The organism is Pseudomonas sp. TE4620 (assembly GCF_056279045.1).
The window spans coordinates 5434151-5491821 of record NZ_JBWBQO010000001.1 but is presented as its reverse complement, the minus strand read 5'-3'; the positions used below and the strand labels follow the sequence as shown (position 1 = coordinate 5491821).

General features: G+C 64.1%; 51 protein-coding genes (2 of these 51 running past the window's edge). 33 read left to right on the top strand and 18 right to left on the bottom strand.

Annotated elements, in window-relative coordinates; all coding sequences use genetic code 11:
• From betA to selO, 4 genes are all read left to right on the top strand, one after another.
• Positions 1-694, top strand: the 3' end of a protein-coding gene (betA, locus tag ACZ9A3_RS25500; protein WP_093377077.1) for a choline dehydrogenase. The gene continues 998 nt to the left of window position 1, outside the view; the window shows 694 of its 1692 coding nt (coding positions 999-1692); its start codon lies beyond the left edge, outside the window; it ends in the stop codon at positions 692-694.
• Positions 695-920: 226 nt separating this feature from the next.
• Entirely contained in the window at positions 921-2663 is a 1743-nt protein-coding gene (locus ACZ9A3_RS25495; protein ID WP_045193919.1) for a potassium/proton antiporter, read from the top strand.
• Between the two features lie 39 nt (positions 2664-2702).
• Positions 2703-6053, top strand: a complete 3351-nt coding sequence (mscK, locus tag ACZ9A3_RS25490) for a mechanosensitive channel MscK (protein ID WP_401288620.1) — start codon at positions 2703-2705, stop codon at positions 6051-6053.
• A 58-nt stretch (positions 6054-6111) separates the two neighbouring features.
• Complete coding sequence (selO, locus tag ACZ9A3_RS25485) at positions 6112-7572, top strand: protein adenylyltransferase SelO (RefSeq protein WP_476253250.1); 1461 nt, start codon at positions 6112-6114, stop codon at positions 7570-7572.
• Between the two features lie 10 nt (positions 7573-7582).
• On the opposite strand, the gene ACZ9A3_RS25480 is transcribed toward selO, so the two are convergent.
• A complete protein-coding gene (locus ACZ9A3_RS25480; protein WP_123564839.1) occupies positions 7583-8068 on the bottom strand; it encodes a DUF4265 domain-containing protein in 486 nt (161 codons plus the stop codon).
• A 109-nt stretch (positions 8069-8177) separates the two neighbouring features.
• Between ACZ9A3_RS25480 and trxC the strand changes: the two genes are divergently transcribed.
• Positions 8178-8612 carry a thioredoxin TrxC gene (gene trxC, locus ACZ9A3_RS25475; RefSeq protein ID WP_476253249.1) on the top strand — a complete coding sequence of 145 codons (435 nt, stop codon included), beginning with the start codon at positions 8178-8180 and terminating at the stop codon, positions 8610-8612.
• Here the strand turns inward: trxC and ACZ9A3_RS25470 are convergent.
• Positions 8609-9382, bottom strand: a complete 774-nt coding sequence (locus ACZ9A3_RS25470; protein ID WP_476253248.1) for a ParA family protein — start codon at positions 9380-9382, stop codon at positions 8609-8611. The genes trxC and ACZ9A3_RS25470 overlap by 4 nt on opposite strands.
• A gap of 317 nt (positions 9383-9699) precedes the next feature.
• On the opposite strand from ACZ9A3_RS25470, the gene ACZ9A3_RS25465 reads away from it, so the two are divergent.
• The 22 genes from ACZ9A3_RS25465 to ACZ9A3_RS25360 are packed head-to-tail and all read left to right on the top strand — an operon-like array spanning position 9700 to position 28590.
• Complete coding sequence (locus ACZ9A3_RS25465; protein WP_258595935.1) at positions 9700-10416, top strand: beta-ketoacyl synthase chain length factor; 717 nt, start codon at positions 9700-9702, stop codon at positions 10414-10416.
• A complete protein-coding gene (locus ACZ9A3_RS25460; RefSeq protein ID WP_045193925.1) occupies positions 10392-11204 on the top strand; it encodes a lysophospholipid acyltransferase family protein in 813 nt (270 codons plus the stop codon). The genes ACZ9A3_RS25465 and ACZ9A3_RS25460 overlap by 25 nt, the downstream gene beginning before the upstream one ends.
• Positions 11179-11451 carry a phosphopantetheine-binding protein gene (locus ACZ9A3_RS25455; protein ID WP_010222262.1) on the top strand — a complete coding sequence of 91 codons (273 nt, stop codon included), beginning with the start codon at positions 11179-11181 and terminating at the stop codon, positions 11449-11451. The genes ACZ9A3_RS25460 and ACZ9A3_RS25455 overlap by 26 nt, the downstream gene beginning before the upstream one ends.
• Positions 11452-11460: 9 nt before the next feature.
• Positions 11461-11715, top strand: a complete 255-nt coding sequence (locus ACZ9A3_RS25450) for an acyl carrier protein (protein ID WP_045193926.1) — start codon at positions 11461-11463, stop codon at positions 11713-11715.
• Positions 11712-12257: a COG4648 family protein gene (locus ACZ9A3_RS25445; protein ID WP_195885482.1), complete on the top strand. Its 546-nt coding sequence runs from the start codon at positions 11712-11714 to the stop codon at positions 12255-12257. Before ACZ9A3_RS25450 ends, ACZ9A3_RS25445 begins: the two co-directional genes overlap by 4 nt.
• Positions 12254-13933 (top strand): acyl-CoA synthetase family protein, encoded by a 1680-nt coding sequence (locus tag ACZ9A3_RS25440; protein WP_045193928.1) that lies wholly within the window; start codon positions 12254-12256, stop codon positions 13931-13933. Before ACZ9A3_RS25445 ends, ACZ9A3_RS25440 begins: the two co-directional genes overlap by 4 nt.
• The gene (locus ACZ9A3_RS25435) at positions 13926-14660 is read left to right on the top strand and encodes a glycosyltransferase family 2 protein (protein WP_476253247.1); all 735 of its coding nucleotides are present in this window, start codon (positions 13926-13928) and stop codon (positions 14658-14660) included. Before ACZ9A3_RS25440 ends, ACZ9A3_RS25435 begins: the two co-directional genes overlap by 8 nt.
• On the top strand, positions 14657-15595 hold the full coding sequence (locus tag ACZ9A3_RS25430) for an LpxL/LpxP family acyltransferase (protein ID WP_476253246.1): 939 nt from the start codon (positions 14657-14659) through the stop codon (positions 15593-15595). The genes ACZ9A3_RS25435 and ACZ9A3_RS25430 overlap by 4 nt, the downstream gene beginning before the upstream one ends.
• Positions 15576-17120, top strand: coding sequence for an HAL/PAL/TAL family ammonia-lyase (locus tag ACZ9A3_RS25425; protein WP_093377102.1), 1545 nt, complete (start codon positions 15576-15578; stop codon positions 17118-17120). The genes ACZ9A3_RS25430 and ACZ9A3_RS25425 overlap by 20 nt, the downstream gene beginning before the upstream one ends.
• On the top strand, positions 17113-17538 hold the full coding sequence (locus ACZ9A3_RS25420) for an acyl-CoA thioesterase (protein WP_045193932.1): 426 nt from the start codon (positions 17113-17115) through the stop codon (positions 17536-17538). Before ACZ9A3_RS25425 ends, ACZ9A3_RS25420 begins: the two co-directional genes overlap by 8 nt.
• On the top strand, positions 17535-18134 hold the full coding sequence (locus ACZ9A3_RS25415) for an outer membrane lipoprotein carrier protein LolA (protein WP_476253245.1): 600 nt from the start codon (positions 17535-17537) through the stop codon (positions 18132-18134). The genes ACZ9A3_RS25420 and ACZ9A3_RS25415 overlap by 4 nt, the downstream gene beginning before the upstream one ends.
• Entirely contained in the window at positions 18124-20436 is a 2313-nt protein-coding gene (locus ACZ9A3_RS25410) for an MMPL family transporter (RefSeq protein WP_476253244.1), read from the top strand. The genes ACZ9A3_RS25415 and ACZ9A3_RS25410 overlap by 11 nt, the downstream gene beginning before the upstream one ends.
• Positions 20433-21593 (top strand): cation:proton antiporter, encoded by a 1161-nt coding sequence (locus ACZ9A3_RS25405; protein WP_195885477.1) that lies wholly within the window; start codon positions 20433-20435, stop codon positions 21591-21593. The genes ACZ9A3_RS25410 and ACZ9A3_RS25405 overlap by 4 nt, the downstream gene beginning before the upstream one ends.
• Positions 21580-22827, top strand: a complete 1248-nt coding sequence (locus ACZ9A3_RS25400) for an NAD(P)/FAD-dependent oxidoreductase (protein ID WP_045193936.1) — start codon at positions 21580-21582, stop codon at positions 22825-22827. Before ACZ9A3_RS25405 ends, ACZ9A3_RS25400 begins: the two co-directional genes overlap by 14 nt.
• A complete protein-coding gene (locus ACZ9A3_RS25395) occupies positions 22824-23567 on the top strand; it encodes a class I SAM-dependent methyltransferase (protein WP_476253243.1) in 744 nt (247 codons plus the stop codon). The genes ACZ9A3_RS25400 and ACZ9A3_RS25395 overlap by 4 nt, the downstream gene beginning before the upstream one ends.
• Positions 23564-24049 (top strand): hypothetical protein, encoded by a 486-nt coding sequence (locus ACZ9A3_RS25390; RefSeq protein ID WP_213602713.1) that lies wholly within the window; start codon positions 23564-23566, stop codon positions 24047-24049. Before ACZ9A3_RS25395 ends, ACZ9A3_RS25390 begins: the two co-directional genes overlap by 4 nt.
• Complete coding sequence (locus ACZ9A3_RS25385; RefSeq protein ID WP_476253242.1) at positions 24046-25245, top strand: beta-ketoacyl-[acyl-carrier-protein] synthase family protein; 1200 nt, start codon at positions 24046-24048, stop codon at positions 25243-25245. The genes ACZ9A3_RS25390 and ACZ9A3_RS25385 overlap by 4 nt, the downstream gene beginning before the upstream one ends.
• Positions 25242-25712, top strand: coding sequence for a hotdog family protein (locus ACZ9A3_RS25380; protein WP_093377133.1), 471 nt, complete (start codon positions 25242-25244; stop codon positions 25710-25712). Before ACZ9A3_RS25385 ends, ACZ9A3_RS25380 begins: the two co-directional genes overlap by 4 nt.
• On the top strand, positions 25705-26433 hold the full coding sequence (fabG, locus tag ACZ9A3_RS25375; protein ID WP_045193941.1) for a 3-oxoacyl-ACP reductase FabG: 729 nt from the start codon (positions 25705-25707) through the stop codon (positions 26431-26433). The genes ACZ9A3_RS25380 and fabG overlap by 8 nt, the downstream gene beginning before the upstream one ends.
• Entirely contained in the window at positions 26433-27659 is a 1227-nt protein-coding gene (locus ACZ9A3_RS25370; protein ID WP_093377139.1) for a beta-ketoacyl-ACP synthase, read from the top strand. The genes fabG and ACZ9A3_RS25370 overlap by 1 nt, the downstream gene beginning before the upstream one ends.
• 25 nt (positions 27660-27684) lie before the next feature.
• Entirely contained in the window at positions 27685-28128 is a 444-nt protein-coding gene (locus ACZ9A3_RS25365) for a hypothetical protein (RefSeq protein ID WP_045193943.1), read from the top strand.
• Positions 28129-28143: 15 nt separating this feature from the next.
• Complete coding sequence (locus ACZ9A3_RS25360; RefSeq protein WP_045193944.1) at positions 28144-28590, top strand: hypothetical protein; 447 nt, start codon at positions 28144-28146, stop codon at positions 28588-28590.
• Between the two features lie 10 nt (positions 28591-28600).
• Here the strand turns inward: ACZ9A3_RS25360 and ACZ9A3_RS25355 are convergent, their stop codons facing one another.
• Positions 28601-29491 carry a LysR family transcriptional regulator gene (locus tag ACZ9A3_RS25355; protein ID WP_045193945.1) on the bottom strand — a complete coding sequence of 297 codons (891 nt, stop codon included), beginning with the start codon at positions 29489-29491 and terminating at the stop codon, positions 28601-28603.
• Positions 29492-29644: 153 nt separating this feature from the next.
• Between ACZ9A3_RS25355 and ACZ9A3_RS25350 the strand changes: the two genes are divergently transcribed.
• Entirely contained in the window at positions 29645-30874 is a 1230-nt protein-coding gene (locus ACZ9A3_RS25350) for an MFS transporter (protein ID WP_476253353.1), read from the top strand.
• Positions 30875-30918: 44 nt separating this feature from the next.
• On the opposite strand, the gene ACZ9A3_RS25345 is transcribed toward ACZ9A3_RS25350, so the two are convergent.
• The 10 genes from ACZ9A3_RS25345 to pilM form a co-directional block, all read right to left on the bottom strand.
• On the bottom strand, positions 30919-31266 hold the full coding sequence (locus tag ACZ9A3_RS25345) for a YgiW/YdeI family stress tolerance OB fold protein (protein ID WP_476253241.1): 348 nt from the start codon (positions 31264-31266) through the stop codon (positions 30919-30921).
• A 112-nt stretch (positions 31267-31378) separates the two neighbouring features.
• Positions 31379-32443 (bottom strand): uroporphyrinogen decarboxylase, encoded by a 1065-nt coding sequence (hemE, locus tag ACZ9A3_RS25340; RefSeq protein ID WP_093377152.1) that lies wholly within the window; start codon positions 32441-32443, stop codon positions 31379-31381.
• Positions 32444-32622: 179 nt separating this feature from the next.
• On the bottom strand, positions 32623-34041 hold the full coding sequence (locus ACZ9A3_RS25335) for an FAD-dependent oxidoreductase (protein ID WP_045193948.1): 1419 nt from the start codon (positions 34039-34041) through the stop codon (positions 32623-32625).
• Between the two features lie 116 nt (positions 34042-34157).
• Positions 34158-38603: a glutamate synthase large subunit gene (gene gltB, locus ACZ9A3_RS25330; RefSeq protein ID WP_093377156.1), complete on the bottom strand. Its 4446-nt coding sequence runs from the start codon at positions 38601-38603 to the stop codon at positions 34158-34160.
• A gap of 363 nt (positions 38604-38966) precedes the next feature.
• Complete coding sequence (locus tag ACZ9A3_RS25325; protein WP_093377160.1) at positions 38967-40562, bottom strand: SPOR domain-containing protein; 1596 nt, start codon at positions 40560-40562, stop codon at positions 38967-38969.
• A 16-nt stretch (positions 40563-40578) separates the two neighbouring features.
• Entirely contained in the window at positions 40579-41676 is a 1098-nt protein-coding gene (gene aroB, locus ACZ9A3_RS25320) for a 3-dehydroquinate synthase (RefSeq protein ID WP_093377165.1), read from the bottom strand.
• 99 nt (positions 41677-41775) lie between these two features.
• Positions 41776-42294 (bottom strand): shikimate kinase AroK, encoded by a 519-nt coding sequence (gene aroK, locus ACZ9A3_RS25315; RefSeq protein WP_010222231.1) that lies wholly within the window; start codon positions 42292-42294, stop codon positions 41776-41778.
• A gap of 4 nt (positions 42295-42298) precedes the next feature.
• A complete protein-coding gene (locus ACZ9A3_RS25310) occupies positions 42299-43510 on the bottom strand; it encodes a type IV pilus secretin PilQ (RefSeq protein WP_476253352.1) in 1212 nt (403 codons plus the stop codon).
• A 54-nt stretch (positions 43511-43564) separates the two neighbouring features.
• Complete coding sequence (locus ACZ9A3_RS25305) at positions 43565-44419, bottom strand: pilus assembly protein PilP (protein ID WP_476253240.1); 855 nt, start codon at positions 44417-44419, stop codon at positions 43565-43567.
• On the bottom strand, positions 44416-45501 hold the full coding sequence (pilM, locus tag ACZ9A3_RS25300; RefSeq protein WP_476253239.1) for a pilus assembly protein PilM: 1086 nt from the start codon (positions 45499-45501) through the stop codon (positions 44416-44418). The genes ACZ9A3_RS25305 and pilM overlap by 4 nt, the downstream gene beginning before the upstream one ends.
• A 135-nt stretch (positions 45502-45636) precedes the next feature.
• On the opposite strand from pilM, the gene ACZ9A3_RS25295 reads away from it, so the two are divergent.
• The gene (locus tag ACZ9A3_RS25295) at positions 45637-48090 is read left to right on the top strand and encodes a penicillin-binding protein 1A (RefSeq protein ID WP_177329133.1); all 2454 of its coding nucleotides are present in this window, start codon (positions 45637-45639) and stop codon (positions 48088-48090) included.
• A gap of 135 nt (positions 48091-48225) precedes the next feature.
• Here the strand turns inward: ACZ9A3_RS25295 and ACZ9A3_RS25290 are convergent, their stop codons facing one another.
• The 3 genes from ACZ9A3_RS25290 to rpmE form a co-directional block, all read right to left on the bottom strand.
• Positions 48226-49494: a malic enzyme-like NAD(P)-binding protein gene (locus tag ACZ9A3_RS25290; protein WP_476253238.1), complete on the bottom strand. Its 1269-nt coding sequence runs from the start codon at positions 49492-49494 to the stop codon at positions 48226-48228.
• 178 nt (positions 49495-49672) lie between these two features.
• Positions 49673-50494: a thermonuclease family protein gene (locus ACZ9A3_RS25285; protein ID WP_093377189.1), complete on the bottom strand. Its 822-nt coding sequence runs from the start codon at positions 50492-50494 to the stop codon at positions 49673-49675.
• 2 nt (positions 50495-50496) lie between these two features.
• Positions 50497-50712 (bottom strand): 50S ribosomal protein L31, encoded by a 216-nt coding sequence (gene rpmE / locus ACZ9A3_RS25280; RefSeq protein WP_010222223.1) that lies wholly within the window; start codon positions 50710-50712, stop codon positions 50497-50499.
• A gap of 172 nt (positions 50713-50884) precedes the next feature.
• Between rpmE and ACZ9A3_RS25275 the strand changes: the two genes are divergently transcribed.
• The 3 genes from ACZ9A3_RS25275 to ACZ9A3_RS25265 all read left to right on the top strand — a co-directional run bounded on the left by ACZ9A3_RS25275 (position 50885) and on the right by ACZ9A3_RS25265 (position 55638).
• Entirely contained in the window at positions 50885-53104 is a 2220-nt protein-coding gene (locus ACZ9A3_RS25275; protein ID WP_476253237.1) for a primosomal protein N', read from the top strand.
• A 106-nt stretch (positions 53105-53210) separates the two neighbouring features.
• Positions 53211-54947, top strand: coding sequence for an arginine--tRNA ligase (argS, locus tag ACZ9A3_RS25270; protein ID WP_045193990.1), 1737 nt, complete (start codon positions 53211-53213; stop codon positions 54945-54947).
• A 1-nt stretch (position 54948) separates the two neighbouring features.
• Entirely contained in the window at positions 54949-55638 is a 690-nt protein-coding gene (locus tag ACZ9A3_RS25265) for an SPOR domain-containing protein (RefSeq protein WP_038997644.1), read from the top strand.
• A 48-nt stretch (positions 55639-55686) separates the two neighbouring features.
• Here ACZ9A3_RS25265 and ACZ9A3_RS25260 read toward each other — a convergent pair whose 3' ends face one another.
• On the bottom strand, positions 55687-56106 hold the full coding sequence (locus ACZ9A3_RS25260; protein ID WP_045193957.1) for an NINE protein: 420 nt from the start codon (positions 56104-56106) through the stop codon (positions 55687-55689).
• Between the two features lie 246 nt (positions 56107-56352).
• On the opposite strand from ACZ9A3_RS25260, the gene ACZ9A3_RS25255 reads away from it, so the two are divergent.
• On the top strand, positions 56353-56988 hold the full coding sequence (locus ACZ9A3_RS25255) for a C40 family peptidase (RefSeq protein ID WP_045193958.1): 636 nt from the start codon (positions 56353-56355) through the stop codon (positions 56986-56988).
• Here ACZ9A3_RS25255 and ACZ9A3_RS25250 read toward each other — a convergent pair.
• Positions 56985-57671: the 3' portion of a type IV pilus twitching motility protein PilT gene (locus tag ACZ9A3_RS25250; protein ID WP_476253236.1), read on the bottom strand. Its footprint extends 342 nt past the window's final position; only the last 687 of its 1029 coding nucleotides appear in the window; its start codon lies off the right edge, out of view; its stop codon occupies positions 56985-56987. The two genes, ACZ9A3_RS25255 and ACZ9A3_RS25250, sit on opposite strands and share 4 nt — an antisense overlap.

The following is a 57671-nucleotide window of genomic DNA, read 5'->3' as shown; positions in this document are numbered from 1 at the left end:
GGGCACCGGTATCGGCGCCAGCAACCAGTTCGAAGCGGGCGGTTTCATCCGTACGCGCGAAGAGTTCGAATGGCCGAACATCCAGTACCACTTCCTGCCGGTAGCGATCAACTACAACGGCAGCAATGGCGTACAGGAACACGGCTTCCAGGCCCACATGGGGTCGATGCGCTCGCCTAGCCGCGGCCGTATCCAGCTGAAGTCGAAAGACCCGCGCCAGCACCCGAGCATCCTCTTCAACTACATGGCCACCGAGCAGGACTGGCAGGAATTCCGTGACGGCATCCGCCTGACCCGCGAAATCATGGCCCAGCCTGCACTGGACGCCTACCGTGGCCGCGAAATCAGCCCGGGCGCCGACGTGCAGACTGACGAAGAACTGGACAAGTTCATCCGCGAGCACGCCGAAACCGCGTTCCACCCGTCCTGCTCGTGCAAGATGGGCGACGACGACATGGCCGTGGTCGACGGCCAGGGCCGCGTGCATGGCATGCAGGGCCTGCGTGTGGTCGATGCCTCGATCATGCCGATCATTATCACTGGCAACCTCAATGCCACCACGATCATGATCGCCGAGAAAATCGCCGACAAGATCCGCAACCGCCAGCCGCTGCCACGCAGCACCGCCAAGTACTATGTCGCCAACGGCGCGCCGGTCAAAGGCAAGGCGATGCGTGAGGTCAAGCAGGCCTAAGCCTTTTTCGCGGGGCAAGCCCGCTCCTACCTGTGGGAGCGGGCTTGACCCGCGATGAGGCCCGCAAGTAGCAACACAATAAGGCACTCCAAGGAGTGCTTTTTTTGTCCCCGCGATTAACCCTTTACAGCCCGCCAACCCCTCAGGTTAGAATCCTTGGCACGCGACCTGCTTGATATTCGAAGCAAACCGCCCCTCCTTCCTGCTTTTCCCCGGAGTACTGCCTTTGGATGCGTCCACCATCAATAGCCTGTTCTTGATCGGCGCATTGCTGGTAGGTGCAAGTATTCTGGTCAGCTCACTGTCATCGCGCCTGGGCATCCCGATCCTGGTCATCATCCTTGCGGTCGGCATGATTGCCGGGGTCGACGGTGGCGGCATCATCTTCAACAATTACCCGACCGCCTACCTGGTGGGCAACCTGGCGCTGGCGGTGATCCTCCTCGACGGCGGCCTGCGCACGCGGGTGGCGAGTTTCCGCGTGGCCCTGTGGCCGGCGCTGTCGCTGGCCACAGTCGGCGTGCTGATCACCACCGGCCTGACCGGCATGGTCGCCGCCTGGCTGTTCGACCTGAGCCTGATCCAGGGCCTGCTGATCGGCGCCATCGTCGGCTCCACCGACGCCGCAGCGGTATTCTCGCTGCTCGGCGGCAAAGGCCTGAACGAGCGGGTGACGGCAACCCTGGAGATTGAATCGGGCAGCAACGACCCGATGGCGGTGTTCCTCACCGTGACCCTGATCGAGATGATCGCCAGTGGCCAGACCGGCCTGCACTGGAGCCTGCTCACCCACCTGCTGCGCGAGTTCGGCATCGGCGGCCTGCTGGGCCTGGGTGGCGGCTGGCTGCTGCTGCAACTGGTCAACCGCATCAACCTCGCCGGCGGCCTCTATCCGATCCTGGTAGTGGCTGGCGGCCTGGTGGTGTTCTCGCTGACCAACGCCCTGCACGGCAGCGGCTTCCTCGCCGTGTACCTGTGCGGCCTGGTGCTCGGCAACCGGCCGATCCGTAGTCGCCATGGCATCTTGCACATGCTCGACGGCATGGCCTGGCTCGCGCAGATCGGCATGTTCCTGGTCCTCGGCCTGCTGGTCACACCGCACGACCTGCTGCCCATCGCCCTGCCGGCACTGGGCCTGGCGCTGTGGATGATCATCTTCGCCCGGCCACTGTCGGTAATCGCCGCCCTGCTGCCGTTCAAGGCTTTCCATGGCCGCGAAAAAGCCTTTATTTCCTGGGTCGGCCTGCGCGGCGCGGTACCGATCATTCTCGCGGTGTTCCCGCTGATGGCCGGGCTGCCCGATGCGCAGCTGTTCTTCAACCTGGCGTTCTTCATCGTATTGGTCTCGCTGCTGGTGCAGGGCACCAGCCTGCCGTGGGTGGCCAAGCTGCTGAAAGTGACAGTACCGCCAGACCCGGCGCCGATCTCCCGCTCGGCCCTGGAAGTGCACATCACCAGCGAGTGGGAGCTGTTCGTCTATCGCCTGGGCGCCGAAAAATGGTGCATCGGCGCCGCCCTGCGCGAGCTGAAAATGCCCGAAGGCACCCGCATCGCCGCACTGTTTCGCGGCCAGCAACTGCTCCATCCGTCGGGAAGTACCACCCTGGAAGTCGACGACCTGCTCTGCGTGATCGGCCACGAACACAACCTGCCGGCCCTCGGCAAGCTGTTCAGCCAGGCACCGCAGCGAGGCCTGGACCTGCGCTTCTTTGGTGACTTCGTGCTCGAAGGGGACGCAGAACTGGGGGCTGTAGCGGCGTTGTACGGTTTGCAGCTCGACGGTCAGGACCCGCACACGCCACTCAGCCGCTTCATCGCGCAGAAGGTTGGCGGCGCGCCGGTGGTCGGCGACCAGATCGAATGGAACAGCACCTTGTGGACGGTTGCAGTGATGGAAGGGAACAAGATCCTCAAAGTGGGCGTCAAATTCCCCGAAGGTACTCGACCCGGCCCAGGGTTGTTCCTTTAAACTCCGTTCTTCGCCTCTGCCTGTACGAATTTTCTGCCTATGTCCCTGCGCACGTTTTTAAGCGCAGCCCTGATCGGGCTGTGCCTGTCCTTCTCCCCGGTGTGGGCGGCGGAACCGCCGACCACGGCAGCGATCCAGAAAAGCCTGGACAAGATCGCCGAACGCAAGCTGCCCGAGGCTGAACAGAAAGCCCTGCAGCAGGTGCTCGAAAAGACCCTGGCCTTCCTCGGCAACAAAGAGGACAGCGAGAAGAAGCTCGCCGCGCTCAAGCACCAGCTCAACGACGCGCCGCGCCAGACCAGCGAAAACCAGCGCGAGCTGGCCAAGCTCAAGGACAGCAAGGTGATCCCGGTCACCCAGCGCTACGCTGCCTCCAGCGTGCCGCAGCTGGAGCAATTGCTGGCCGAGCGCACCACCGAGCAGGGCGAACTGCAAAAAGCGCTGTCCGAGGCCAACAGCCTGACCATCACCGCGCAGACCCGCCCCGAACGGGCCCAGGCAGAAATCAGCGCCAACCAGACCCGCACCCAGCAGATCAACACCAGCCTGAAGATCGGCAAGGACGGCGGCAAGCCGCTCAGCGCCGACCAGCGCAATCAGCTCAACGCCGAACTCGCCGCGCTCAACGCCCTGACCCTGCTGCGCCGCCAGGAACTGGCCGGCAACAGCCTGCTGCAAGACCTGGGCAACAGTCAGCATGACCTGTTGATCGAGCGCGCCGCGCGCCTGGAACAGGAGATCCAGGACCTGCAGACGCTGATCAACCAGAAGCGCCTGGCCCAGTCCCAGCAAACCGTCACCGAACAGTCGATCGAAGCGCAGAAAGCTGGCGGCAGCACCCTGCTGGCCACCGAAAGCGCCGCCAACCTCAAGCTCTCCGACTACCTGCTGCGCAGCACCGACAGCCTCAACGACCTGACCCAGCAGAACCTCAAGACCAAGCAGCAGCTGGACAGCCTGACCCAGAGCGACCAGGCCCTCGACGAGCAGATCAGCGTGCTCAAGGGCAGCCTGCTGCTGTCGAAGATCCTCTACAAGCAGAAGCAGGCGCTGCCGCACCTGAAGCTCGACCGCGACCTGGCCGACCAGATCGCCGACATCCGCCTGTATCAGTTCGAGATCAACCAACAGCGCGAGCAGATCAGCAGCCCGAGCAGCTATGTCGACAAGCTGCTCACCGCGCAACCGCCCGAGACCGTCACCCCGCAACTGCGCAAGGCCTTGCTGGAAGTGGCGATCACTCGCAGCGACCTGCTCGAACGCCTGAACCGTGAACTGAGCGCGCTGCTCAACGAATCGATCACCTTGCAGTTGAACCAGAAGCAACTGTTCAGCACCGCACAAAACCTGCGTGCAACCCTTGATGAGCAGATGTTCTGGATTCCCAGCAACAAGCCACTGGACCTGGAATGGCTGCGCAGCGTGCCCGAGCGCCTGCAAAAACAGGTTGTCAGCCTGCCTTGGGGTTCAGGCCTGCGCGAGCTGACCGACGGCCTGGCCCAGCGCCCGTTGCTGTTCCTGCCGTTGCTGTTGCTGATCGGCACCCTGCTGTGGCGGCGCAAATACCTGTATGCGCGCCTGACCAAGGTTCACCAGGATGTCGGCCACTTCAAGCGTGACAGCCAGTGGCACACGCCCCAGGCGATCCTGATCAACATCCTCCTGGCCATGCCCCTGAGCCTGGGTCTGGCCCTGTGCGGCTATGCCCTGCAGGTCGACGCCCGCGGGCAGAACGCCAACCTCGCCTCGGCGCTGTTCCAGGTGGCCCAGGCCTGGCTGGTGTTCTACACCGCCTACCGGATACTCGCCCCGGGCGGCGTGGCCGAGCTGCACTTTCGCTGGGAAAAGCCCCAGGTCGAATTCCTCCGTGGCTGGATCCGCCGCCTCGGCACCGTGGTCCTGGCCCTGGTCGGGGTGGTGGCGGTGGCCGAACATCAACCCTCGGCGCTGGCTGAAGACGTGCTCGGCATCGGCGTGGTGCTGACCTGCTATGCGCTGATGGCCTGGTTGCTCAGCCGCCTGCTGCTGAGCAGTCCCACCCACCGCAACACCTCGCTGTTTCGCAAGGCCGTGGGCGTGGCCTTTACCGCGTTGCCGGTGGCGCTGTTCATCGCCGTGTGCTTTGGCTATTACTACACCGCGCTCAAGCTCACAGACCGCCTGATCGATACCCTGTACCTGCTGATGTTCTGGCTGGTGATCGAAGCCGCCTTCGTCCGCGGCCTGGCCGTGGCTGCCCGGCGCCTGGCCTACCAGCGGGCGCTGAGCAAGCGCCAGGCGGCCAAGGAAGGCCTGGATGGCGAAGTGCTGGTCGAAGAGCCGACCCTGGACATCGAACAGGTCAACCAGCAGTCGCTGCGCCTGATTCGCCTGGCCCTGCTCGGCGGCTTCATCGCCGCCCTGTACTGGGTCTGGTCGGACCTGATCAGCGTGTTTGCCTACCTCGACAACATCACCCTGTACGAGTACACCAGCGGCACCGGCGCATCCATGAGCATGGTGCCGATCAGCCTGCGCGACCTGCTGGGCGCACTGGTGATCATCGGCATCACCATTGCCCTGGCCGGCAACCTGCCGGGCCTGCTCGAAGTACTGGTGCTGTCACGCCTGAACCTGGCCCAGGGCAGTGCCTACGCCACCACCACGTTGCTGTCCTACGTGATTGCCGGGGTCGGCTTTGTTTCCACCCTGTCAGCCCTGGGCGTCAGCTGGGACAAACTGCAATGGCTGGTGGCGGCACTGTCGGTGGGCCTGGGCTTCGGCATGCAGGAGATCTTCGCCAACTTCATCTCCGGGATCATGATCCTGTTCGAGCGCCCGGTGCGCATTGGCGACACCATCACCATCGGCAACCTCTCCGGCACGGTGAGCAAGATCCGCATCCGCGCCACCACCATCACCGACTTCGACCGCAAGGACATCATTGTCCCGAACAAGACCTTCATCACCGGGCAACTGATCAACTGGTCGCTGACCGACACCATCACCCGGGTAACCCTCAAGCTCGGCGTCGACTACGGCTCGGATCTGGACCTGGTGCGCACCCTGCTGCTCAAGGCCGCCAACGACAACCCGCGGGTACTCAAGGAGCCGGCGCCGATCGTCTACTTCCTGAACTTCGGCGAAAGCACCCTGGACCACGAGCTGCGCATGCACGTGCGCGACCTGGGCGACCGCAACCCGGTGCTCGACGAGATCAACCGCTACATCAACAAAGAGTTCAAGAAGCAACACATCAACATCTCCTTCCGGCAGATGGAGATCTACCTGAAGAACATGCAGGGCCAGGAATACAAGATGGTCCCGGTGGAAAACCTCGACAAGACCGTGCTGCCAAACGCCAGCAATGGCGAGAAGCCCGGCGACGAGGCCAGCGGCAAACCGGCCTGACTGGACGCCAGCGGCCATACCCTTGCAGAATGCTCAGGTTTTCTTCAGGAGATGGCCGTTGAAAGCCCTCGACGAACTGACTTTCGATAACCGTTTCGCCCGCCTGGGCGATGCCTTCTCTACTTCGGTGCTGCCCGAGCCGATTGCCGAACCGCGCCTGGTGGTCGCCAGCGAGGCAGCGATGGCGCTGCTCGACCTTGAGCCCACCGAGGCCCATTCGCCGATATTTGCCGAACTGTTCAGCGGCCACAAGCTGTGGGCCGAGGCCGAACCGCGGGCTATGGTTTACTCCGGGCACCAGTTCGGCTCCTACAACCCGCGCCTTGGCGATGGCCGCGGGCTGTTGCTGGGCGAGGTGCGCAACGACGCCGGCCAGTCCTGGGACCTGCACCTCAAGGGCGCCGGGCAGACGCCTTACTCGCGCATGGGTGATGGCCGCGCCGTGCTGCGTTCATCGATTCGCGAGTTTCTTGCCAGCGAGGCCCTGCCGGCCCTGGGCATCGCCAGCAGCCGCGCGCTGTGCGTGATCGGCTCGAGCACGCCGGTGTGGCGAGAAACCCAGGAGCGCGCGGCCATGCTGCTGCGCCTGGCGCCGAGCCATATCCGCTTCGGGCATTTCGAGTACTTCTACTACACCCGCCAGCCCGAGCAGCAGCGCATCCTCGCCGAGCACGTGCTCAACAGCCACTTTGCCGAGTGCAAGGACGAACCCGAGCCGTACCTGGCGATGTTCCGCACCATCGTCGAGCGCAATGCCGAGCTGATTGCCCGCTGGCAGGCCTATGGTTTTTGCCACGGGGTGATGAACACCGACAACATGTCGATTCTGGGCATCACCTTCGACTTCGGCCCCTACGCCTTCCTCGACGACTTCGACGCCAATTTCATCTGCAACCACTCCGATGACCAGGGCCGCTACAGCTACAGCAACCAGGTACCCATCGCCCACTGGAACCTCAGCGCCCTGGCCCAGGCCCTGACGCCGTTTATCAGCGTCGAAGCGCTTAAGGAAACCCTGGAGCTGTTCTTGCCACTATACGAGGCCCATTACCTGGACCTGATGCGCCGACGCCTGGGCCTGACCCAGGCAGAAGACGACGACAAGCTGCTGATCGAGCGCCTGCTGCAATTGATGCAGCCCGGCGCGGTGGACTACACCCTGTTCTTCCGCCATCTCGGCGACCAGCCTGCCGAGCAGGCCCTGCAGGTGGTGCGCGACGACTTCATCGATCTGGCCGGTTTTGACCTGTGGTCAGCCGATTACCTGGCGCGCCTGCAGCGCGAACCCGGCAACGCCGAGGGCCGGCGCGAGCGCATGCATGCGGTCAACCCGCTGTACATCCTGCGCAACTACCTGGCCCAGCGCGCCATCGAGGCGGCCGAGGGGGGTGACTACGAGGAAGTACGCCGCCTGCACCAAGTGCTGAGCAAACCGTTCGACGAGCAGCCGGGCATGCAGGCCTACGCCCAGCGGCCGCCGGAATGGGGCAAGCACCTGGAGATCAGTTGCTCGTCGTGAGGCTTACGCCTCAGCTGTCGAGCCACCAGTTGAGCAGGGTTTCATCCTCATCATCGTCCAGGTTGCGATAGATATTGGCGTAGTACCACTCGACACCGGTGCATTGGCGAAAGCGGTCGAACACTTCACGGATGGCTGCAAAACCGTTACGCGAGGGGATGGCAAGAGTCAGGTTGCCCTTGTAACGACCATCCAGAGTACCACCGAGCAGCGTCTGCACTTCGTCTTGCAGCGTGTCGACAGCCTCCTGGGGCAGGTCGTCGGCATAGATATGAATGCAGAAGTTGCCACCGCGCTGCAGCACTTCGGCACGCTGGTCCGGGTGGTTGATGCGGATGGTGTCGCCACGAGCCAGGTCGAGTGCCAACCCTGGTGACGACAGCAGCTCAAAGGTATTGGCATCGATCTGACGGACCGGCACGCTCTCGAAAGCTGGTTCGCCATTGGATCGGAAATCGACAAAAATGCGGATATGCGCTGAATGCTGGCAATCCATCGGGCACTCCATGGCCGGTGTACAAGGCACACATGCTAAACCATTGAACATAAAGGCGCGGGCTTGAACCGCGGACGACCGTAAACCGGTCGCAATTCCCGGAGCTGTCATGACTGACCCACTACTTATCCCCTGCCCCCACTGCAACGGCCTCAACCGCATCCCCGGCGAGCGCCTCGGCGACAGCCCTAAATGCGGCCGCTGCAAGAAACCGGTGCTGCTGAGCACGCCGTTCGATCTGCAACAGGGCGATTACGCCAGCCAGATCAAGGGCGACCTGCCGTTGCTGATCGATGTCTGGGCCGACTGGTGCGGGCCGTGCAAGTCGTTTGCGCCGATCTTCGCCCAGGCCGCCGCTCAGCTGAACGGGCGCTGCCGCCTGGCCAAACTGGACAGCGAGGCCAACCAGCAACTGGCCGGGCAATTGGCGATTCGCTCGATCCCCAGCCTGGTCCTGTTCAAAAACGGCCGGGAAGTGGCGCGCCAGAGCGGTGCATTCCCACTCCAGCAACTGCTGGAGTGGCTGCGCAGCCAGGGCGTCTAGGCGTTTTCTTCGAGCAGAGCGTGCAGCTCGACAAACTGCTGGGTCAGTTTATGCCGAGGCTCCAGGTGAATCAGCGGCAGGCTGGCCTGGTGTGATTCGCGCATCTTCACCGAACTGTTGAGGTACACCGGCAGCACCGGCAGGCCCTCGGCGATCAACTCGTCGAGCATCTGCTGGGGCAGGCTGGCGCGGGCCTGGAACTGGTTGACGACGATGCCTTCGACCTGCAGCTCTTCGTTGTGATCGTCCTTTAGTTCTTCGATCTCGGCCAGCAGGCCATACAGGGCCTGGCGAGAGAAGCTGTCGCAATCGAAGGGGATCAGCACACGATCGGCAGCGATCAGCGCCGAAACCGCATAAAAATTCAGCGCTGGCGGAGTGTCCAGGTAGATCCGGTCGTAGTCCTCGTCCAGCTCATCGAGCAGTTTGCGCAGCTTGTTGATCTTGTGCTTGGCCTCAAGCTTGGGCTGCAGTTCGGCAAGCTCGGCGGTGGCGGTCACCACATGCAGGTTGTCGAAGGGCGTTTCGTAGATATCGACCTTGTTCTTCTTGGCAAACGGCCCGGACGACAGGGTCTGCTTGAAGAAGTCGGCAATGCCCATGGGAATGTCCTCGCCGGTCAGCCCGGTGAGGTACTGGGTCGAATTGGCCTGGGCATCCAGGTCGATCAGCAGGGTCCGATAGCCTTCATTGGCACTCACCGCTGCCAGGTTGCAGGCAATGCTCGACTTGCCAACGCCACCTTTCTGATTGAATACCACGCGCCGCATGGAAAGACCTCCGTGTGTCTGGGGATGAGCGAGTATGTGCGGCCAATGACGGCTTGACCAGCCGCCAATGGCTCAAGTTTTCGGCGATCCGACCGAATAAACAACACCGCCATTGGTCGGGAAACCTCGGATCGGTCCGACGAATCTTCGGGACCGCTGTCTGTTGCAGACGACAATCCGTACAACCAATATTTGCTACACACCAACTCCACCGGGATAATGCGCGCCACTCGGCGATTGCGCCACACCCCTGTCAGGTCGTTGTTCCGAGTCACTCCCTCGGCAAGGAAGTCCCTCAGGGCGGGAAGTACAGCTAAGTGATCACATTCAATATCAGCCAGTGGCGCGCGTGGGCGCCAGGCCTGCAGACGGCTGCCGATTGGCAGGCCTGGAGCCAGGCACAGCACTGCCCGGCAGTGGCTGAACAGGCACCGGATGTGTCGTTTTTGCCGGCCATGCAGCGCCGGCGCCTGAGCCGACTGGCGCGCATGGCCTTTGCCGTGGGCTGGCCATTGGCCGAAGGAATGCAGGATTTGCCGCTGGTGTTCGTCTCCCGGCATGGCGAAACCCCACGCACCTTCGAGATACTCAGCGACCTGGCCAACGAGCAGCCGCTGTCGCCAACCCAGTTCAGCCTGTCGGTACACAACGCGGTGATCGGCCTGTGGTCGATCATGCGTGGCGAAACCAGCGAAATGACCGCCCTGGCCGCTGCCGGTGACGGTTTCGAACACGGCGTGATGGAAGCCGCCTGCCTGCTGCGCGAAGGCGCCCCGGCAGTGCTGCTGATAATCACTGAAGAACAGCCGCCCGCGGCCTACGGCCCGTGGATCGATGACGTGCCGTTTGCCTACGCCCTGGGCCTGCTGCTGACGCCTGGCGACGACTGGCAACTGACCCTGGGCGATAACAGCGCCGGCTCAGCCGCGAGCGAACCCCATGCCCTGAGCTGGTTGCGTTGCCTGCTCAAGGGCGAAAGCACCTGTACCCACACCTGGAAGAGTCGCACATGGAACTGGCAACGCAAGCCATAAGCAGACCACGCGACGCCTATTACTGGCGCCTGCTCGCCACCGCCGTCAGCTTCCTGCTGTTCGGTGTCGGCGGCCTGTGCCTGCGCCTGCTGGTGTTCCCGCTGCTGGCCTGCCTGCCCGGCGACGGCGTACGCCATCGCCAGCGCGCGCGGCACACCATCAGCTGGCTGTTCTGGCGTTTCATTCGTTTCATGGCCGCCAGCGGCGTGCTCACTTATGAGGTCAAGGGCGCGGAAAAACTCGGCCGCCCGGGGCAGATGATCATTGCCAACCACCCGTCGCTGATCGACGTGGTGTTCCTCATCGGCCTGGTACGCCAGGCCAACTGCGTGGTCAAGCAGAGCCTCTGGCACAACCCCTGCACCCGCGGCCCGGTGCGTTCGGCCGAATACATCAGCAACGACGGCAGCATGGACATGCTCGACAGCGCCGTCGGCGCCCTACAAGGCGGCCAGACCCTGATCATCTTCCCCGAAGGCACGCGCACCCAGCCGGGCCAACCGCCGGCCTTCCATCGCGGCGCAGCGGCCATCGCCCTGCGCGGTGCGCAGATCATTACCCCGGTAACCATCAAGGTCACCCCCAGCACCCTGACCAAGGCCGAACCCTGGTACCGCATACCCCAGCGCCGGGTGCATTTCAGCCTGCAGGTCGGTGCCGACATCGACCCGCAGGCCTTCGCCGCACAAGGCCCCGCCCCGCAGGCCTCGCGCAAACTCAACGACTATTTGCATCAGCACTTCACCAAGGAGCTCGCCGAAGATGAGCGATCCACAGAACACCCTTAACCACGACATCAAGCTGTTGATCATCGACGCCCTGGGCCTTGAAGACATCAGCGCCCAGGACATCGGTGACGAGCAGACCCTGTTCGGCGAAGGCCTGGGCCTGGATTCGGTGGACGCCCTCGAACTCGGCCTGGCGATCCAGAAGAAGTACGGCATCAAGATCGACGCCGACGCCAAGGACACCCGTAACCACTTCACCAGCGTGGCCAGCCTTGCGGCTTTCGTCACCGCCAAACAGGCAGCCTGAGACAGCACCATGCAAACCCGCGAAGACATCTTCAACACCCTGCGCGATGCCCTGGTCGAACTGTTCGAACTGGACCCGGCCAGCATCAGCCTGGAATCGAACCTGTACCAGGACCTGGAAATCGACAGCATCGACGCGGTCGACCTGATCGATCACATCAAGCGCCAGACCGGCAAAAAAATCGCCGCCGACGAGTTCAAGGCCGTACGTACGGTCAACGACGTGGTCGAGGCGGTCTACCGCCTGGTCAACAACGCGGCATGAAACGCCTGATCGGCCTCGGCCTGCTGCTGGCCGGTCTGCTGTACCCCTTTGCGGTGCATTTTGGCATGGCCCACTTTGCCCCCTGGCAGTTCGGCCTGTTGCTCGGCGGCCTGTGGCTGGCGCGCGCCTTGAGCGAACCGCGGCGCCCCGGCGGGCACTGGATGGCCGTGGCGGCGATTGCCTTCTGCGCGTTGCTGGCGCTGTTCAACAGCCCGCAGCTGCTGCGTTGGTACCCGGTGTTGATCAGCGCGTTCATGCTTGGCCTGTTCGGCCTGAGCCTGAAATTCGGCCCGCCGGTGGCCGAGCGCCTGGCGCGCCTGCGCGAGCCGCAACTGCCCGAGGTGGCGATCCACTACACACGCCAGGTGACCAAGGTCTGGAGCCTGTTCTTCCTGGCCAACGGCCTGGTCGCCGCCGCCCTGACCCTGTGGGCACCGCTGAGCTGGTGGACCCTGTACAACGGCCTGATCGCCTACGGGCTGATGGGCCTGCTGTTTGCCATTGAATGGCTGATAAGACAACGCGTGCGAGGACGCTCATGAAATGGATTGCTCTTGAGCAACTGCTGCACCCGAGCGACGCGCCGCGCCCGGTAACCTTCGCCCCGGCGCTGGACCACGCGGGCCTGCGCCAGCAAGCCCTGCAACTGGCCGCTGGCCTTGAGCGCCGTGGTGTGAAGCGCATTGCCGTGCACCTGGAAGACGCCGCCGAGCTGGCCGTGGCCCTGCTCGGCGCCTGGCGCGCCGGCGTACAGGTGCTGCTGCCGGCCGACCTGCAAGTCCAGACCCGCCAGCGCTGGCAAGGCGAAGTCGAGCTGTGGCTGAGCGACCAGGCGCAAGACACTGCGCTGGATGCACTGCTGGAAACGCCCCTGGCCGCTGCCCAACTGGACCTGGACGCTTGCCTGCTGAGCCTGTGCACCTCCGGCTCCAGCGGCGAACCCAAGCGCATCGACAAGAGCCTGCGCCAGCTGGCCAATGAAGTGCAGGCCCTGGAACAGCTATGGGGCACAGAGCTGGGCGCTGCGTGCATCATCGGCAGCGTCGCCGCCCAGCACATCTACGGCCTGCTGTTTCGCGTGCTCTGGCCGCTGTGTGCCGGGCGCCCGTTCGTGCGTCGGCAGTTGCCCTTCCCCGAAGACCTGCAGCGCGCCAGCCGCGAGCACCCGGCCTTTGCCTGGGTGGCCAGCCCGGCGCTGCTCAAGCGCATGGGCGACAACCTCGACTGGCCCGCGTTAAGCGCGGTACGCCGGGTGTTTTCCTCCGGCGGCGAGCTGCCGGCCAGCGCCGCCCAGGCCTTGCACCAGCGCCTGCAGCAATGGCCGAGCGAAATTCTCGGCAGCTCGGAAACCGGCGGCATTGCCTGGCGCCAGGGCGACAGCCTGTGGCAACCCTTTGCCGAGGTGCGCCTGAGCCAGAATGAACAGGGTGCGCTGCGTATCGAATCGACCTATTTGCCACCCGGCCATATCGAGCAAAGCGCCGATGCCGTCGAGTTCACCGCTGACGGGCGCTTCCGCCTGCTCGGGCGCCTGGACCGGATCGTCAAACTGGAAGAAAAACGCATCTCCCTACCAATGCTCGAACAGGCCCTGGTCGCCCACGATTGGGTCGAGGAAGCGCGCCTGGCGGTGATCCAGGAAAACCGCGCCAGCCTCGGCGCCCTGCTGGTGCTCAGCGCCGCAGGCCTGCACGCCCTGCGCAATCAGGGCCGACGCGCACTCACCGAAGGCCTGCGCCAGCACCTCAGCCAGCACTGCGAAGCCCTGGCCCTGCCCCGACGCTGGCGGCTGCTGCGGCAACTGCCGTTCAACGCCCAGGGCAAACTGCCCCAGGCCGAGCTCGAAGCCCTGCTGCTGGCACCACGGCCCAAAGGCCCGGAAGTGCTGAGCCAGGCCGAAGTCAACGGCGAACTGCAGTTGCAACTGGCGGTGTCGGCAGACCTTGCCTATTTCAACGGCCACTTCCCGCAGACGCCGGTACTGCCGGGGGTAGTCCAGGTCGACTGGGCGCTGGCGCTCGGGCAACAACTGCTCGACCGGCCACGCCAGTTCGCCGGCATGGAAGTGCTGAAGTTCCAGCAACTGGTGCGCCCTGGCGACCCGCTGCAACTGACCCTGCGCTTCGATGCCGAGCGCGGCAAGCTCTACTTTGCCTACAGCAATGCCGGGGCAGCCTGCTCCAGCGGCCGCATCGTGCTGGAGGCCATCGGTGAATAAACCCTGCGCGGTGATCCCGGTGTACAACCACGAACTGGCGGTGCCAGCGGTAGTTGCCGACCTGCTCGCAGCCGGCCTGCCTTGCGTACTGGTCGACGACGCCAGCAGCCCGGCCTGCGCCGCCGTGCTGCGCCAGCTGGCCGAACAGCAGCAGGTTTATCTAGTGACATTGCAGGTCAACCAGGGCAAGGGCGGCGCGGTCATGGCCGGCCTGCGCGAAGCGGCACGCCTGGGCTTCAGCCATGCCCTGCAGGTGGATGCCGACGGCCAGCACGACCTGGCCGATGTCAGCTGTTTTCTGCAGCAGTCGCAGGCTTATCCACAGGCGCTGATTTGCGGTTATCCACAGTACGACGCCAGCGTGCCCAAAGGCCGCCTGTACGCGCGCTACCTGACTCACGTGTGGGTGTGGATCAACAGCCTGTCGCTGCAGATTCCCGATTCGATGTGCGGCTTTCGCGTCTACCCGCTGCCGCCAACCCTGGCGCTGATCGACGCGGTCAAGCTCGGCAAGCGCATGGACTTCGACCCGGAGATCCTCGTGCGCCTGGCCTGGCGCAACCAGCCGATGCGCTGGCTGCCGACCAAGGTGCATTACCCGGCCGATGGCCTTTCGCACTTTCGCCTGTTCCACGACAACGCCTTGATCTCGAAGATGCACACCAAGCTGTTCTTCGGCATGTTGCTGCGTGCCCCGGCGATCCTCTGGCGGCGGTGGCAGGCATGAGCAACGGCGAACAACACTGGGCCGACCACCAGGAGCGCGGCAGCTTCTGGCTGATGAAGCTGACCGCCTTCGGTATCAAACTGCTCGGCCGACGCCTGCTCAGCCCGGTGCTGTATGGCATCGTCCTGTACTTCTTCGTGTTTGGCCGCCGCGCCCGGCAGAGCATCTGGCAATACCAGCATCGCCTGGCCGACTGGAGCGGGCAAGCCGGCCTGCACCCCAGCCAGCGGCGGGTGTTCGGCCAGTTCATGGCCTTTGCCGAGGCCCTGCTGGACAAGCTCGACGTGTGGAACGGCAAGCTGCGCCTGGAGCAGATCGAAATCGTCGACCCGGCACAATTGCGCACTCAACTGCGCGCCGAGCGCGGGCAGATGCTGGTCGGCGCGCACCTGGGCAACCTTGAAGTCTGCCGCGCCCTGGCCGAGCTCGGCGAGCAAGTGACCATGAACGTGCTGGTGCACACCAAGCACGCCGAACGCTTCAATCGCCTGCTCGGTGAATCGGGGGCGAGCAACCTGCGCCTGATCCAGGTCAGCGAGCTGGACCCGGCGATCATGTTGCAACTGAGCCAGCGCCTGGACCGCGGTGAATGGCTGGCGATTGCCGGTGACCGCGTGCCACTGCATGGCGCGCGCACGGTCGAGACGGATTTTCTCGGCCACCGCGCCGCCTTCCCGCAAGGCCCGTGGTTACTGGCCGGGCTGCTCAAGTGCCGACTCAACCTGTTCTTCTGCCTCAAGCAGCAAGGCCGCTACCAGGTGATTCTCGAACCCTTCGCCGAGGCCATCGAATGGCGCCGCGGCCAGCGCGATCAGGTGATCGCCGACTGGGCCGGGCGCTATGCCGAGCGCCTGGGCCACTATTGCCTGCAAGCGCCGCAGCAATGGTTCAATTTCTACCCTTTCTGGAAGACCGATGACGATGCATCCGCATAAGCCCGTGACCTTCGGCGCGTTGCCGCTGGCAATCGAAGACGTCCTCGCCCTGGCCAATCGCCAGACCGAAACCCGCCTGCAGGACGACGCCGAGTACCGCGCGCGGATTGCCCGTGGCGCGCAGTTCCTCGACTCGCTGCTGGACAAGGAAGGGGTGATCTACGGCGTGACCACCGGCTACGGTGACTCGTGCGTGGTGGCGGTGCCGCTGGAGCATGTTGAAGCGCTGCCCAAGCACCTGTACACCTTCCACGGCTGTGGCCTCGGCCAATTGCTCGATGCACCGGCCACCCGCGCGGTGCTGGCCGCCCGCTTGCAGTCGCTGTGCCATGGCGTGTCCGGGGTGCGCGTCGAGCTGCTGGAGCGCCTGCAGGCGTTTCTTGCCCACGACATCCTGCCGCTGATTCCCCAGGAAGGCTCGGTGGGCGCCAGCGGCGACCTGACGCCGCTGTCCTACGTGGCCGCCACCCTGTCGGGCGAGCGCGAGGTCCTGTACCGCGGCGAGCGCCGCAGCGCCGCCGACGTCCATCGTGAACTGGGCTGGCAGCCGCTGGTGCTGCGGCCCAAGGAAGCCCTGGCGCTGATGAACGGCACCGCGGTGATGACCGGCCTGGCCTGCCTGGCCTTCGCCCGCGCCGATTACCTGCTCAAGCTGGCCACGCGCATCACCGCGCTGAACGTGGTCGCCCTGCAAGGCAACCCGGAGCACTTCGACGAGCGCCTGTTCGCCGCCAAGCCCCACCCGGGGCAAATGCAGGTGGCCGCCTGGTTGCGCCAGGATCTGGCCATCGACGCACCAACCGCGCCGCTGCACCGCCTGCAGGACCGCTACTCGCTGCGCTGCGCACCGCATGTGCTCGGTGTGCTGGCCGACAGCCTGGGCTGGCTGCGCGGTTTTATCGAGACCGAACTGAACAGTGCCAACGACAACCCGATCATCGACGCCGAAGCCGAACGCGTGCTGCACGGCGGGCATTTTTACGGCGGCCATATCGCCTTCGCCATGGACAGCCTGAAGAACCTGGTGGCCAATGTCGCCGACCTGCTCGACCGCCAGCTCGCGCTGCTGGTCGACAGCCGCTACAACCATGGCCTGCCGAGCAACCTGTCGGGCGCCAGCGCCGAGCGGGCGATGCTCAACCACGGCTTCAAGGCGGTGCAGATCGGCGCCAGCGCATGGACTGCCGAAGCGTTGAAGAACACCATGCCGGCCAGCGTATTCTCGCGCTCCACCGAGTGCCACAACCAGGACAAAGTGAGCATGGGCACCATCGCCGCCCGCGATGCCCTGCGCACGCTCGAACTGACCGAACAGGTTGCCGCCGCGACCTTGCTGGCGGCCAACCAGGGTGTCTGGCTGCGCGGCCGCGAAGCCGACGCCCGCGACCTACCGCCAGCACTGGCCCAGATGCACGCCGCGCTGCTCGAAGACTTCGCCCCGGTCATCGAAGACCGTGCCCTGGAAGGCGACCTGCGCCTGTGCCTGAGCCGAATAGCCGAACAACACTGGAGGCTGCATGCGTAGTCAGGGAGTGTTGCACGTCGATAGCGAAGTGCTGGTGCCGTTCTTCGATGTCGACAGCATGCTGGTGGTCTGGCACGGCCATTACGTCAAATACCTCGAGGTAGCGCGCTGCGCGCTGCTCGACAGGCTCGAACACAACTACCTGCAGATGCAGGCCTCCGGCTTCGCCTGGCCGGTGATCGACCTGCAGCTGCGCTATGTGCGTGGCGCCACCTTCGGCCAGCGCCTGAACGTGCGCGCCAGCCTGGTGGAGTGGGAGAACCGCCTGAAGATCAACTACCTGATCAGCGATGCCGTCACTGGCGCACGCATGACCCGCGCCAGCTCGGTGCAGGTCGCGGTCGAGATCGCCAGCGGCGAGATGCAACTGGCCTCGCCGCAGGTGATGATCGACGCTGTGAACAAGGTGCTGCCATGAAGACGCTGTTGCGTGGCCTGCTGTGCCTTGGCCTGCTGGCCAGCTGCACCCTGGCCCACGCCTTTGGCCTCGATGACCTGAGCAAGCAACTGGGCGAACCTGCGGTCATCAAGGGCCCGTTCATCCAGGAAAAGCACCTGCGCGCCCTGCCACAGCCACTGGTCAGCAAAGGCCAGTTCGTGCTCGCCCGTGACCATGGCCTGCTGTGGCTGCTGCAAACGCCGCTCAAGCAGGACTACCGCCTCAACGCCCAGGGCATCTCCCGCCGCGACCCGTCCGGCTGGCAGATGCTGCCGGGCAAGAGCGCCGGCGCCGAGCAGAACCGCCTGTTCTTCGCCGTGCTGCAAGGCGACAGCAGCGGCCTGCAGCGTGACTTCGAGCTGAGCCTGCAAGGCGATGCCCAGCACTGGCAACTGCGCCTGACTCCGCGCTCGCTGCTGCTCAAGCAGGTGTTCAGCCAGATCGATATCGAGGGCGGGCGCTACGTCGAACGCATCCAGTTGCTGGAAACCCAGGGCGACAGCACGGTGCTACGCATGCCATCGAGCAGCAGCGCCAGCCTGACCGACACGGAGCGCCGCGATTTTGCCGAGTGAGCGCCTGTTGCCAAGGCTGTTTTTGCTGTTGCTGATCGCTGTGCTGGCCCTCGCCAGCTGGCAATGGCACCGCGCCGCGCCGTTGTCTGCCGACCTGATGACGCTGGTGCCCGGCGCCACCCAGGACCCGCTGGTGCAACGCGCCGAACAGCGCATGCAGGAGCCGCTGAACCGCGAGATGCTGGTGCTGGTCGGCCATCCCCAGCGTGACCAGGCCATCGCCCTGGCCCAGCGCCTGGCCGGGCAATGGCAGGCCAGCGGCCTGTTCGAGAAGGTCCAGTGGAGCCTGCAAACCGACCTGCAGGCATTGCGCGAGCAGTTGCTGCAAGGGCGCCTGGCGATGCTCTCGCGCGCCGACCGCAGCAGCCTGGTCGATAACCCGCAAGGCTTTATCGAGCAGCGCGTGCAGAGCCTCTACGATCCCTTTGCCGGCTTCAGCCTGGTACCCAGCCAGGACGACTGGCTGGGCCTGACCGGGCGCATCCAGAACAGCCAGCCACGCCCTGCTGCGGTACAACTGGACACCGCCAGCGGCGCGCTGCTGGCCGAGGCCGACGGCCAGCACTGGGTGCTGCTGCGCGCGCGCACCCTGGGCAATGCGTTCGACCTGCAACTGCCGCTGCAGGTCGCCGACCTGCTCGCCGCCAGCCGGGTTGAAGCCGGGCAGCGCGGCGCCCGCCTGCTGGCCGCCAGCGGCTTGCTGTATGCCGCCAACGGCCAGCGCCAGGCCAGCCAGGAAATCACCTGGGTTGGCGGCGGCGCCACGGTCGGCATCCTCTTGCTGTTGCTGCTGGCGTTCAGGCGCCTGCGGGTGTTGCTGGCGTTCATGCCGGTGCTGGTCGGCATGCTGTTCGGTGCGGTGGCCTGCGTGGCGCTGTTCGGCCAGATGCACGTGATGACCCTGGTGCTCGGCTCAAGCCTGATCGGTGTCGCCGTCGACTACCCGCTGCACTACCTGTCCAAGAGCTGGAGCCTGCGCCCCTGGCGTGCCTGGCCGGCCTTGCGGCTGACCTTGCCGGGCCTGAGCCTGAGCCTGGCCACCAGTTGCATCGGCTACCTGGCCCTGGCCTTCACGCCGTTCCCGGCCCTGACCCAGATCGCCGTGTTTTCCGCCGCCGGCCTGGTCGGCGCCTACCTCAGCGCCGTGTGCCTGCTGCCGGCATTGCTCAAGGGTATCGAGCTGCAGCCGGCGCAATGGCCGCTGCGCATTGCCCAATGGTTGGTGGATCTGCGTCTGAAGCTACTGAACAACGTGCCAAGCCCGGTGTTGCTCGGCCTGCTGATCCTGTTTTGCGCGGCGGGCCTGTGGCAGCTGGACAGCCGCAACGACATCCGCCAGTGGGTCGGCAGCCCGCCGCAACTGCTCGAAGAAGCCCAGGCCGTGGCACGCATCACCGGTTACCAGCCCACCAGCCAGTTCTACCTGGTTCGCGGCGCCGACCAGACGCAGTTGCTGGGTCGCCTGCAAGCGCTGAGCACGCGGCTCGATGAACTGGTCGAAACCGACAAGCTCAAGGGCTACATGGCCCTCAGCCAACTGGTCGCCAGCCCTGCCGAGCAGCAACAGGTACGCGATGCACTGGGCAGCCTGCCACTGCAGCCGCTGCTGGCCCTGGGCGTACCGCAAAGCGCGTTACAGGCGGAACTGGCAAAAGTGCAGGTCTTGCCTACCCTCGACATCGATCACGCCCTCAGCGGCCCGCTGGGCGAGCCCTGGCGCACCCTGTGGCTGGGCGCCGATGGCCAGGGCGTGGCCGCCATCGTCAGCCTCCAGGGCTTGAACGATCCGGCATTGCTGCGCCTGCAAGCCGACGACCTCGACGGCGTGCAACTGGTCGACCGCCTCGGCGACCTCAACCGGGTGTTTGCCGCCACCCAGGTCAGCGCCGCCGAGCTCAAGCTGTTGTCGTGCGCGCTGATCGTGGTGTTGCTGATCCTGCCGTTCGGCCTCGGCGGTGCCCTGCGCATCGTCGCCCTGCCGCTACTCGCCGCGTTGTGCAGCCTGGCCTGCCTGGGCTGGCTGGGCCAGCCGCTGACCCTGTTCAGCCTGTTCGGCCTGCTGCTGGTGACCGCCATCAGCGTAGACTACGCGATCCTCATGCATGAGCAGATCGGCGGCGCCGCCGTCAGCCTGCTCGGCACCCTGCTGGCGGCGACCACCACCTGGCTGTCGTTCGGCCTGCTGGCGGTGTCGAGCACCCCGGCGGTGAGCAACTTTGGCCTGGCGGTGAGCCTCGGCCTGGCCTTCAGTTTTGTCCTGGCGCCCTGGGCTGCCACCGGCCACAAGGAACAGGCGGCATGAGTATCGTGTTGTTCTGGGTCCTGGCCCTGGCACTGTTCTGGATCGCCAGTGAGCTGGGCCGGCGCCTGGGGCTGATCCCGATTGTCAGCCAGTTGTTGCTGGCGACCCTCGGCCTGCCGCTGCTGATGCTGTTCTGGGTCGAGCCGCACTGGCAGCTCAGTGGCGCTGCGCTGGTGGCGCCGTCCTGGCTGAAAACCCTGTATGGCCTGAGTTTCGCCCTGCTGCTGGGGCATATTCTGGCTGACGTGGTGGAGCTGAAGTTCGACCGCCAGAGCCTGAAGATCGCCCTGCCGAGCTTCTTGGTGCCCTTTGCCTGTGGCCTGGCCTGCGGCGCCTTGCTGCTGCCGACGCAGCCCTGGCTGACCACCCTGGCGCTTGGGCTGGTGTTCGCCATCACCGCCATTCCGGTGCTCTACCTGTACCTGCGCAACATTGACTATCCGCCCGCAGCGACCCGGCGTCTGATGCAGTCGGCGATCCTCATCGACCTGACCTGCTGGCTGCTGTTTGGCCTGGGCAAGGGTAGCCTCGACCCCGTGAGCCTGCTGCTGCCCGTGCTGGGCGCCTGCCTGCCGCTGCCACTCTACGCCCTTGGCCTGCGCCGGCCGTGGGTCTACAGCCTGGGCTTTTTCGCCCTGCTGTTCGTTGCCGAGCACTACCGCCTCAATGCGTTGATCTTCGGTATCGGCTACCTGTGCTGCCTGGCCTGGCTCAAGCTGCCACTGCACATGCCGCTGTCGGCGCTGTGGATAAAACGCCTGCAGAACGGCATTGCGATCCCGTTGATCATGACCTTCGGCATCATCCAGATCGATATCCACAACGTGCTGCAGGGCTTCGATGCCATCCAGTTGAGTGCCTTGCTGCTGTTACCGATCGTCAGCAAGCTGCTCGGCAACTGGCTGGGCCTGTGCTGGGCGACGCCGTCGTTCGCCGGCGCGAGCAAATGGCGGGAAAGCCTGCTGCTCAATATTCGCGGCTTGAGCGAGATCGTCTTTCTCAACCTGCTGCTGCAACAACAGCTGATCAGCCCGGCGCTGTACTTCGCGCTGATGCTGATGAGCCTGGTCGCCACGCTGATGCCCGCGCTGGCCGGCCTGCACCGGATTCCATTGAAGACTGCCCAACCGGCAAGGAGGCCTTATGCCGAACACTGAACTGCAACAACGGCAGGTATTGATCATCGGCGCCGGTCCGTCCGGCGCCATCGCCGGGGCCTTGCTCAAGCGCAATGGCCACGACGTACTGATCATCGAGCGCCAGCGCTTTCCGCGCTTTTCCATCGGCGAGAGCCTGCTGTCGCACTGCATCGACTTCGTCGAGGAAGCCGGCATGCTCCCGGCCCTCGAAGCGGCAGGCTTCCAGCGCAAGAACGGCGCGGCCTTCGCCTGGGGCGAGGAATACAGCGCGTTTGATTTTGGCGACACCTTCAGCAACGGCAAGCCAAGCACCTTCCAGGTCCAGCGCGCCCAGTTCGACCAGTTGCTGGCCGACCAGGCCGCTGCCCAGGGCGTGGAAATCCGCTACGAAGAAGAGATCATCGCCGCCGACTTCGAGCGTGCCCGCCCGCAGCTGCGCGTGCGCCGCCTGGATGGCAGCGAGTACCGCGTCGAAGCTGAGTTTGTCCTCGATGCCAGCGGTTATGGCCGCGTCCTGCCGCGCCTGCTGGACCTCGAAGCGCCGTCGAGCTTTCCGGTGCGCCAGGCGGTGTTCACCCACATCGAAGACCGCATCGACCACCCGGCGTTCGACCGCGAAAAAATCCTCATCACCACCCATCCGCAGCACCGCGATATCTGGTTCTGGACCATTCCCTTCAGCAACGGCCGCTGCTCCCTGGGCGTGGTCGCCGCCGCCGAGCACTTTGCCGCCGCGCCGGCTGACCTGGATGCCTGCCTGAAAGACTTCGTCGCCCAGACCCCAAGCCTGGCCAAGGTGCTGGCCAACGCCGTGTGGGACACCCCGGCGCGGACCATCGGCGGCTACTCGGCCAACGTCAAGACCCTGCACGGCCCGGGCTTTGCCCTGCTCGGCAACGCCGCCGAATTCCTCGATCCGGTGTTTTCCTCCGGGGTAACCATCGCCATGCGCTCGGCGAGCATGGCCGCCGGCGTGCTGCACCGCCAGCTGCAAGGTGAAAACGTCGACTGGCAGAGCGAGTTCGCCGAGCCGCTCAAGCGCGGCGTCGATACCTTCCGCGCCTATGTCGAAGGCTGGTACAACGGCAGCTTCCAGGACGTCATCTACCACCCGGCCAGCTCGCCGGAAATCCGCGCGATGATCAGCTCGATCCTCGCCGGTTATGCCTGGGACCCGCGCAACCCGTTCGTGGCCGAGCCCAAGCGGCGCCTGCGCATGCTCGCCGAAGTCTGTGCAAGGACGGCAGCATGAGCCAACAACCCTTCCTCAGCGACAGCTACGTCGAGGAAACCCGCTTCGGCTTCTGGTTCCTGCGTAGCCATACCTGGCAGCACCACGTGCTGCGGGTGGCGATCAACGACCTGCGCCGGCTGTTCGACGCGCCGCTGCCGCAAGCACCGGTGCTGCTCGATGCCGGCTGCGGCCAGGGCAAGTCGTTCCAGTACCTGCAGCAGGTGTTCAGCCCCGGCCAGTTGCTGGGCACCGACGCCGACCCGCACAGCCTCGAACTGAGCCAGGCCGAGGCCCGGCGCCTGGGCCTGGAGGTCGAGCTGCGCGGCAGTGACTGCGCGGCCTTGCAGTTTGCCGACAACAGCGTCGACATGCTCTTTTGCCACCAGACCTTCCACCACCTGGTCGAGCAGGAACAGGCCCTGGCCGAGTTCTACCGGGTGCTCAAGCCCGGCGGCTACCTGCTGTTCGCCGAGTCCACCGAAGCCTATATCGACACCTGGGTGATCCGCTGGCTGTTCCGTCACCCCATGCATGTACAGAAAAGCGCCGAACAGTACCTGCAGATGCTGCGCGACCAGGGCTTCGAATTCGGCGCGCAGAATGTCTCTTACCCGTACCTGTGGTGGAGCCGTTCCAGCGACTTCGGCCTGCTCGAACGCTTCGGCCTGCGCAAGCCGCCGCCCGTCGGCCAGCGCGAAGAAACCCTGGTCAACGTGGTGGCGCGCAAACCATTGAACCCCACCGAGCCGAGTGCATGAAACGCCTGTTGCTGATCCTCGCCTTTGCCCTGCTGAGCGCCTGCGCCAGCCGGGTGCCGCTGCCCACGCAAATGCCGGCGCTGACGCTGCCGATGCAGCTGCATATTCAGCGCCAACAGGCGGGGCAAAGCCAGGACTGGCTGCTGGTGATCCAGCGCGAAGACGCCAGCCTGCGCTGGTCGTTGCTGGACTTGCTGGGCATTCCGCAGGCACGGCAGTTGCTCAACGACGGCCAGTGGCAAGCCGATGGCCTGCTGCCACCCAACCCGGGTGCCCGTGAACTGTTCGCCGCCCTGCTGTTCGCCATGACCCCGGCCGAGCAGGTGCAAACGCTCTACCCCGGCGCCCGCCAGCAAGGCCAGCAACGCTGGCTGGGTGAGCGCTGGCATGTCGACTACCGACAAGCCGACGACTTCACCTTGAACCTGGGCCAGGGCCTGCGTTATCTAGTCAGCCCACTGCCCAGCGAGAACACGCCATGACCGCTTACCTCAATGCCCTGGGCCTGGTCTGCGCCCTCGGGCGCGGCCAGGCCGAAGTTGCCCGCAAGCTGTTTGCCGGCGACTGCTCTGGCATGCGCGTGGAGGAGGGCTGGGTAGCGCAGCGCAGCCTGCCGGTAGCAGCCGTGCACGGCGAACTGCCCGAGCTGCCTGCCGGCCTGCAGGCCCACCACAGCCGCAACAACCAGTTGCTGCTGGAGGCCTGCCTGCAGATCAGCTCAGCGATCGAAGCGGCCATCGCCCGCTTTGGCCGCCCGCGCATCGGTATCGTCCTGGGCACCAGCACCTCGGGCATCAAGGAGGCCAGCGAGGGCATCGCCCACTACCTGCGCGAGCAACAATTTTCGCCCAGCTACGACTATGCCCAGCAGGAGCTCAGCGCCCCGGCCAATTTCCTTGCCGACTGGCTGCAACTGAGCGGCCCGGCCTATGTGATTTCCACCGCCTGCACTTCCAGCGCCCGGGCCTTGATGAGCGCCCGGCGCCTGCTCGACCTGGGGCTGTGCGATGCGGTGATCTGCGGCGGTGTCGACAGCCTGTGCAAGCTGACCCTCAACGGCTTCAGCTCCCTCGAGGCGGTGAGCGCCGAGCGCTGCAACCCGTTCTCGGTCAACCGCAATGGCATCAACATCGGCGAAGCGGCGGTACTGTTCCTGATGACTCGCGATACCAACCACGAAGGCCCCGGCATTGCCCTGCTCGGTGCCGGTGCCAGCTCCGATGCGCACCATATCTCGGCGCCAGAGCCCGGCGGCAAGGGCGCCTTGCAGGCCATGCGCAAGGCGCTGGACAATGCCTGCCTGCAACCACAAGACATCGACTACCTGAACCTGCACGGCACCGCCACCCGGCACAACGACGCCATGGAAAGCCTGGCCGTGCATGAACTGTTTGGCAGCCAGCTGGCCTGCTCGTCGAGCAAGCCGATGACCGGCCACACCCTGGGCGCCGCCGGTGCACTGGAAGCGGCGTTCTGCTGGCTGAGCCTGGCCGCCGGCAATACCGAAGGGCGCCTGCCGCCGCATGTCTGGGATGGCGTCGATGACCCGCAGTTGCCAGCCCTGAACCTGGCCGATGCCAGCCAGCGCCTGCCGGCCAGCGGCCCGCGACGCCTGATGAGCAATTCGTTCGCCTTCGGTGGCAACAATGTCAGCCTGATTCTCGGAGACACCCCATGATCACCTGGCCACTGGCCGAACTGCTGCCGCACGCCGGCGACATGATCCTTATCGATCAGGTCGAGTCGTTCGATGAAGAGCAGATCCATACCCACCTGACCGTACGCCCCGGCGGCCTGTTCAACCGCGCCGACGGCAGCCTGCCGGCCTGGGTCGGCATCGAGCTGATGGCCCAGAGCGTGGCCGCCTATGCCGGTTGCCGCGCGCGCCAGCAAGGCCAGCCGGTGGAGCTGGGCTTTTTGCTCGGCACGCGTAAATTCGAATGCAATGTCGAACATTTCCCTGCCGGTGCCCACTTGCGCATCCATGCCCTGCGCTCGCTCGAAGACGACAACGGCATGGGCGTGTTCGAGTGTCACCTGCGCGGCCCGGGCATCCATGCCATGGCCCGTTTGAACGTTTTTCGCCCGCCGCAGGTGGCCAGCTACCTGGCCGAAGCGGGCCCTGAGGAGTCCCCCCATGACTGACACCATCCTGGTCACCGGTTCCAGCCGTGGCATTGGCCGGGCCATTGCCCTGCGCCTGGCGCACGCCGGTTTCGACCTGGTCCTGCATTGCCGAAACGGGCGCAGTGAAGCCGACGCCGTTGCCGCAGAAGTCCGGGGCCTGGGCCAGCAAGCCCGCGTGCTGCAGTTCGACGTCGCCGACCGCGCCGCCTGCGCGGCCATCCTCACTGATGACGTAGAAACCCACGGCGCCTACTACGGTGTGGTCTGCAACGCCGGCCTGACCCGCGACGGCGCCTTCCCGGCGCTGACCGAAGACGACTGGGACCAGGTGCTGCGCACCAACCTCGACGGTTTCTACAACGTCCTGCACCCACTGATGATGCCGATGATCCGCCGGCGCAAAGCCGGGCGTATCGTCTGCATCACCTCGGTGTCGGGCATGATCGGCAACCGTGGCCAGGTCAACTACAGCGCCTCCAAGGCCGGCGTCATCGGCGCCGCCAAGGCCCTGGCAATCGAGCTGGGCAAGCGCAAGATCACCGTCAACTGCGTTGCCCCGGGGTTGATCGATACCGCCATGCTCGACGAGCACGTACCGGTTGAAGAGCTGCTGAAGATGATCCCGGCACAACGCATGGGGACCCCGGAAGAAGTCGCCGGCGCGGTGAACTTCCTGATGTCGGCCGAAGCCGCCTACATCACCCGTCAGGTGCTGGCGGTCAACGGAGGCCTGTGCTGATGAAACGTGTGGTCGTCACCGGCATGGCCGGTATCACCTCGCTGGGCAGCGACTGGCAGACCATTGCCGGCAACTTCGCCAGCAACCGCAGCGGCATTCGCCGCATGGATGAATGGGACCGTTTCGAGGAGCTCAATACGCGCCTGGCCGGCCCCATCGACGATTTCAAGGTGCCGAGCGGCTGGACCCGCAAGCAGCTGCGCAGCATGGGTCGGGTCTCGCGCCTGGCCGTGGCGGCAGCGCAGAACGCCCTGCGCGACGCCGGCCTGCTCGACGACCCGTCGATCCGCGACGGGCGCATGGGCGTGGCCTGCGGCTCGTCCACCGGCAGTACCGACGAGATCAAGGCGTTCGGCAACATGCTGCTCAACTCGGTGGCCGAAGGCCTCAACGCCAACTCCTACGTGCGCATGATGCCGCACACCACCGCAGCCAATATCAGTATCTTCTTCGGCCTCACCGGGCGCCTGATCCCGACCTCCAGCGCCTGCACCAGCGGCAGCCAGGGCATCGGCTATGCCTATGAAGCGATCAAGTTCGGCCGCCTGCCGCTGATGCTCGCCGGCGGCGCCGAAGAGCTGTGCCCGACCGAGGCTATGGTCTTCGACGCGCTGTACGCCACCAGCCTCAAGAACGACACCCCGCACAAGAGCCCGAGCCCCTACGACAGCGGTCGCGATGGCCTGGTAATCGGCGAAGGCGGCGGCATGCTGGTGCTCGAAGAGCTCGAGCACGCCCTGGCCCGGGGCGCGCACATTTATGCCGAGATCGTCGGCTTTGGCAGCAACGCCGACGGCCAGCACACCACCCGCCCGGAGCAGGCGACCATGCGCCGGGCCATGGAGCTGGCGCTGGAAGACGCAAACCTCACGCCGGCTGCCATCGGCTACGTCAACGGCCACGGCACCGCCACCGAGCAGGGCGACATCGCCGAAACCCTGGCCACCAGCAGCCTGTTCGGCCCGCGCATGCCGATCAGCTCGCAAAAAAGCTTCCTCGGCCACACCCTCGGTGCTTGCGGCGCGCTGGAGTCCTGGTTCAGCATCGAGATGATGAACAGCGACCGCTATGTGCACACCCTCAACCTTGAGCACATCGACCCGCGCTGCGGCGAGCTGGACTACCTGTGCGGCGAGTTTCGCAGCATGAGTCACGACTACGTGATGAACAACAACTTCGCCTTTGGCGGGGTCAACACCTCGCTGATTTTCCGCCGCTGGACCTGACCTCAAACCTGCTGGAGAGAAAGGAATGTCTTCATTGATTCGCGCCGCTGTCCTCGGCCTGGCCCTGGCGGGCCTGGCTGGCTGTACCTCAAAGCCGGTACTGACCCCGCAAGAGCAACTTGTGGTCGGCCACAACTACAGCCACGAGCAAGTGCAGCAGGCCATCCTCAAGGCCGTCGCCGAGCGCGGCTGGACCGCACGCACGGTCAGCCCGAACCTGATCCAGGCCGACATCCTGGTGCGCAATACCTTCTATGCCGCCATCGACATCCGCTACAGCGTCAGCAACTTTCGCATCAACTACCGCGACAGCCGCGAGCTGGGTTACAAGAACGGCAAGATTCACCGTAATTACAACCGTTGGGTGAACAACCTCGACAAAAGCATCCTGCAAGAGCTGAACAGGATGGAAGCGCAAAACATGGTGCAACGCGCCATCAACGAACAGCACTCGAACACTGTCAAATAATCAAGGAACGACACAATGCGTCTGAAAACCTGGACCGCCACCGCCACTCTGCTGCTCTGCGCCCTGCCCGGCCTGAGCCAGGCTCGCGACACCACTCACTACCTGCCGTTCGAGAAAGTCGTGGCGCAGATGACCGCCGAGAACAAGCTCGACGGTTCGGTGAAGTTCTACCTGGCCGGCGTGCAGCCAAAAGGCAAGGTCACCGTGGTCAGCCCGGCGGCGATCACCAACAAGAAGACCAACGCTTTCAACAAGTCTGATGAAGCGGCCTGCGAATGGGCCCTGCAATCGGCGCTGCTGACCATGCAGGACGCCGCGCGCAAGGTCGGCGCCAACGCCGTGACCAACATCAGCAGCTACTACAAGCGCAACGAGCGCAAGGACGCCACCACCTACGAATGCCACGCCGGCGCGGTCATGGCGGGCGTTGCACTGAAGGGCGACCTGGCCAAGGTCCAGTAACTCAGCTGCGTTACAGGGCTTGCCGGGTCAACAGCTCGGCAAACGCCCTGGCCATCGCCGACGGCGCAGCGCGGCGCTGCACCAGCCATACCGCCGTCACCGCGTCGTCGTCGAGCAAGGTCCGGTACACCACGCCATCGATACGCATGCGCTGGAACGAAGCCGGCAACACCGATACCCCCAACCCCGCAGCCACCAGGCCGATGATGGTCATCGCCTCCCCCGCCTCCTGGGCAAAATGCGGACTGAACCCGGCCTGACGTGCCAGGCTCAGCAGTTGCGCATGCAGGCCACTGCCGTAGCTACGCGGAAAAAACACAAAGGGTTCGTGGGCCAGCTCGGCCATGTGCACCCCGGCTTCGCTGCCCTCGGCCAACGGGTGAGCGGCATTGATCACCGCCACCAGCGGCTCGCGAAACAGCTCGACGGCATTCAGGCTCTCGGGCAACGCCAACGGCCGCATCAGGCCGACTTCGATCGACTCGTCGAGCAAGGCATCGGCCACGTCGCGGCTGCTCATTTCCTTGAGGTTCAGGTGCACGGCCGGGAAGCGCTGGCGAAAGGCGTGAATGGCCTTGGGGATGCTCGAATTGAACGGCGCCGACGAAGTGAAGCCGATCTTCATCTCGCCCAGCTCGCCCAATTGCGCGCGCCGGGCGACATCGGCGGCCTTGTCGACCTGCGCCAGCACCAGCCGCGCCTCTTCAAGGAATAGCCGCCCGGCCTCGCTGAGCTCGACCCGACGATTGGTACGCTCGAACAGGCGCGCCCCCAGCTCCTGCTCCAGGGCCTGAATTTGCTGGCTCAGCGGTGGTTGGGAGATCCCCAGGTTCTGCGCCGCCCGGCCAAAATGCAGCTCTTCGGCGACGGCAATGAAGTAACGCAGGTGACGCAATTCCATGGCGGCTCCAATAGGTCGTAAAACCTCTTAAACAGGTCGAACAATATATTGGAAATGATCATTAGCCAGCTATATGCTTTTTTCACTGCCTGACAGGCCGTAGCGCCCCCGAGGTCACCCGTGAAAACTGCTGTTGCGCCACACGCCCACGAATTGCCCCCTGCTCCGCTGGACGAAATCGTCGCCACCCTCAACGAAAGCTGGATCGAAAAAGGCACCCCGGCCTTTTTGCGCACCGTACTGGCGCTGTTCTGCGGCGGCTTTGCCACCTTTGCCCTGCTGTATTGCGTGCAGCCAATGATGCCGCTGCTGTCGCAGGAATTTTCCATCAGTGCCGCGCAGAGCAGCCTGATCCTCTCGGTGTCCACCGGCATGCTGGCCTTCGGGCTGCTGATCACCGGGCCGATTTCCGACCGCATCGGGCGCAAGCCAGTGATGGTCTTCGCCCTGTTCTGCGCCGCGCTGTGCACCATCGTCAGCGCCCTGATGCCCAGCTGGCACGGCGTGCTGCTGACCCGCGCGCTGCTCGGGTTGTCGCTCAGCGGCCTGGCGGCGGTAGCCATGACGTACCTGAGCGAAGAGATCCACCCCCAGCACATTGGCCTGGCCATGGGCCTGTACATCGGTGGCAATGCCATCGGCGGCATGAGCGGGCGGCTGATCACCGGGGTGCTGATCGACTTCGTCAGCTGGCACACGGCGATGTTGGTGATCGGTGGCCTGGCGCTGATTGCTGCGGCGGTGTTCTGGAAGATCCTCCCCGAATCGCGCAACTTCCACCCGCGCTCGCTGCACCCACGCAGCCTGCTCGACGGCTTTACCCTGCACTTTCGCGATGCAGGCCTGCCGTGGCTGTTCCTCGAAGCCTTCCTGCTGATGGGCGCGTTCGTCACCCTGTTCAACTACATCGGCTATCGCCTGCTGGCCGAACCCTATCACATGAGCCAGGCGCTGGTCGGGCTGCTGTCGGTGGTGTACCTGTCGGGCATCTACAGCTCGGCGCAGATCGGCGCCCTGGCCGACAAGCTGGGCCGGCGCAAGGTGTTCTGGGCAACCATTTTGCTGATGTTCAGCGGCTTGTTGATGACCCTGCTCAGCCCCTTGGCGCTGATTATCGTCGGCATGCTGGTGTTCACCTTCGGCTTTTTCGGCGCGCATTCAGTGGCCAGCAGCTGGATCGGCCGCCGGGCGACCAAGGCCAAGGGCCAGGCGTCGTCGTTGTACCTGTTCAGTTACTACGCGGGGTCGAGTGTGGCGGGTACAGCGGGCGGGGTGTTCTGGCATCAGGCGGGGTGGAACGGCATCGGCCTGTTCATTGGCAGCTTGCTGGTGGTGGCGTTGCTGGTGGCGGTGCACCTGAGCCGGTTGCCGGCCAAGGCCTGAAATGCAAATCGCGGGGCGACCCGACTTGCCCCGCGATGCATTGTTTAGTTGATCACTTCAACCAGGTCGACATCCACTTCACGGCTCATCAGGTGCTTCTCGACTTCACCGGTCAGCTTGACCTTGGTCTTGTCGTTGAAGGCTACTGCCGGCAGGTCTTCGTCATCGATCTCGACGGTGATGGTGCCGGTGGTGTCCTTGAACTCGTACTTGTCATCGTTGTTCACTTTCTTGATGACGTAGCCTTGCAGCACAACCGGGGTGTCGTCAACGGCGTCATTGGCGGCAGCCACCGTGGTCACCGACTGGGCGCCAGGGCCGGTGTAGCCGGCGGCCAGGGCAGCGGTGCTGAACAGCGGGGCAAGCAGCAGAGCGAGGTAACGGGTTTTCATGGTGAAGATCCTGTCTGGGTTTCGATGGAGCCAGATTACCCATGCAGGCTGAATTGAACCTTAATAGCAAAACGCCCGGCATAGGCCGGGCGTTTTCGTGTTGCAGCGCTGCTTACTGGTGGTATTGCGCCGACAGCTCGTGCACGGCGTTGATGAACGCGCCGGCGTGCTCCGGATCAACCTCGGGGGTGATGCCGTGGCCAAGGTTGAACACATGACCGCTGCCCTTGCCGTAGCTGGCGAGGATGCGCCCGACTTCGGCACGAATGGCCTCTGGCTTGGCGTACAGCACGGTCGGGTCCATGTTGCCCTGCAGGGCAACCTTGCTGCCGACGCGCTGGCGCGCTTCGCCGATGTCGCAGGTCCAGTCCAGGCCCAGGGCATCAGCGCCGGCATCGGCGATGCTTTCCAGCCACAGGCCGCCGTTCTTGGTGAAGAGAATGACCGGCACCTTGCGCCCTTCGTGCTCGCGGATCAGGCCGCTGACGATCTTGCGCATGTAGGCCAGGGAGAACTCCTGGTAGGCCGCCGCCGACAGGTTGCCGCCCCAGGTGTCGAAGATCTGCACCGCTTGTGCGCCGGCGAGGATCTGCCCGTTGAGGTAGCTGATGACCGACTGCGCGAGTTTGTCGAGCAGCAGGTGCATGGCCTGCGGATTGTCGTAGAGCATGGCCTTGGTCTTGCGGAAGTCTTTCGACGAGCCGCCTTCGACCATGTAGGTGGCCAGCGTCCAGGGGCTGCCGGAGAAGCCGATCAGCGGCACGCGGCCGTTGAGCTCGCGGCGGATGGTGCTGACCGCGTCCATGACGTAGCCCAGGTCCTTTTGCGGATCAGGGATCGGCAGCGCCTCGATATCGGCCAGGGTGCTGACGACCTTCTTGAAGCGCGGGCCTTCGCCGGTTTCGAAATACAGGCCCTGGCCCATGGCGTCGGGGATGGTGAGGATGTCCGAGAACAGGATCGCGGCGTCCAGCGGGTAGCGGTCCAGCGGCTGCAGGGTGACCTCGCAGGCAAACTGCGGGTTCATGCACAGGCTCATGAAGTCGCCGGCCTTGGCGCGGCTGGCGCGGTATTCCGGCAGGTAGCGGCCGGCCTGGCGCATCATCCACACCGGGGTGACGTCTACGGGTTGCTTGAGCAGGGCGCGCAGAAAACGATCGTTCTTCAAGGCAGTCATGTCGGCATCCGGAAAAAAAGTGGGGGCATTTTCTCAGAGCCCAACGTAAAAGGCACGGTATCAACCGTGCCTTTTGTCTATCGACTTGTGACAGGTCAATAGATTTTGTTGAATTCATCGCGGGTCAAGCCCGCTCCTACACAGGTTCTGTAGGAGCGGGCTTGTCCCGCGAAGCTGTTTCAGACGCCCAGGTAATCCAAGATCCCCTCGGCGGCATTGCGCCCCTCGAAGATCGCCGTCACCACCAGGTCGGAACCGCGGACCATGTCGCCACCGGCGAAGATCTTCGGGTTGCTGGTCTGGTGCTTGTAGGTGTTCTTCTCCGGCGCCACCACGCGGCCCTGGCTGTCGGTCTGGATGCTGAACTGCTCGAACCACGGCGCCGGGCTCGGACGGAAACCGAAGGCGATGACCACGGCATCGGCCGGGATGATCTCTTCGGAACCCGGGATCGGCTCGGGGCTGCGGCGGCCACGGGCGTCCGGCTCGCCGAGACGGGTCTCGACCACCTTCACACCTTCGACCTTGTCTTCCCCGACGATCGCGATCGGCTGGCGGTTGTAGAGGAACTTCACCCCCTCTTCCTTGGCGTTCTTCACCTCTTTGCGCGAGCCGGGCATGTTCGCCTCGTCACGACGGTAGGCACAGGTCACGGCCTTGGCGCCCTGGCGGATGGAGGTGCGGTTGCAGTCCATCGCCGTGTCGCCACCACCGAGGACCACGACCTTCTTGCCCTTCATGTCGACGAAATCTTCCGGCGACTTTTCAAAGCCCAGGTTGCGGTTGACGTTGGCCACCAGGAAGTCCAGAGCATCGTGCACGCCCGGCAGGTCTTCACCGGGGAAGCCGCCCTTCATGTAGGTGTAGGTGCCCATGCCCATGAACACCGCATCGTATTCCTCGAGCAGTTGCTCCATGCTGACATCCTTGCCCACCTCGGTATTGAGACGGAACTCGATGCCCATGCCGGTGAAGACTTCGCGGCGATTGCTCAGCACGGTCTTTTCCAGCTTGAACTCGGGGATGCCGAAGGTCAGCAAGCCGCCGATTTCCGGGTTGCGGTCGAACACCACCGGGGTTACCCCGCCGCGCACCAGTACGTCGGCGCAGCCCAGGCCGGCCGGGCCGGCGCCGATGATGGCGACGCGCTTGCCGGTCGGCTTGACCTTGGACATGTCCGGGCGCCAGCCCATGGCGAAGGCGGTGTCGGTGATGTACTTCTCCACCGAACCGATGGTCACCGCGCCGAAGCCGTCGTTAAGGGTACAGGCACCCTCGCACAGGCGGTCCTGCGGGCACACCCGGCCGCAGACTTCCGGCAGGGTGTTGGTCTGGTGCGACAGCTCCGCGGCGGCGAGGATGTTGCCTTCGGAAACCAGCTTCAACCAGTTGGGGATGAAGTTGTGCACCGGGCACTTCCACTCGCAGTACGGGTTGCCACAACCCAGGCAGCGGTGGGCCTGCTCGGCCGATTGCTGGGGTTTGAAGGGTTCGTAGATTTCCACGAACTCTTTCTTGCGTTGACGCAACAGTTTCTTCTTCGGATCCTTGCGCCCGACCTCGATGAACTGGAAGTCATTGCTGAGACGTTCAGCCATTTTCAATACCTCTTTACCGCAGTTGCTAGCTTCAAGCTGCAAGCTGCAAGACGATCACGTGGGCCGGCAAACCTCGTACTGCTTTGAACTTGCAGCTTGAGGCTTGCCGCTTGCCGCTACTGCGGGTTGGCACGGGTGCTAGACAGCAGGTTCTTCAGGTTGGCCGCCTTCGGCTTGACCAGCCAGAAGCGCCGCACGTAATCGTCCAGGTTTTCCCAGAGCTCACGACCCCATTCGCTGTTGGTTTCTTCGACGTATTCAGCCAGCACGCGCTGCAGGTGGCTGCGATAAGCCTCCATGGCCTCGCCACTGATGCGCTGGATCTCGACCAGTTCGTGGTTGAGCTTGTCGACGAAGCTGTTGTCCATGTCCAGCACGTAGGCAAAACCACCGGTCATGCCCGAGCCGAAGTTGTAACCGGTCTTGCCCAGAACGCAGACAAAGCCACCGGTCATGTACTCACAGCAGTGATCGCCCGTGCCCTCGACAATCGCGTGGGCACCGGAGTTGCGCACGGCAAAGCGCTCGCCCGCGGTACCGGCGGCGAACAGCTTGCCGCCCGTGGCACCATACAGGCAGGTGTTACCGATGATGGCGCTGTGCTGAGTGGCGAACGGGCTGCCCGCAGGCGGCACAATCACCAGCTTGCCACCGGTCATGCCTTTGCCGACGTAGTCGTTGGCATCGCCTTCGAGGTACATGTTCAGGCCACCGGCGTTCCACACCCCGAAGCTCTGCCCGGCAGTGCCCTTGAAGCGGAAAGTGATCGGTGCCTTGGCCATGCCCTGGTTGCCGTGCAGACGGGCGATTTCGCCGGAGATCCGCGCGCCGATGGAGCGGTCGCAGTTGCAGATGTCCAGCTCGAACTCCGCGCCCGACAGGTCGCGAATGGCCGGCAGGGCCATGTCGACCATCTTCTCGGCCAGCACGCCCTTGTCGAACGGCGGGTTGCGGTCGACTTCGCAGAACTGCGGCTTGTCGGCCGGCACGTGTGGGCTGCCCAGCAACGGGCTGAGGTCCAGGTGTTTCTGCTTCTCGGTTTCGCCGGGGAGCATTTCCAGCAGGTCGGTACGCCCGATCAGCTCGCCGAGGCTGCGCACACCCAGCTTGGCCAGCCACTCGCGGGTTTCTTCGGCGACGTAGGTGAAGAAATTCACCACCATGTCGACGGTGCCGATGTAGTGATCCTTGCGCAGCTTGTCGTTCTGGGTGGCGACGCCGGTGGCGCAGTTGTTCAGGTGACAGATACGCAGGTATTTGCAGCCCAGGGCGATCATCGGCGCGGTACCGAAACCGAAGCTTTCGGCGCCGAGGATGGCCGCCTTGATCACGTCGAGGCCGGTTTTCAGGCCGCCGTCGGTCTGCACCCGGACCTTGCCGCGCAAATCGTTGCCGCGCAGGGTCTGATGGGTTTCGGCCAGGCCCAGTTCCCACGGCGCGCCGGCGTACTTGATCGAGGTCAGCGGCGAAGCGCCGGTGCCACCGTCATAGCCGGAGATGGTGATCAGATCGGCATAGGCCTTGGCCACGCCGGCGGCGATGGTGCCAACACCGGCTTCTGCCACCAGTTTGACCGAGACCAGCGCCTGCGGGTTGACCTGCTTGAGGTCGAAGATCAGCTGCGAGAGGTCTTCGATCGAGTAGATGTCGTGGTGCGGCGGTGGCGAAATCAGGGTCACGCCAGGCACGGCGTAACGCAGCCGGGCGATCAGGCCGTTGACCTTGCCGCCTGGCAGCTGGCCGCCTTCACCCGGCTTGGCGCCCTGGGCAACCTTGATCTGCAGCACTTCGGCGTTGACCAGGTACTCGGGAGTGACGCCAAAGCGGCCGGTGGCCACCTGCTTGATCTTCGAGCTCTTGATGGTGCCGTAGCGGGCCGGGTCTTCGCCGCCCTCACCGGAGTTGGAGCGCGCGCCCAGGCGGTTCATCGCCTCGGCCAGAGCTTCGTGAGCCTCCGGCGACAGCGCGCCGAGGGAGATACCGGCCGAGTCGAAGCGCTTGAGGATCGCTTCCAGCGGTTCGATTTCGCTCAGCTCCAGCGGCTGCTCCAGGGTTTTCACCTTGAGCAGGTCGCGAATCATCGACACCGGACGCGTGTCGACCAGCGCGGTGTATTCCTTGAACTTGGCGTAGTCGCCCTGCTGCACGGCGGCCTGCAGGGTGTTGACCACGTCCGGGTTGTAGGCGTGGTACTCGCCACCATGGACGAACTTCAGCAGGCCACCCTGCTGGATCGGCTTGCGCGCGCTCCAGGCTTCGGCGGCGAGCAGCTTCTGCTCATTCTCGATGTCGACGAAGCGTGCGCCCTTGAGGCGGCTGGCAACGCCACGGAAGCTCAGGTTGACCACCTCTTCCGAAAGGCCGACGGCTTCGAACAGCTGTGCACCCCGGTAGGAACCGACGGTCGAGATGCCCATCTTCGAGAGGATCTTCAACAGGCCCTTGGAGATGCCCTTGCGGTAGTACTTGAAGACTTCTTCAAGATCACCGAGCACTTCGCCGGTACGGATCAGGTCGGCCAGCACTTCGTAAGCCAGATACGGGTACACCGCCGAAGCGCCGAAGCCGATCAGCACGGCAAAGTGATGCGGGTCGCGGGCGGTGGCGGTTTCCACCAGGATGTTGCTGTCGCAGCGCAAGCCCAGTTCAGTCAGGCGGTGATGCACCGCACCAACGGCCAGCGAGGCATGCACCGGCAGTTTGCCCGGGGCGATATGGCGGTCGCTCAGCACCAGCTGGGTCTTGCCGCTGCGCACGGCTTCTTCGGCCTGATCGGCGATGTTGCGCACCGCCGCTTCCAGGCCCAGGCTCTCGACGTAGTTGAGGTCGATCAACTGACGCTCGAAGCCGGGGCGGTCGAGGTTCATCAGCGAGCGCCACTTGGCGGGCGAGATCACCGGCGAGCTGAGGATCACCCGCGAGGCGTGCTCTGGGGATTCCTGGAAGATGTTTCGCTCGGCGCCCAGGCAGATCTCCAGCGACATGACGATCGCTTCACGCAGCGGGTCGATCGGCGGGTTGGTGACCTGGGCGAATTGCTGGCGAAAGTAGTCGTAGGTCGAGCGCACGCGCTGCGAAAGAATCGCCATCGGCGTGTCGTCGCCCATCGAGCCGACCGCTTCCTGGCCTTGTTCGCCGAGCGGACGCAGCACCTGGTCACGCTCTTCGAAGGTGACCTGGAACATCTTCATATACTGCTTGAGCTGGTCAGCATCGTAGCTGGCCACGCCCTGGTCATCGCTGAGGTCGGCCTGGATGCGCAGGGCATTCTGGCGCAGCCAGCGCTTGTACGGATGGCGCGACTTGAGGCGGTTGTCGATGGCGTCGGTGTCGAGGATCTGCCCGGTTTCGGTGTCCACGGCAAAGATCTGCCCCGGGCCGACCCGGCCCTTGGCGATCACGTCTTCAGGCTTGTAGTCCCACACGCCGATTTCCGACGCCAGGGTGATGTAGCCGTTCTTGGTGGTGACCCAGCGCGCCGGGCGCAGGCCGTTGCGGTCGAGCAGGCACACCGCATGGCGGCCTTCGGTCAGTACCACGCCGGCCGGGCCGTCCCATGCTTCCATGTGCATGGAGTTGTATTCGTAGAACGCGCGCAGGTCGGCGTCCATGGTCTCGACGTTCTGCCACGCCGGCGGAATGATCATGCGCACGCCGCGGAACAGGTCGATGCCGCCGGTGACCATCAGTTCGAGCATGTTGTCCATGCTCGAGGAGTCGGAACCGACGCGGTTGACCAGCGGGCCGAGTTCTTCGAGGTCCGGGATCAGGTCGTTGGCGAACTTGGTGCGCCGCGCCTGGGCCCAGTTGCGGTTACCGGTGATGGTGTTGATCTCGCCGTTGTGGGCGAGGAAGCGGAACGGCTGCGCCAGCGGCCATTTCGGCAGGGTGTTGGTGGAGAAGCGCTGGTGGAACACGCAGATCGCGGTTTGCAGGCGCTCGTCGCTGAGGTCCGGATAGAAGGCGGCGAGGTCCGCCGGCATCATCAGGCCTTTGTAGATGATGGTTTTGTGCGAAAAGCTGCAGATGTAGTGGTCGGTGTCGGCGGCGTTGGCCACCGAAGAGCGACGACGCGAACTGAACAGCTTGATGGCGAATTCCTGATCGCTCAGGCCTTCACCGCCAATGAACACCTGCTCGATCTGCGGCAGGCGCTCCAGGGCCAGGCGGCCGAGGACGCTGGTGTCGATCGGCACTTTGCGCCAGCCCACCAGTTGCAGGCCGGCCGCGAGGATCTCGCGGTTCATGTTGGCGCGCGCGGCTTCAGCCTTGGCGTTGTCCTGATTGAAGAACACCATGCCGACCGCATATTGCTTGGGCAGCTCAGTGGCGAACTGTTCGCGGGCCACGGCACGCAGGAACTGATCGGGCTTTTGCATGAGCAGACCGCAACCGTCGCCGGTCTTGCCGTCGGCGTTGATCCCACCGCGGTGGGTCATGCAGGTCAGGGCCTGGATGGCCGTTTGCAAAAGGTGGTGGCTGGGTTCGCCCGTCATATGGGCGATCAGGCCGAAACCACAGTTATCCTTGAATTCTTCGGGATGGTACAGACCTGTTTTCATAGACACTTTCTCACCAGGTTCGCCTCTCACCAAGGCAAATCTTTTTTTAGTACAACCACTTACCATCCACGCCGAACGAATGCCAGCTTTGCGGGGGCAATAGGGGAGCCATTGTTGCACAGCGACAGGGAAGCCCACAAATTTACGACGAATTGCCGTAAGTCCATGTCGCATTTTTGAATGTTTTTAAGCGTGCGCCGTGGTAACGGCATGGCTTGAGTCTGAAGCGTTTCAGCCTGGACTGCAAGAACGGCTTGTGGCCGGCAGTCTGGGACAGAAAAGCCTGCCGCGCAGTACGCAGCAGGCTTGACCGATGTTCAGGAGTCGCTCAGCAGGTGGCGGGGGTAGTGCCACCAGGCTATATCAGCGGGTCGAGGCCAGTTCTTGTTGGACGCTGGCGACGGTACGAGGCCAAGGTTTACCAGCCTGGACCTTGGCTGGCAAGGCCTTGATTGCAGCCAGGGCGGCATCACGGCTGGCGAAGTTGCCGTAGGTGATGACGTACAGCGGCTTGCCCTGCAGGGTTTTCTTGAAGTAGCGATAGTCGCCACCCTGAGCCTTGACGTAGGCCTGGGCCGACGCTTCGGAGCTGGTGCCGAGGATTTGCACGACATAATTGCCCGGCTTCTGCCCGGCGTACCAGCTACCACCGGCTGCGGGCTTGGCGGCCGGCTTATCGACAGGCTTGGGCGCAGGCTTGGCGGTTGCAACCTGGGTTGGCGCAGGCTTGGCTGCAGGAGCAACCGGCTTGCTGGCAACAGGTGCTACCGACTGCTGCACAGGTGCAACCGGTTGCGCAGGGGTTGGTGCGGGGCCAGCGGTGACACCTGCCGGTGGCGCGATAGTGGTGACGGTCGGCGGAGTAGACGGCTGCAGCGCGGTTTCGCCGGCTGGCGTCGACTCTTCGCCTTCACCCATGCCGGTAGACTCGGCCAGCGGGCCACGCATGACCGGTTGCGACTGACCTACCAGCGGCAGTGGCATCGGCTGCGAATTGCCGGCGAATTCGATCGCCGGGCCGCCGTTGTTCGATTGGGCATTGCCTGGCTGACCTTCGCCCAGCGGCAGTTGCGCCTGTTCGGCAGGGGCAGTTGGCGCCTGATCACCCTTCTTCGGCATCAGCACGGCGGCCGCGACGGCGACCACGACAACTGCAGACAGCGCCAGCACATGTTTCTTCGGCATATTGAACCCCATTGATGGTCGCTTCGCCGTGGTCCGGCTGGCGATCATGGCTTCGATCAAGGTATCGCGGGCAACCTGGTTGATAGTCCCGGGCCAGCCGTCAGAGTTTTGGTGAATATCAACGATCTGCTCACTGCTGAACACTTCGATGCCCCGCCCGGCACCTTCCAGGCGCTGCTCGAGGTATTCACGGGTTTCTTCTTCGCTGTAGGGCTCAAGCTCGATGACATGAAAGCGCTCCTGCTCGGCATTGAGCTCTTCCAGCCCGGCGATCAGTGACGGCTCGCCAAACAGGAAGACATGCGGACGCCCTTCCGGGGTACCCGCCGCCAACTCCAGCAAGGCTTGGAGTGCCGACTCGCCAAGTTGTTCCGCATCGTCCACCAGCAGATAGACTTCCTGCCCGGTCAGCGCCAGTTGTACCACCTGGGCAAGGATGTCCGGGACTTCAGCCTGGGCCACGCCCAATGACTGGGCCACCTGGCCGAGCAGGCTGGCGGCATCGCTGGCGCCACGGGCGGAAACCACCACGCTCTGCACCGATTGCTTGTTGGTGCTGGCCACCAGGGCCTGGCGCAGCAGGGTCTTGCCACTGCCTTGAGGGCCAGTGACCACCAGCAGCAACTGGCTGTAGCGGGCCAGGTGGTGCAATTGGCCGAGTACCGGCTTGCGCTGGGCTGGGAAGAATTTGAAACCCGGCACCCGTGCAGCGAAGGGGTCGTGGTTCAACTGGTAATGGCCGAGAAAGGCCTCGTCGGCATGCAAACTAGTCATCGGACGCTCATCAACCTCAAAGCTGGGCCACGATCGCGCGGTAATCCGCGGCCAGCGTGGCCTGAAGAATCTCTTTCGGATAGTCGTCGGTGACCACCGCTTCGCCCATGCGGCGCAGCAGGACCAGACGCAGACGACCGTCGAGTACCTTTTTATCTACTGCCATGTGTTCCATGAACTGCGCCGGGGTCATCTCGGCGGGCGGCACCACCGGCAAGCCTGCGTTCTGGAACAGACGGATACCACGGTCACGCTCCTGCTGGCTGATCCAGCCCAGGCGCATGGACATTTCCAGGGCCATTACAGTGCCCGCCGCGACGGCCTCACCGTGAAGCCACACACCATAGCCCATGTGGGTCTCGATGGCGTGACCGAAGGTGTGGCCCAGGTTCAGCGTGGCACGCACGCCCGACTCGCGCTCATCGGCGCCCACTACCGCAGCCTTGGCCGCGCAGGAACGACGAATGGCCTCGGTCAGCGCCACCTGGTCAACGCCGCGCAAGGCCTGCATATGCTCTTCGAGCCAGCCCAGGAAGGGTTCGTCACAAATCAGGCCGTATTTGATCACTTCGGCCAGGCCTGCCGACAGCTCGCGCGGCGGCAGGCTATTGAGGCTGCGGGTGTCGATCAGCACCGCGTTGGGCTGATAGAAGGCACCGACCATGTTCTTGCCCAGCGGGTGGTTGATGCCGGTCTTGCCCCCTACCGACGAATCGACCTGAGACAACAAGGTAGTCGGCACCTGGATGAAATCCACGCCGCGCTGGTAGCAGGCGGCGGCAAAGCCGGCCATGTCGCCGATCACCCCGCCGCCAAGCGCTACCACGGTAGTGCGGCGGTCGTGGCGGGCGGTCAGCAGCGCATCGAAGATCAACTGCAGGGTTTCCCAGTTCTTGTAGGCCTCGCCGTCGGGCAACACCACCGGCAGTACCGAATAGGCACCCAGGGTCTTGCTCAGGCGTTCGAGATAGAGGGGTGCGACAGTCTCGTTGGACACGATGGCGACCTGCCGGCCAGCGATATGCGGCGCCAGCAGTTCAGGTTGATCCAGCAGGCCTTCGCCAATGTAGATCGGGTAGCTACGTTCGCCCAATTCGACCTTTAGTGTCTGCATGTGTCCCCACAATGAACTAGGCGCGGCATCGATGGCTCGAACCGCGCGATAACGGTGTGCCCTGTCACGGCATGACTGGTCGCCGAGGATAGTCCTGGCTTAACGGGGCGGCAACTTCTGCAAGCGCTCGAGAATATCCTGCACCACCATTCGCGGTGGCCGTTCGTCGGTTTCCACCACCAGATCGGCGATCTCGCGATATAGCGGGTCGCGAACTTCCAGCAGCGCGCGCAAAGTCGCCTCCGGGTTGGCGGTGCGCAGCAACGGCCGGTTGCGATCACGCGAGGTGCGCCCGACCTGCTGCTCGACCGAGGCGTGCAGGTACACCACTCGCCCGCCGGCATGCAGGGCCTGACGGTTGGCATCGCGCATTACCGCGCCGCCACCGGTAGCCAGCACCACGCCATCGAACGCGCAGAGCTCGGCGATCATCGCCTGCTCGCGGTCACGAAAGCCCGGCTCGCCTTCCTTATCGAAGATCCACGGGATATTGGCGCCGGTGCGCAATTCAATTTCCTTGTCGGAATCCTTGAACGGCAGGCGCAGCTCTTTGGCCAGCAGGCGGCCGATGGTGCTTTTGCCAGCACCCATCGGCCCCACAAGTATCAAATTTCGCACAGAATCAACGACTCACAGCAATCGCCTGGTCACTCATGATACGCGGAGTCAGGAAGACCAGCAGCTCGGATTTTTTCTCTTGTAGAACATCGCGACGAAACAGCCGCCCAACATACGGCACATCGCCGAAAAATGGCACCTTGTCGACAACTTTACTTTGCACCGTCGAGTACACGCCGCCGATGACGATGGTCTCGCCATCATTGATACGCACCTTGGCGTTGACCTCGTTTTTACGGATCGCCGGCACGTGATCCAGGGCGTTGAGGTAGTCGGGCTCGTCCTTGGTCACCTTGACCACCATGATTACCCGGTTGTCCGGGGTGATCTGCGGGGTGACCTCAAGGGACAGCGAGGCCTCGCGGAAGGTCACCGAGGTAGCGCCGCTGCCGCTGGTTTCCTGATACGGCACCTCGGTGCCCTTGAGGATCCGCGCAGTTTCCTTGTCAGCGGTGACGACCTTGGGCTGGGAAATGATTTCGCCGTTGCCGGTGCGCTCCATGGCGCTCAGTTCCAGGTCGAGCAGCGCACTGTTGCGCACCAGGCCAAAGCCGATACTCGACGATGCCCGGTCCGCGCCAAGGTCGACGAAGGTATCGCCACCACCCAGGCTCAAGCCCTTGCCCAACTGCACCTGGCCACCCCAGCGCACACCCAGGCTCTTTTCAAAATCGACGTTGGCCTCGACGATCCGCGCCTCGATCATGACCTGGCGTACCGGCACATCGAGTTCGCCGATCAACCTGCGCAGCTCTTCCAGACGTTCCGGCGATTGGCTGGCGACCAGGGTGTTGGTGCGCTCATCGACACTCAGCGAACCATGGCTGGCGCCGCCGGCCTCATGGGCCATCAGGCTGTGGAAAAGCTCGGCGATATCGGTGGCCCTGGCGTGGTGGATCGGTATCAGCTCGCGCCGCGACGGCGCGGACCCGGCCAGTTCGGCAAGCGGTGCGACCAGCAATACATTGCCATCCTTGCGCTGCTCCAGGCCCTTGCTGCGCAGCACCAGCTCCAGCGCCTGGTCCCAGGGCACATCCTGCAAGCGCAAGGTCACCTTGCCCTGTACCGCATCACTGGCCACCAGGTTGACCCCGGAAAAATCAGCCAGCACCTGCAGTACCGTACGCACCTCGACATCCTGAAAATTCAATGACAACGGCTCACCGCCGTACAGTTGCTTGCCCGCAAACGCGCCGGCAGACAGGCAACAGCCCATCAGCACCGCAACCACAGCTCCCTTGCCCATCGATGACCTCCCTGGTCGGCACCTTCAGCGCAGGGCGAGAGTTCGCCGCCGCGCTTGCCAGCCTTGGCCGGCAACAAAAACCTGCTCGATGACCTCGACATGGCGCTCGCCAATCTCGGCCACCTGCCCCTGGTCACGACCCAAGCGGTCACCGACCTGCAGCCGATGCACGCGGCCATCAGCCTGGATCAGCGCGTAGCGCACGCCGCGACTGGCGAGGCTGCCGACCATTTCCAGCTGCTCCAGCGCCAGGCGCTGCAAGACATCGGCACGCACCGCCAGCGCAGATGGACCGAATGGATTGCGCAGCATCGCAACCGGCCGTCGCTGCGCCGCCTGTGGCTGCGCGCCAGGGGCCAACTGCGGCTGCGAGCGAGGCTGGTATGAGCGAACCTGCAATTCCATGTGCAGCAACTGCGCATCGGCCGGCTTCAGCGAAAGCCCTTGCACGGTAATCAGCCGCGGCTGCGCGGCCAGGTCCGCGAAAAATTCGGCAAGCGCCGAAAAGGCGCCACGCAAGCGCAGTTGCACGGGCAGTTCCAAGTAATGCTCAGCGGTCGACGCTTGGACTACCTGCAACTGTTCAATGGCCACTTCATGGGCCTCGGCCAGGCGGGAGAGCAACTCGAACACGGCAGGCTCGGCGCTCCCTGCCGACAGTTGCCAACGCGCTTGCTGCAAGCCGCTGTGCAATTCGGCCGTCGGCCCAACGCTGTCTGCGTTGGCGTGCGCCAAGGCATCAACCATCAGCGCTGCCTGCGCCATCAGCGGCCGTAAATGCACGGCATAAGCCAGGCCTGCCAGAAGCACCAGCAAGCCCGTCAGTATCAACGCCTGTGCTGGCCAGGCTCGACTTGCCAGCTCACCGCAGAAGCTCAAGGTGCAACCTCAAGGGCTGCTACCAGCTCAAACGCATGCCCCTCCTCAACCGCACTTAGCTGCTGCAACTCGGCAGTACTGATCAAGGATGAAGACTTCAGGCGGTCTGCCAGTTCCGCAACCAGGGCAGCCGAACCGGCCATGCCGGCAAGCCTCAGCCCAGCCGGTTCCTGGCTCAGGGCGGTCAGGTACACGCCATCGGGCATGGCCCGCTCAACCTGCTCGAAGACATCCACGGCGAAATGCCGGCCAGCCTGCACGCGTTGCAACTGCCTCAGCTCCTGCCGCAAAGCCTCGGGCTCCAGTTGCCCGCCGGGCGGGCTGAGCGACTGCTGCTGCATGACGCCGCGAAAATGCTGGTCGATGAGTCCACTGGCAACGGCAACCAGCAGCACAACACTTGCACAGCCTGCCTGAAACCCTCGAATACGCAGACGCTGGCGGCGCTCGCGCCATGGCAACAAATTAAGTCGCACGCCGCCCATGGCCAGGGCGCAGGCCACGCTCAGGCTCGAGCCCGCGTGGTCCAGTTCGGCGTCGAGCGCTACTGCCGGAGCACGCCGCAGCGCCTGGCTATCGATCTCCAGCACCCGTGCATTGAGCCCGGCGACTTCAAAGGTGGCCTCAAGTGTTTCCAGCAAACCGCGATGACAGGCCGCGACCTGAACGCTCACCGCATCAGCGCCAGCCGGCGCCTGCAGCCGGTAGTCCAGCGCGGTGTCTTCAAGGTCGAAGGGAATGAACTGCTCAGCGGCATCGTGCACCTGCGCAGCAACTTCGGCATCGGCCAGACCCGCCGGCAGGCTTATCGATTTGCTGATAGCCCGCGCCGCCGGCAAGGCCACGGCGGCTTGCCGACAGCGGCTGCCACTGCGCTGCAGCGCGCGTTTCAGGGCCAGGCCAACCACCTCGGGGTCGGCAATCCAGCCGTCGAGCATGGCCCCGACAGGCAGCGGTTCAAGCGCCCAGGCCCGCACGCGCCACGCGCCTTTGCGCCGGTGCAATTGCACCAGTCGGATAGACGGCGGGGCAATTTCTACCCCCAGGAGTGAACCGGCATCCATGCCGAAGCGTCCAAGCATTGGTTTTTTCCTTGCTGGCGACAGCCGCGCGCGTAACGCGGCGAGTTGAAAAATGCTTATAATGCCCAGCGTTTATCCTTTGTCCGCTGGCCCCGCGCGCAACCCATTCTTTTATCTGGACGCCCTAAAGCCTTGATACGCCTGCTGAAGTTCTTCTGGTGGTCTTTCGTCGCAGTCATCTGCGCGCTCGTGCTCGGTCTGAGCGGCGCATTTCTGTATCTTAGCCCCAGCTTGCCCTCGGTAGAGGCCCTCAGAAGCATCCAGTTGCAGATCCCTTTGCGGGTCTACAGCAGCGACGGCAAGCTGATCGCCGAGTTCGGCGAAATGCGCCGCTCGCCCATCCGTTTTGCCGACATTCCGCCGCATTTCATCCAGGCTTTGCTGTCGGCTGAAGACGACAATTTCGCCAATCACTACGGCGTTGACCCCAGCAGCCTGATGCGTGCTGCAACACAATTGCTCAAGTCCGGGCACATCCAGACCGGCGGCAGCACCATCACCATGCAGGTGGCGAAGAACTTCTTCCTCAGCAGCGAACGCAGCTTCTCGCGCAAGACCAACGAGATTCTCCTGGCCCTGCAGATCGAACGCGAACTGACCAAGGACGAGATCCTCGAGCTGTACGTCAACAAGATCTACCTGGGCAACCGCGCCTACGGCATCGAGGCCGCCGCGCAGGTGTACTACGGCAAGTCGATCCGCGATGTCAGCCTGGCGCAGATGGCGATGATCGCCGGCCTGCCGAAAGCGCCGTCGCGCTTCAACCCACTGGCCAACCCGGTGCGCGCCAAAGAGCGCCGCGACTGGATCCTGGGGCGCATGTACAAGCTCGGCAAAATTGATGAAGCCAGCTACCAGACAGCATTGGCCGAACCGATCAACGCCAGCTACCACGTGCCGACCCCAGAAGTTAACGCACCCTACATCGCCGAGATGGCCCGCGCCGAAATGGTCGGCCGCTACGGCAGCGATGCCTACACCGAAGGCTTCCGCGTCACCACCACGGTGCCGAGCGACCTGCAGGAAATCGCCAACAAAGCCGTACTCAACGGCCTCACCGCCTACGACGAGCGTCATGGTTACCGTGGCCCCGAGTCGCGCTTCCCGGGCAAGACCCGTGACGCCTGGCTGCAGGAACTGAGCAAGCAACGCCCGTTGGGCGGCCTGGAGCCGGTGATCGTCACCGAAGTCAGCAAGACCGGCCTGCAGGTGCTGACCCGCGCCGGCAACCAGGAGTCGGTGGCCTGGGAGACCATGAAGTGGGCCCGCCCGTTCCTCAACACCAACAGCCAGGGCCGTGCACCACAGCAGCCTGCCGACGTTGCCCAGGTCGGCGACCTGATTCGCGTGCAGCGCCTGGACGACGGCAGCCTCAAATTCAGCCAGGTGCCGGGGGCGCAGAGCGCGCTGGTATCGCTGGACCCGAACAGTGGTGCGATCCGCGCCCTGGTCGGCGGTTTCTCGTTCGAGCAGAGCAACTACAACCGCGCCATGCAGGCCAAGCGTCAGCCGGGCTCGAGCTTCAAGCCGTTCGTGTACAGCGCTGCGCTGGACAACGGCTACACCGCCGCCAGCCTGGTCAACGACGCGCCGATCGTATTTGTCGACGAATACCTGGACAAGGTCTGGCGGCCGAAGAACGACACCAACACCTTCCTCGGCCCGATCCGCATGCGCGAGGCGCTGTACAAGTCGCGCAACCTGGTATCGATCCGCCTGCTGCAGGCCATGGGCGTAGGCCCGACCATCGACTACATCAGCAAGTTCGGCTTCAACAAGCAGGACCTGCCGCCCAACCTGTCGCTGGCCCTGGGCACCGCAACCCTGACGCCGATGGAAATCGCCACCGGCTGGAGCACCTTTGCCAACGGCGGCTACAAGATCAGCCCATACCTGATCGAACGCATCGAGAGCCGCAACGGCGAGACCCTGTTCACTGCCAACCCGCCACGGGTCCCGCAAAGCGAACAGGTCGAAGCCGGCATCGCCGCCCCCGAGCAGCCGATCAGCACCCAGCTGCCGGGCGAAGGCCTGAGCACCGTGGCCAGCGATCCGGCCGCCGCCGTCGCCCAGCCGCCGGCCGTGGCCGAGCGCATCATTGACGGGCGCACCAGCTATATCCTCACCAGCATGCTCCAGGACGTGATCAAGCGCGGTACCGGGCGCCGCGCCCTGGCCCTGGGCCGTACTGACCTCGCCGGCAAGACCGGTACCACCAACGAATCCAAGGACGCCTGGTTTTCCGGCTACAACGCCGACTACGTAACCACCGTCTGGACCGGCTTCGACCAACCGGAAACCCTCGGCCGCCGCGAGTACGGCGGCACCGTGGCGCTGCCGATCTGGATGAGCTACATGGGCGCTGCACTCAAAGACAAGCCCAACCATGCCCCGGCCGAGCCGGAAGGCATCCTCAGCCTGCGCGTCGACCCGGTCAGCGGCCGGGCGGCGACGCCAAGCACGCCGAACGCCTACTTCGAGCTGTTCAAGGCCGAAGACACACCGCCTTCGGTCAACGAGCTGGGTAACGGCAGCGCACCGGGCAGCCCGCTGCCAGCGGACGAGGCAGCGCCGATCGATCTGTTCTGATGACGGAGGCGCCCACAGATCCTTTGTGGGCGCTGGCCTTGCCAGCGATGAAGCCAACACCGATCCACAGCCGTCACCCACAAAAAAGCCCCGACTCTCGCGAGCCGGGGCTTTTTGTTATGACGCTACAACAGCTTAGCCGTTGAACACGTCATCCACGCTTTTCAGCGGGTAGTTCTTCGGATACGGCAGGGTCGCCACACCAGTCTCGATCGCGGCCTTGGCCACGGCATCGGAAACCACGGTGATCAGACGAGCGTCCATTGGCTTCGGAATGATGTACTCACGACCGAATTCCAGGGCGTCGACGCCGTAGGCTGCGCAGACTTCCTTAGGCACTGGCAGCTTGGCCAGGTCCTTCAGGGCGTTGGCGGCAGCGATCTTCATTTCTTCGTTGATGCGCTTGGCGCGAACGTCCAGGGCACCGCGGAAGATGAACGGGAAGCCCAGTACGTTGTTGACCTGGTTCGGGTAGTCGGAACGACCGGTAGCCATGATCACGTCGTTACGGGTGGCGTGGGCCAGCTCCGGGGAGATCTCTGGATCAGGGTTGGAGCAGGCGAACACGATCGGGGTCGGCGCCATCGACTTCAGGCCTTCAGGGCTCAGCAGGTTCGGGCCGGACAGGCCGACGAACACGTCAGCGCCTTGCAGGGCGTCAGCCAGGGTGCGCTTGTCGGTAGCGTGGGCGAACACCGCCTTGTACTGGTTCAGGTCGTCACGGCCAGCGTGGATCACGCCAGTACGGTCAACCATGAAGATGTTCTCGATCTGTGCGCCCATGCTCACCAGCAGTTTCATGCAGGAGATGGCGGCGGCACCGGCGCCCAGGCAGACGATCTTGGCGTCGGCCAGGGTTTTGCCAGCGATTTCCAGGGCGTTGATCATGCCGGCGGCGGTAACGATCGCGGTGCCGTGCTGGTCATCGTGGAATACCGGGATGTCGCACTGTTCGATCAGCGCGCGCTCGATTTCAAAGCACTCTGGCGCCTTGATGTCTTCCAGGTTGATGCCACCGAAGGTGATCGAGATGCGCTTGACGGTGTCGATGAAGGCTTGCGGGCTCTCGGAGTCGACTTCGATGTCGAACACGTCGATACCGGCGAAACGCTTGAACAGAACGCCCTTGCCTTCCATGACCGGTTTGGAGGCCAGTGGGCCGAGGTTACCCAGGCCGAGGATGGCGGTGCCGTCGGAAATGACTGCTACCAGATTGCCCTTGCCGGTGTACTTGTAGGCCAGTTCCGGATCGCGACCGATTTCGCGAACCGGCTCAGCCACGCCAGGGCTGTAGGCCAGCGCCAGGTCGCGAGCAGTCGCGGTAGGTTTGGTGAGCTCGACGCTCAGTTTCCCCGGACGAGGTTGAGCGTGGTATTCGAGAGCGGCAGTTTTCAAATCTGACATGGTGGGCATTCCGCTATTTACTGTTCTGACGGACCGCCGAGGATACGCAAAGAGCAAAGGGCCGACAAGACTGCCCGGTCACTTGTGTCAAGGCCTTTAACCTACGACTTTCCGCCAAGAGCCACGGCCTGCAAGGGTTTCGATGTGTACAATCGAAATTAAAAATGTAGACAATTTTTTATCTTTCGACCCGTTCCAGCATCGACGGATCGGTCAGGGGCAGCAACCAGCGTTGCTGTCCCGGCTTCAGGCCACCTTTGCGGGAACGATCCAGCACCCAACCGCGGGCTTCGATCGATCGACCTTTCAGATCAGTGAAGAACGAAGAGGGGAAATTGCGCTGCAGGCGTGCCGGCACCTGAAGCACCAGAGAATCGTCGATTTCGATCCAGATACCCCCGCGATTGCGCTGGATATCCATCACCTTGCCACTTATCAGGGCAAAACCGGACTGACGCACGGCGCTTGCCGGGGTCAATGGCGATTGCCGCCACAGGCCTTTACCGGCCTGACGAGCGGCGCGCTCGGCCTGCGCCTGGCAGCCGGCCAACGCGACGTTGGGGGCCACCGCAACCCGGTAGCCAAGGCCTTCACTGAGCAGTTGTGCTTCGAAATTGTCGCCAGAGCGGCCGTAGACATGCGCCAGAGTACGGCCATATTTGTCCCGCGCCTCGACGCCAGGAACCAGCCCCACCTGCCCGCCGCTGGCCTTGACCAGGGCCTGCAAGCGCTGCCGTGCAGCCTCGGCGAAGGCTTCACTGCTGCGACCTTTGCGACCGATTTCCGGTGCATTAATGCCAATCAGGCGAACACTGCGGCCATCATTCAGACGCAAGGTATCGCCATCGACCACCTGGCGCACGCTGACCACCTGCGCATCGACCGGTGCCGCGCAGAATGCCAGGGCCGGCAACTGCCAGATCGCGCCCATAAAAAAGGCGCCCACGAGGGACGCCTTTTTCAGCAGCAATGCCAAACCCATCGGGCCAGCGTCGCGCAATCTTACTTCTTGGCACCGAACATGCCGAAGCGATCGGCGAACTTCTGTACGCGGCCGCCGGTGTCCAGGACCTTCTGCTTACCGGTGTAGAACGGGTGGCAGAGGTTGCAAACGTCGATCGGCAGGGCCTTGGCCAGAGTCGAACGAGTTTCGAATTTGTTACCGCAGCTGCAGGTAACTTCTACAGCTTCGTATACCGGATGGATATCGGCTTTCATGGTGTTTCCTCAGTGCTGACGTGCCGCCACTCAACACCATTGTTGAATACCGCACGCAAAATAGGGTCGGAATAATACCAGAGCAAACAGCCAACGCAAGTTGTCGCTTAGACCGGCGGTCGTCTGCTAGGCTCGCCGGACCCTGGAATTCCCCCTGCAGAGAACCTTTCGCGTGTCCGACGTCATTCTACGCCTTGCCCTGCCCTCGCCCCTGCGGCGGCTGTTCGACTACAGGGCACCGGCAAGCATGGCGCGCCAGGCACTGACCCCGGGCATGCGTATCCGCGTGCCGTTTGGTCGACGCGAGATGATCGGCATCCTGATCGAGATCAGCGACACCAGCGAGGTGCCGGCCGACAAGCTCAAGCCCGCAATCGCCCTGCTCGATCCGGTGTCGCCGCTGCCGCCGGCACTGTTCAAGCTGTGCCTGTGGACTGCGCAGTATTATCAGCACAGCCTCGGCGATACCCTGAGCTGGGCCCTGCCGGTGCTGCTGCGCCAGGGCGAACCGGCGCAAGCGCGCCAGGAGCGCTTCTGGCAAGTGGCCCCAGGCGCGCGCCTGGACGACCCGCGCATCGCCCGCGCGCCGCGCCAGCGCGAAGCCCTGGCAACCCTGGCGCAGCACCCCCATGGCGTGGCCCATACCCTGCTGAGCAAGCTGATGCTGAGCAAGGACAGCCTCGACCTGCTGCTGGCCAAGGAGCTGGTGCAGGTCGAGGTGCGCCGCCACTTGCCCCAGGAACGCCACGAACACTGGCTGGCGCAGCCGGAGCTGCCGCTCAACGACGAGCAGCGCACCGCCTTCAATGCGGTACGCTCAGGCTTCGACAGCTTTCATGCCTTCTTGTTGGCCGGGGTCACCGGCAGCGGCAAGACAGAGGTCTACCTGCAGCTGATCCGCGAAACCCTGGAGGCCGGCAAGCAGGCGCTGATTCTGATCCCGGAGATCAACCTGGGGCCGCAAACCCTGGCGCGCTTCGAGCAGCGTTTTAACGCGCGCATCGCCCTGCTGCACTCGGCGGTCAATGACCGCGAGCGCCTGGATGCCTGGCTGGCCGCACGTGACGGCGAGGCCGACATCATCATCGGCACCCGCTCGGCATTGTTCACACCGATGAAAAACCCCGGCTTGATCATCATCGACGAAGAACACGACGGCTCGTATAAACAGCAGGAAGGCCTGCGCTACCACGCTCGCGACCTGGCGCTGGTGCGCGCGCGCCAGGAGAACATCCCGATCCTGCTGGGCTCGGCCACGCCGTCGCTGGAGAGCCTGCATAACGCCCACAGCGGCCGCTATGGCCTGCTGCGCCTCAACCAGCGCGCCGGCGGCGCCCAGCAGCCGCGCTTCCTGCGCCTGGATGTGAAGAGCCGGCCGTTGGACAGCGGCATCAGCGGGCCGATACAGCAAGCCATCGGCCAGACCCTGGCGGCCGGCCAGCAGGTACTGGTGTTCCTCAACCGCCGCGGCTTTGCGCCGACGCTGCTGTGCCATGACTGCGGCTGGATGTCCGAATGCCCACGCTGCGATGCGCGCATGACCGTGCACCAGCGCTCCAACGAGCTGCGCTGCCATCACTGCGGCTACGATGAGCGCGTGCCGCGCCAGTGCCCGCAGTGCAACAAAGTCGACCTGCGCCCGGTGGGTGCCGGCACCGAGCGCGCCGAGGAGCGCCTGAGCATTCTTTTTCCGGATTACCCAGTGCTGCGGGTCGACCGCGACAGCACTTCGCGCAAGGATGCGATGAACCAGTTGTTCGCCACCATCCAGCGCGGCCAGCCGTGCATCCTGGTTGGCACCCAGATGCTCGCCAAGGGCCACCATTTTCCGCGGGTGACCCTGGTGTCGATCCTCGATGCCGACGGCGGCCTGTTCTCCGGCGATTTTCGCGCCAGCGAGCGCATGGCGCAGATGATCGTCCAGGTCGCCGGCCGCGCCGGGCGCGCCGAGGAGCCGGGCAAGGTGATCATCCAGACCCACCTGGCCGACCATCCTTTATTGGTGCAACTGACCGAGCAGGGTTACTTCGCCTTTGCCGAGCAGGCCCTGAGCGAGCGCCGCGCCGCCGGCCTGCCGCCTTTCGCGCACCTGGCGCTGTTGCGCGCCGAAGCGCACAAGCCGGGGCAGGCCGAGGGGTTTCTCGATGAAGCCTGCAGCGCCGCCGAGCAGTTGCTGGCCGAACAGAACCTGCACGGCATCGAGTTGCTAGGTCCGGTACCGGCGCCGATGGAACGCCGTGCCGGGCGGTTTCGTGCGCAATTGTTGCTCCAGGCCAATGCCAGGGCACCTTTGCATCGACTGATCAGCGCCTGGTTGCTAGTGTTGGAACAGATGCCGTCCGGGCGCCAGGTGCGTTGGTCGCTGGATGTCGATCCGGTGGATTTGTACTGACAGCATTGGCCCAAAGGTTGGCAACCTCGCCCCGGCAACGGATAATGTCCAGTTTTTCCACCTGCGCATCGAAGCGCCGCCGCGCTTGCGGTCGAAAGAGAAGCCCATGAAAGACACCATTCGCCAGCTGATCCAGCAAGCCCTCACCCAACTCGTCACCGACGGTGTGCTGCCTGAAGGGCTGACGCCGGCGATCCAGGTGGAGAACGCCCGGGACAAGACCCACGGCGACTTCGCCAGCAACATCGCGATGATGCTGGCCAAGCCTGCCGGCATGAAACCGCGCGACCTGGCCGAGAAGATCATCGCCGCCCTGCCTGCCGACGAGCAGGTAAGCAAGGTCGAGATCGCCGGCCCAGGCTTTCTCAACTTCTTCCAGAACACCCAGGCCCTGGCCTCGCGCCTGGACGCGGCCCTGGCCGACGCCAAGCTTGGCGTGAAGAAAGCCGGCCCGCAGCAGAAGGTGGTGGTCGACCTGTCGGCCCCTAACCTGGCCAAGGAGATGCACGTCGGCCACCTGCGTTCGACCATCATCGGTGACGCCGTATCCCGCGTGCTGGAGTTCCTCGGCGATGACGTAATCCGCCAGAACCACGTCGGCGACTGGGGCACCCAGTTCGGCATGCTGATGGCCTACCTGCAGGAAAACCCGATCACCAGCGACGAGCTGTCGGACCTGGAGAACTTCTACCGTGCGGCGAAAAAACGCTTCGACGAGTCCGAAGAGTTCGCCGACCGCGCCCGTGGCCTGGTGGTCAAGCTGCAAGCCGGCGACCCGGAATGCCTGAAGCTGTGGACCCGCTTCAAGGACATCTCGCTGTCGCACTGCCAGAAGACCTACGAACTGCTCAACGTCAAACTGACCATGGCCGACGTCATGGGCGAAAGCGCCTACAACGACGACCTGGCCAATGTCGTCAGCGACCTCAAGGCCAAGGGTCTGCTGGTCGAGAGCAAGGGCGCCCAGTGCGTATTCCTTGAAGAATTCAAAACCGCCGAAGGCGAGCCACTGCCGGTGATCGTGCAAAAAGCCGACGGCGGCTACCTGTACGCCACCACCGACCTCGCTGCCGTGCGCTACCGCAGCAACGTGCTCAAGGCCGACCGCGCCCTGTACTTCGTCGACCAGCGTCAGGCCCTGCACTTCAACCAGGTGTTCGAAGTGGCTCGCCGCGCCGGTTTCGTCGGCCACCCGATGCAAATGGAGCACATGGGCTTCGGCACCATGAACGGCGCCGACGGCCGTCCGTTCAAGACCCGCGACGGCGGCACGGTGAAGCTGATCGACCTGCTCACCGAAGCCAAGGAGCGTGCCTACGCCCTGGTCAAGGAGAAGAACCCGGAGCTGGCCGAGGCCGACCTGCGCGCCATCGGCGAAGTGGTCGGCATTGGCGCGGTGAAATACGCCGACCTGTCCAAGCACCGCACCAGCGACTACAGCTTCAACTTCGAACTGATGCTCAACTTCGAAGGCAACACCGCGCCTTACCTGCTGTACGCCTACACCCGCGTCGCCGGTGTGTTCCGCAAGCTGGGCAAGAGCTTTGAAGAAGTCGACGGCCAGATCATCCTGCAAGCACCGCAGGAGCAGGACCTGGCTGCACGCCTGGCGCAGTTCGGCGAGATCCTCAACAACGTCGCCGAGAAGGGCACGCCGCACGTGCTGTGCGCTTACCTGTACGACGTTGCCGGCCTGTTCTCGAGCTTCTACGAGAACTGCCCGATCCTCGCCGCCGACACCCCTGAACAGCAGCAGAGCCGCCTGCGTCTGGCCGCCCTGACCGGTCGTACCCTCAAGCAAGGTCTGCAACTGCTCGGCCTGGAAACCCTGGAGCGCATGTAAGTTGGCTGCCAAGAAAAAACCCGCACCCAAGCGCGGCGCGAGTCGCTATCAGGCACCTGCCAAGCAGCCGATCCCGGGCTGGCTGTGGCTGGCAATCGGCTTGTCGGTGGGCGCCTTTGTCGTGTTTCTGATGAAGCTTGAGCCTGGCAACGGCGAGGTCAAGCGCACCAAGCCCGAGCAGCAGAAGGCCGAGAAGGTCGCCGAAGCCAACAAGACCGCACCAAGCCCGCAGCAGCCGGTGAAGCCCAAGTACGACTTCTATACCTTGCTGCCGGAATCGGAAGTGATCGTGCCGCCTGAAGCGGTGCCGGAGAAAACCCCGCCGGTGCCGGCGCAACCTCCGGTCACCCCGGCGGAAGCGGCGAAGATCGACACCGCTCGTGCCCAGGCCGCGTTGATGGGCCAAACGCCACCACCCGCACCACCGGTGATCAAGCCGGCGGCGACCACCCAGTTCTTCCTGCAGGCCGGCTCGTTCCGCAAGCAGGCCGACGCCGACAAGGTCCGCGCGCAGATCATCCTGCTCGGCCAGGCGGTCAAGGTGGAGTCCGGCACGGTGAAGGAAGAAACCTGGTACCGCGTGCTGGTTGGCCCGTTCAGCAACCGTGAGCAGCTGACCGTGGCGCAGAAGCAACTGGCCGGCAGCGGCTTCAGCAACCTGTTGTTGCAGCAGCGCCAGACCCGCCAGTAACCTCGCCGTAAAAGCCTTGTCGCATTCACTGCGACAAGGCTTCAGGCCTTAACGCCGCTGGGCGTTGGCCAGTGACACCTGGGTATTGAGCGTCCAGAAGTCATACAGCACCCCCACCAGGAATAACCCGCCGGTGCACAGGTAGATCAGGCCGGTGATCCACTTGCCCTGGTACATGCGGTGCACGCCAAACACCCCGAGGAAGGTCAGCAGGATCCACGCCAGGCTGTAGTCCAGTGGGCCCGGCTGAAAGCGCAGGTCGGCTTCGCGGTCCATCGCCGGAATCAGAAACAGGTCGATCAACCAGCCGATGCCGAGCAGGCCCAGGGTAAAGAACCAGATCGTGCCAGTGACCGGCTTGCCATAGTAGAAGCGGTGCGAACCGGTGAAGCCGAAAATCCACAGCAGATAACCGATCACCTTGCTGTGGGTGTCGTGTAGCTGACCGCCCTGTTGATAACTGTTCATTCATAGCCCCTGTGGGTTATCGATAAATTTTCTAAAGAAAAATGTGACTTTTCTGTGGCAAGCCGACGTGTGGTCATTTGCCACCCTACCCGCCGCAAACCCCTATCCTGTCTGGCCCGCGCCTTTCGAATGCAGGCCAATCGCCGCTTCTGCCGGTTTTTGCCGCCCCCTGGAATCGACCAACGGATCAGAATTTGATCAAAAAGCTGTTATAAAGTTGCGCGCTAACCAACCAGAGCCCTGCCTATGCGTCCTTTTTTCAAGACATGGCTGACCATCTGCCTATTATTGCCACTGGCTGCCCACGCCACCAATCGTGAGCAACGGTTACCCAACGGTTTCTCCGGGTACACCTCCAATTCCACTGCTGCGCGTCCACACAAGAACGTCAGCAGCAACAAAGTCCAGCACAGCCCCAAGCGCAGCGCTCGCCCGGGCAAACCGCTGCCGGTTGCCGCGGCCATGTCGCCGCAGCAGAGCAGCGATGTGCTCAGCCGCGCGGTCAACGTGCTCGGCACCCCGTATCGCTGGGGCGGCAGCAGCCCGAGCAAGGGCTTTGACTGCAGCGGCCTGGTCAAGTACGCCTTCAACGACATCGATGAAGTCGACCTGCCCCGCACCTCCAACGCCATGGCCAGCGGCCACGGCATAAAAGTCGATCGCAACGACCTCAAGCCCGGCGACCTGATCTTCTTCAACATCAAGAGCCGCCGGGTCAACCACGTCGCCATCTACCTGGGCAACGACCGCTTCATCCACGCGCCGCGCACTGGCAAACGGGTAAGCATCGACACCCTGAACAAGCCGTACTGGAACAGCCGTTACGTGGTTGCCAAACGTGTCTTGCCAAAAAGCCAGCAACTGGCCCTGGCTAAACGCTAGAAACGCCCCGGCGCCCGCTCCCGGGCGCTTTCAGGGCTGACCAGCCCTTGACGCACCAGGCCCTGCAGACACGCGTCGAGGGTCTGCATCCCCTGTGCCCCGCCTGTCTGTATCGCCGAATAAATCTGCGCCACCTTGCCCTCGCGCACCAGGTTGCGCACCGCAGGCGTTGCCAGGAGTATCTCGTGGGCTGCCAGCCGGCCGCCGCCAACCTTCTCCACCAGAACCTGCGAGACCACTGCCTGCAGCGACTCGGCGAGCATGGCGCGTACCAGTTGCTTCTCTTCGGCGGCGAACACATCCACCAGGCGGTCAATGGTTTTCGCCGCCGAGCCGGTATGCACCGTGGCCAATACCAGGTGCCCGGTTTCCGCTGCAGTCAGGGCCAGGCGAATGCTCTGTGGATCGCGCAGTTCACCGAGCATGATCACATCCGGATCCTGGCGTAATGCTGCGCGCAAGGCCTGGGCAAAACCCCGGGTGTGCCGGCCGATCTCGCGCTGGCTGATGCGGCTGCGCTGCGAGCTGTGGATAAATTCGATGGGGTCCTCGAGGGTGACGATGTGCAGCGCCCGCTCACGGTTCAGGTGATCGACCAGAGCCGCCAGGGTGGTCGATTTGCCCGACCCTGTGGGCCCGGTAACCAGCACCAGCCCGCCCGACAGCTCGGCAATTTGCCGAAA

Coding starts and splice junctions, on each gene's coding strand:
- mscK (WP_401288620.1), top strand. CDS start 2,703: ATGTCCCTGCGCACGTTTTTAAGCGCAGCCCTGATCGGGCTGTGCCTG.
- ACZ9A3_RS25480 (WP_123564839.1), bottom strand. CDS start 8,068: ATGGATTGCCAGCATTCAGCGCATATCCGCATTTTTGTCGATTTCCGA.
- trxC (WP_476253249.1), top strand. CDS start 8,178: ATGACTGACCCACTACTTATCCCCTGCCCCCACTGCAACGGCCTCAAC.
- ACZ9A3_RS25470 (WP_476253248.1), bottom strand. CDS start 9,382: ATGCGGCGCGTGGTATTCAATCAGAAAGGTGGCGTTGGCAAGTCGAGC.
- ACZ9A3_RS25460 (WP_045193925.1), top strand. CDS start 10,392: ATGGAACTGGCAACGCAAGCCATAAGCAGACCACGCGACGCCTATTAC.
- ACZ9A3_RS25455 (WP_010222262.1), top strand. CDS start 11,179: ATGAGCGATCCACAGAACACCCTTAACCACGACATCAAGCTGTTGATC.
- ACZ9A3_RS25450 (WP_045193926.1), top strand. CDS start 11,461: ATGCAAACCCGCGAAGACATCTTCAACACCCTGCGCGATGCCCTGGTC.
- ACZ9A3_RS25445 (WP_195885482.1), top strand. CDS start 11,712: ATGAAACGCCTGATCGGCCTCGGCCTGCTGCTGGCCGGTCTGCTGTAC.
- ACZ9A3_RS25440 (WP_045193928.1), top strand. CDS start 12,254: ATGAAATGGATTGCTCTTGAGCAACTGCTGCACCCGAGCGACGCGCCG.
- ACZ9A3_RS25430 (WP_476253246.1), top strand. CDS start 14,657: ATGAGCAACGGCGAACAACACTGGGCCGACCACCAGGAGCGCGGCAGC.
- ACZ9A3_RS25425 (WP_093377102.1), top strand. CDS start 15,576: ATGACGATGCATCCGCATAAGCCCGTGACCTTCGGCGCGTTGCCGCTG.
- ACZ9A3_RS25420 (WP_045193932.1), top strand. CDS start 17,113: ATGCGTAGTCAGGGAGTGTTGCACGTCGATAGCGAAGTGCTGGTGCCG.
- ACZ9A3_RS25415 (WP_476253245.1), top strand. CDS start 17,535: ATGAAGACGCTGTTGCGTGGCCTGCTGTGCCTTGGCCTGCTGGCCAGC.
- ACZ9A3_RS25405 (WP_195885477.1), top strand. CDS start 20,433: ATGAGTATCGTGTTGTTCTGGGTCCTGGCCCTGGCACTGTTCTGGATC.
- ACZ9A3_RS25400 (WP_045193936.1), top strand. CDS start 21,580: ATGCCGAACACTGAACTGCAACAACGGCAGGTATTGATCATCGGCGCC.
- ACZ9A3_RS25395 (WP_476253243.1), top strand. CDS start 22,824: ATGAGCCAACAACCCTTCCTCAGCGACAGCTACGTCGAGGAAACCCGC.
- ACZ9A3_RS25390 (WP_213602713.1), top strand. CDS start 23,564: ATGAAACGCCTGTTGCTGATCCTCGCCTTTGCCCTGCTGAGCGCCTGC.
- ACZ9A3_RS25385 (WP_476253242.1), top strand. CDS start 24,046: ATGACCGCTTACCTCAATGCCCTGGGCCTGGTCTGCGCCCTCGGGCGC.
- ACZ9A3_RS25380 (WP_093377133.1), top strand. CDS start 25,242: ATGATCACCTGGCCACTGGCCGAACTGCTGCCGCACGCCGGCGACATG.
- fabG (WP_045193941.1), top strand. CDS start 25,705: ATGACTGACACCATCCTGGTCACCGGTTCCAGCCGTGGCATTGGCCGG.
- ACZ9A3_RS25370 (WP_093377139.1), top strand. CDS start 26,433: ATGAAACGTGTGGTCGTCACCGGCATGGCCGGTATCACCTCGCTGGGC.
- ACZ9A3_RS25365 (WP_045193943.1), top strand. CDS start 27,685: ATGTCTTCATTGATTCGCGCCGCTGTCCTCGGCCTGGCCCTGGCGGGC.
- ACZ9A3_RS25360 (WP_045193944.1), top strand. CDS start 28,144: ATGCGTCTGAAAACCTGGACCGCCACCGCCACTCTGCTGCTCTGCGCC.
- ACZ9A3_RS25355 (WP_045193945.1), bottom strand. CDS start 29,491: ATGGAATTGCGTCACCTGCGTTACTTCATTGCCGTCGCCGAAGAGCTG.
- ACZ9A3_RS25345 (WP_476253241.1), bottom strand. CDS start 31,266: ATGAAAACCCGTTACCTCGCTCTGCTGCTTGCCCCGCTGTTCAGCACC.
- hemE (WP_093377152.1), bottom strand. CDS start 32,443: ATGACTGCCTTGAAGAACGATCGTTTTCTGCGCGCCCTGCTCAAGCAA.
- ACZ9A3_RS25335 (WP_045193948.1), bottom strand. CDS start 34,041: ATGGCTGAACGTCTCAGCAATGACTTCCAGTTCATCGAGGTCGGGCGC.
- gltB (WP_093377156.1), bottom strand. CDS start 38,603: ATGAAAACAGGTCTGTACCATCCCGAAGAATTCAAGGATAACTGTGGT.
- ACZ9A3_RS25325 (WP_093377160.1), bottom strand. CDS start 40,562: ATGACTAGTTTGCATGCCGACGAGGCCTTTCTCGGCCATTACCAGTTG.
- aroB (WP_093377165.1), bottom strand. CDS start 41,676: ATGCAGACACTAAAGGTCGAATTGGGCGAACGTAGCTACCCGATCTAC.
- ACZ9A3_RS25310 (WP_476253352.1), bottom strand. CDS start 43,510: ATGGGCTGTTGCCTGTCTGCCGGCGCGTTTGCGGGCAAGCAACTGTAC.
- pilM (WP_476253239.1), bottom strand. CDS start 45,501: ATGCTTGGACGCTTCGGCATGGATGCCGGTTCACTCCTGGGGGTAGAA.
- ACZ9A3_RS25290 (WP_476253238.1), bottom strand. CDS start 49,494: ATGTCAGATTTGAAAACTGCCGCTCTCGAATACCACGCTCAACCTCGT.
- rpmE (WP_010222223.1), bottom strand. CDS start 50,712: ATGAAAGCCGATATCCATCCGGTATACGAAGCTGTAGAAGTTACCTGC.
- argS (WP_045193990.1), top strand. CDS start 53,211: ATGAAAGACACCATTCGCCAGCTGATCCAGCAAGCCCTCACCCAACTC.
- ACZ9A3_RS25260 (WP_045193957.1), bottom strand. CDS start 56,106: ATGAACAGTTATCAACAGGGCGGTCAGCTACACGACACCCACAGCAAG.
- ACZ9A3_RS25255 (WP_045193958.1), top strand. CDS start 56,353: ATGCGTCCTTTTTTCAAGACATGGCTGACCATCTGCCTATTATTGCCA.